This is a genomic window from Streptomyces sp. NPDC002580, from assembly GCF_042889485.1.
Taxonomy (GTDB): domain Bacteria; phylum Actinomycetota; class Actinomycetes; order Streptomycetales; family Streptomycetaceae; genus Streptomyces.
The window spans coordinates 609,640-666,408 of the sequence record NZ_JBIAQZ010000003.1 but is presented as its reverse complement, the minus strand read 5'-3'; the positions used below and the strand labels follow the sequence as shown (position 1 = coordinate 666,408).

At 71.5% G+C, this 56,769-nt stretch carries 49 protein-coding genes and 1 pseudogene (1 of these 50 only partly in view); 20 read left to right on the top strand and 30 right to left on the bottom strand.

What is annotated here, in order from left to right; translation table 11 throughout:
• Together ACFYW7_RS13915 and ACFYW7_RS13910 are read right to left on the bottom strand one after the other, a co-directional pair.
• Positions 1-644, bottom strand: the 5' portion of a protein-coding gene (locus ACFYW7_RS13915; protein ID WP_389501518.1) for a response regulator. 28 nt of this gene lie to the left of the window's left edge; 644 of the gene's 672 nt are visible here — the first part of the coding sequence; the start codon lies at positions 642-644; its stop codon lies beyond the left edge, outside the window.
• Positions 645-685: 41 nt separating this feature from the next.
• A complete protein-coding gene (locus ACFYW7_RS13910; protein WP_389501516.1) occupies positions 686-1,894 on the bottom strand; it encodes a sensor histidine kinase in 1,209 nt (402 codons plus the stop codon).
• 129 nt (positions 1,895-2,023) lie between these two features.
• Here ACFYW7_RS13910 and ACFYW7_RS13905 point away from each other — a divergent pair, with 129 nt between their 5' ends.
• Positions 2,024-3,208 (top strand): SAM-dependent methyltransferase, encoded by a 1,185-nt coding sequence (locus ACFYW7_RS13905; protein WP_389501514.1) that lies wholly within the window; start codon positions 2,024-2,026, stop codon positions 3,206-3,208.
• On the opposite strand, the gene ACFYW7_RS13900 is transcribed toward ACFYW7_RS13905, so the two are convergent.
• Positions 3,173-4,324, bottom strand: coding sequence for an NADH-quinone oxidoreductase subunit D (locus ACFYW7_RS13900; RefSeq protein WP_389501512.1), 1,152 nt, complete (start codon positions 4,322-4,324; stop codon positions 3,173-3,175). The genes ACFYW7_RS13905 and ACFYW7_RS13900 overlap by 36 nt on opposite strands.
• Positions 4,325-4,355: 31 nt before the next feature.
• Here ACFYW7_RS13900 and ACFYW7_RS13895 point away from each other — a divergent pair, with 31 nt between their 5' ends.
• Both ACFYW7_RS13895 and ACFYW7_RS13890 read left to right on the top strand, forming a co-directional pair.
• Complete coding sequence (locus tag ACFYW7_RS13895) at positions 4,356-4,859, top strand: PH domain-containing protein (RefSeq protein WP_389501510.1); 504 nt, start codon at positions 4,356-4,358, stop codon at positions 4,857-4,859.
• A gap of 89 nt (positions 4,860-4,948) precedes the next feature.
• Positions 4,949-6,250, top strand: a complete 1,302-nt coding sequence (locus tag ACFYW7_RS13890; protein WP_389501675.1) for a PH domain-containing protein — start codon at positions 4,949-4,951, stop codon at positions 6,248-6,250.
• Positions 6,251-6,472: 222 nt separating this feature from the next.
• Here ACFYW7_RS13890 and ACFYW7_RS13885 read toward each other — a convergent pair whose 3' ends face one another.
• Entirely contained in the window at positions 6,473-8,152 is a 1,680-nt protein-coding gene (locus tag ACFYW7_RS13885; RefSeq protein ID WP_389501508.1) for a hypothetical protein, read from the bottom strand.
• A 391-nt stretch (positions 8,153-8,543) separates the two neighbouring features.
• Positions 8,544-9,665, bottom strand: a complete 1,122-nt coding sequence (locus ACFYW7_RS13880) for an alpha/beta hydrolase (protein ID WP_389501506.1) — start codon at positions 9,663-9,665, stop codon at positions 8,544-8,546.
• Between the two features lie 224 nt (positions 9,666-9,889).
• Between ACFYW7_RS13880 and ACFYW7_RS13875 the strand changes: the two genes are divergently transcribed.
• The 6 genes from ACFYW7_RS13875 to ACFYW7_RS13850 all read left to right on the top strand — a co-directional run bounded on the left by ACFYW7_RS13875 (position 9,890) and on the right by ACFYW7_RS13850 (position 15,055).
• Positions 9,890-11,695, top strand: a complete 1,806-nt coding sequence (locus ACFYW7_RS13875; RefSeq protein ID WP_389501673.1) for a phosphatidylglycerol lysyltransferase domain-containing protein — start codon at positions 9,890-9,892, stop codon at positions 11,693-11,695.
• A gap of 185 nt (positions 11,696-11,880) precedes the next feature.
• Positions 11,881-12,789 carry a dihydropteroate synthase gene (gene folP, locus ACFYW7_RS13870; RefSeq protein WP_389501504.1) on the top strand — a complete coding sequence of 303 codons (909 nt, stop codon included), beginning with the start codon at positions 11,881-11,883 and terminating at the stop codon, positions 12,787-12,789.
• Positions 12,786-13,280, top strand: a complete 495-nt coding sequence (locus tag ACFYW7_RS13865) for a nuclear transport factor 2 family protein (protein WP_389501502.1) — start codon at positions 12,786-12,788, stop codon at positions 13,278-13,280. The genes folP and ACFYW7_RS13865 overlap by 4 nt, the downstream gene beginning before the upstream one ends.
• Before the next feature lie 245 nt (positions 13,281-13,525).
• Positions 13,526-13,885 carry a dihydroneopterin aldolase gene (gene folB, locus ACFYW7_RS13860; protein WP_389501500.1) on the top strand — a complete coding sequence of 120 codons (360 nt, stop codon included), beginning with the start codon at positions 13,526-13,528 and terminating at the stop codon, positions 13,883-13,885.
• A complete protein-coding gene (gene folK / locus ACFYW7_RS13855) occupies positions 13,882-14,493 on the top strand; it encodes a 2-amino-4-hydroxy-6-hydroxymethyldihydropteridine diphosphokinase (RefSeq protein WP_389501498.1) in 612 nt (203 codons plus the stop codon). Before folB ends, folK begins: the two co-directional genes overlap by 4 nt.
• A 73-nt stretch (positions 14,494-14,566) precedes the next feature.
• The gene (locus ACFYW7_RS13850; RefSeq protein WP_389501496.1) at positions 14,567-15,055 is read left to right on the top strand and encodes a DUF3180 domain-containing protein; all 489 of its coding nucleotides are present in this window, start codon (positions 14,567-14,569) and stop codon (positions 15,053-15,055) included.
• Positions 15,056-15,103: 48 nt separating this feature from the next.
• Here ACFYW7_RS13850 and folE read toward each other — a convergent pair whose 3' ends face one another.
• The 6 genes from folE to dacB all read right to left on the bottom strand — a co-directional run bounded on the left by folE (position 15,104) and on the right by dacB (position 23,062).
• Positions 15,104-15,709, bottom strand: a complete 606-nt coding sequence (gene folE / locus ACFYW7_RS13845; RefSeq protein WP_389501494.1) for a GTP cyclohydrolase I FolE — start codon at positions 15,707-15,709, stop codon at positions 15,104-15,106.
• Positions 15,710-15,852: 143 nt separating this feature from the next.
• Positions 15,853-17,883, bottom strand: a complete 2,031-nt coding sequence (gene ftsH, locus ACFYW7_RS13840; RefSeq protein ID WP_389501492.1) for an ATP-dependent zinc metalloprotease FtsH — start codon at positions 17,881-17,883, stop codon at positions 15,853-15,855.
• A 200-nt stretch (positions 17,884-18,083) separates the two neighbouring features.
• Positions 18,084-18,644: a hypoxanthine phosphoribosyltransferase gene (gene hpt, locus ACFYW7_RS13835; protein WP_037625953.1), complete on the bottom strand. Its 561-nt coding sequence runs from the start codon at positions 18,642-18,644 to the stop codon at positions 18,084-18,086.
• Positions 18,645-18,809: 165 nt separating this feature from the next.
• On the bottom strand, positions 18,810-19,967 hold the full coding sequence (tilS, locus tag ACFYW7_RS13830; RefSeq protein WP_389501488.1) for a tRNA lysidine(34) synthetase TilS: 1,158 nt from the start codon (positions 19,965-19,967) through the stop codon (positions 18,810-18,812).
• A 192-nt stretch (positions 19,968-20,159) separates the two neighbouring features.
• Positions 20,160-21,308, bottom strand: coding sequence for a zinc-dependent metalloprotease (locus ACFYW7_RS13825; RefSeq protein WP_389501485.1), 1,149 nt, complete (start codon positions 21,306-21,308; stop codon positions 20,160-20,162).
• Between the two features lie 197 nt (positions 21,309-21,505).
• Positions 21,506-23,062, bottom strand: coding sequence for a D-alanyl-D-alanine carboxypeptidase/D-alanyl-D-alanine-endopeptidase (gene dacB / locus ACFYW7_RS13820; RefSeq protein ID WP_389501483.1), 1,557 nt, complete (start codon positions 23,060-23,062; stop codon positions 21,506-21,508).
• A 79-nt stretch (positions 23,063-23,141) separates the two neighbouring features.
• Here dacB and ACFYW7_RS13815 point away from each other — a divergent pair, with 79 nt between their 5' ends.
• Both ACFYW7_RS13815 and ACFYW7_RS13810 read left to right on the top strand, forming a co-directional pair.
• A complete protein-coding gene (locus tag ACFYW7_RS13815; protein WP_033321679.1) occupies positions 23,142-23,633 on the top strand; it encodes an inorganic diphosphatase in 492 nt (163 codons plus the stop codon).
• A 155-nt stretch (positions 23,634-23,788) separates the two neighbouring features.
• The gene (locus ACFYW7_RS13810; RefSeq protein ID WP_389501480.1) at positions 23,789-25,447 is read left to right on the top strand and encodes a threonine/serine exporter ThrE family protein; all 1,659 of its coding nucleotides are present in this window, start codon (positions 23,789-23,791) and stop codon (positions 25,445-25,447) included.
• Between the two features lie 65 nt (positions 25,448-25,512).
• Here the strand turns inward: ACFYW7_RS13810 and ACFYW7_RS13805 are convergent, their stop codons facing one another.
• A complete protein-coding gene (locus ACFYW7_RS13805; RefSeq protein WP_389501478.1) occupies positions 25,513-26,652 on the bottom strand; it encodes a DedA family protein in 1,140 nt (379 codons plus the stop codon).
• A 141-nt stretch (positions 26,653-26,793) separates the two neighbouring features.
• On the opposite strand from ACFYW7_RS13805, the gene ACFYW7_RS13800 reads away from it, so the two are divergent.
• Entirely contained in the window at positions 26,794-27,159 is a 366-nt protein-coding gene (locus tag ACFYW7_RS13800; protein ID WP_389501476.1) for a YbjQ family protein, read from the top strand.
• 272 nt (positions 27,160-27,431) lie between these two features.
• Here the strand turns inward: ACFYW7_RS13800 and ACFYW7_RS13795 are convergent, their stop codons facing one another.
• On the bottom strand, positions 27,432-28,199 hold the full coding sequence (locus ACFYW7_RS13795; RefSeq protein WP_389501474.1) for a MerR family transcriptional regulator: 768 nt from the start codon (positions 28,197-28,199) through the stop codon (positions 27,432-27,434).
• Positions 28,200-28,328: 129 nt separating this feature from the next.
• On the opposite strand from ACFYW7_RS13795, the gene ACFYW7_RS13790 reads away from it, so the two are divergent.
• Positions 28,329-29,615 carry an ion channel protein gene (locus tag ACFYW7_RS13790; protein ID WP_389501472.1) on the top strand — a complete coding sequence of 429 codons (1,287 nt, stop codon included), beginning with the start codon at positions 28,329-28,331 and terminating at the stop codon, positions 29,613-29,615.
• Between the two features lie 95 nt (positions 29,616-29,710).
• Positions 29,711-31,117: a glutamate decarboxylase gene (locus ACFYW7_RS13785; protein WP_389501470.1), complete on the top strand. Its 1,407-nt coding sequence runs from the start codon at positions 29,711-29,713 to the stop codon at positions 31,115-31,117.
• A 172-nt stretch (positions 31,118-31,289) separates the two neighbouring features.
• On the opposite strand, the gene ACFYW7_RS13780 is transcribed toward ACFYW7_RS13785, so the two are convergent.
• The 6 genes from ACFYW7_RS13780 to ACFYW7_RS13755 all read right to left on the bottom strand — a co-directional run bounded on the left by ACFYW7_RS13780 (position 31,290) and on the right by ACFYW7_RS13755 (position 37,041).
• On the bottom strand, positions 31,290-32,018 hold the full coding sequence (locus ACFYW7_RS13780) for an ABC transporter permease (RefSeq protein ID WP_389501671.1): 729 nt from the start codon (positions 32,016-32,018) through the stop codon (positions 31,290-31,292).
• Between the two features lie 113 nt (positions 32,019-32,131).
• The gene (locus ACFYW7_RS13775; protein ID WP_389501468.1) at positions 32,132-33,085 is read right to left on the bottom strand and encodes an ATP-binding cassette domain-containing protein; all 954 of its coding nucleotides are present in this window, start codon (positions 33,083-33,085) and stop codon (positions 32,132-32,134) included.
• A 153-nt stretch (positions 33,086-33,238) separates the two neighbouring features.
• A complete protein-coding gene (locus ACFYW7_RS13770) occupies positions 33,239-33,880 on the bottom strand; it encodes a PadR family transcriptional regulator (protein ID WP_389501467.1) in 642 nt (213 codons plus the stop codon).
• 76 nt (positions 33,881-33,956) lie between these two features.
• A complete protein-coding gene (locus ACFYW7_RS13765; RefSeq protein ID WP_389501465.1) occupies positions 33,957-34,505 on the bottom strand; it encodes a DinB family protein in 549 nt (182 codons plus the stop codon).
• Positions 34,506-34,619: 114 nt separating this feature from the next.
• A complete protein-coding gene (locus tag ACFYW7_RS13760; RefSeq protein WP_389501463.1) occupies positions 34,620-36,080 on the bottom strand; it encodes an aldehyde dehydrogenase family protein in 1,461 nt (486 codons plus the stop codon).
• 136 nt (positions 36,081-36,216) lie between these two features.
• Positions 36,217-37,041, bottom strand: coding sequence for a helix-turn-helix domain-containing protein (locus tag ACFYW7_RS13755; RefSeq protein ID WP_389501668.1), 825 nt, complete (start codon positions 37,039-37,041; stop codon positions 36,217-36,219).
• Positions 37,042-37,378: 337 nt separating this feature from the next.
• Here ACFYW7_RS13755 and ACFYW7_RS13750 point away from each other — a divergent pair, with 337 nt between their 5' ends.
• Positions 37,379-37,900, top strand: a complete 522-nt coding sequence (locus ACFYW7_RS13750; RefSeq protein WP_389501461.1) for an ATP-binding protein — start codon at positions 37,379-37,381, stop codon at positions 37,898-37,900.
• A 221-nt stretch (positions 37,901-38,121) separates the two neighbouring features.
• Here ACFYW7_RS13750 and ACFYW7_RS13745 read toward each other — a convergent pair whose 3' ends face one another.
• From ACFYW7_RS13745 to ACFYW7_RS13730, 4 genes are all read right to left on the bottom strand, one after another.
• Positions 38,122-38,406, bottom strand: a complete 285-nt coding sequence (locus tag ACFYW7_RS13745; RefSeq protein WP_389501459.1) for a DUF397 domain-containing protein — start codon at positions 38,404-38,406, stop codon at positions 38,122-38,124.
• Between the two features lie 206 nt (positions 38,407-38,612).
• The gene (locus ACFYW7_RS13740) at positions 38,613-39,110 is read right to left on the bottom strand and encodes an SRPBCC domain-containing protein (protein ID WP_389501665.1); all 498 of its coding nucleotides are present in this window, start codon (positions 39,108-39,110) and stop codon (positions 38,613-38,615) included.
• Positions 39,111-39,565: 455 nt separating this feature from the next.
• A complete protein-coding gene (locus tag ACFYW7_RS13735; RefSeq protein WP_389501457.1) occupies positions 39,566-39,901 on the bottom strand; it encodes an ArsR/SmtB family transcription factor in 336 nt (111 codons plus the stop codon).
• 326 nt (positions 39,902-40,227) lie between these two features.
• Positions 40,228-40,614 (bottom strand): VOC family protein, encoded by a 387-nt coding sequence (locus ACFYW7_RS13730; protein WP_389501455.1) that lies wholly within the window; start codon positions 40,612-40,614, stop codon positions 40,228-40,230.
• 222 nt (positions 40,615-40,836) lie between these two features.
• On the opposite strand from ACFYW7_RS13730, the gene ACFYW7_RS13725 reads away from it, so the two are divergent.
• Both ACFYW7_RS13725 and ACFYW7_RS13720 read left to right on the top strand, forming a co-directional pair.
• The gene (locus ACFYW7_RS13725; protein ID WP_389501453.1) at positions 40,837-41,364 is read left to right on the top strand and encodes a hypothetical protein; all 528 of its coding nucleotides are present in this window, start codon (positions 40,837-40,839) and stop codon (positions 41,362-41,364) included.
• Between the two features lie 105 nt (positions 41,365-41,469).
• Entirely contained in the window at positions 41,470-42,018 is a 549-nt protein-coding gene (locus ACFYW7_RS13720) for a DUF4232 domain-containing protein (RefSeq protein WP_389501451.1), read from the top strand.
• Between the two features lie 32 nt (positions 42,019-42,050).
• Here the strand turns inward: ACFYW7_RS13720 and ACFYW7_RS13715 are convergent, their stop codons facing one another.
• A complete protein-coding gene (locus ACFYW7_RS13715; RefSeq protein WP_389501449.1) occupies positions 42,051-43,178 on the bottom strand; it encodes a DUF2786 domain-containing protein in 1,128 nt (375 codons plus the stop codon).
• Between the two features lie 258 nt (positions 43,179-43,436).
• On the opposite strand from ACFYW7_RS13715, the gene ACFYW7_RS13710 reads away from it, so the two are divergent.
• Together ACFYW7_RS13710 and ACFYW7_RS13705 are read left to right on the top strand one after the other, a co-directional pair.
• Positions 43,437-44,186, top strand: coding sequence for a Clp protease N-terminal domain-containing protein (locus ACFYW7_RS13710; protein WP_389501447.1), 750 nt, complete (start codon positions 43,437-43,439; stop codon positions 44,184-44,186).
• A gap of 263 nt (positions 44,187-44,449) precedes the next feature.
• Positions 44,450-46,141 carry a bifunctional 3'-5' exonuclease/DNA polymerase gene (locus ACFYW7_RS13705; RefSeq protein WP_389501445.1) on the top strand — a complete coding sequence of 564 codons (1,692 nt, stop codon included), beginning with the start codon at positions 44,450-44,452 and terminating at the stop codon, positions 46,139-46,141.
• 155 nt (positions 46,142-46,296) lie between these two features.
• On the opposite strand, the gene ACFYW7_RS13700 is transcribed toward ACFYW7_RS13705, so the two are convergent.
• The 3 genes and pseudogenes from ACFYW7_RS13700 to ACFYW7_RS13690 all read right to left on the bottom strand — a co-directional run bounded on the left by ACFYW7_RS13700 (position 46,297) and on the right by ACFYW7_RS13690 (position 51,708).
• On the bottom strand, positions 46,297-48,912 hold the full coding sequence (locus ACFYW7_RS13700) for a tetratricopeptide repeat protein (protein WP_389501663.1): 2,616 nt from the start codon (positions 48,910-48,912) through the stop codon (positions 46,297-46,299).
• Between the two features lie 603 nt (positions 48,913-49,515).
• Positions 49,516-50,115: pseudogene (locus ACFYW7_RS13695) on the bottom strand (BTAD domain-containing putative transcriptional regulator); the annotation flags it as partial.
• A gap of 678 nt (positions 50,116-50,793) precedes the next feature.
• Complete coding sequence (locus ACFYW7_RS13690; protein ID WP_389501443.1) at positions 50,794-51,708, bottom strand: glycosyltransferase family 2 protein; 915 nt, start codon at positions 51,706-51,708, stop codon at positions 50,794-50,796.
• Positions 51,709-52,640: 932 nt separating this feature from the next.
• On the opposite strand from ACFYW7_RS13690, the gene ACFYW7_RS13685 reads away from it, so the two are divergent.
• Positions 52,641-54,203 (top strand): APC family permease, encoded by a 1,563-nt coding sequence (locus ACFYW7_RS13685; protein ID WP_389501440.1) that lies wholly within the window; start codon positions 52,641-52,643, stop codon positions 54,201-54,203.
• A 604-nt stretch (positions 54,204-54,807) separates the two neighbouring features.
• Here the strand turns inward: ACFYW7_RS13685 and ACFYW7_RS13680 are convergent.
• The 3 genes from ACFYW7_RS13680 to ACFYW7_RS13670 all read right to left on the bottom strand — a co-directional run.
• Positions 54,808-55,227 carry a hypothetical protein gene (locus tag ACFYW7_RS13680; protein ID WP_389501438.1) on the bottom strand — a complete coding sequence of 140 codons (420 nt, stop codon included), beginning with the start codon at positions 55,225-55,227 and terminating at the stop codon, positions 54,808-54,810.
• A 174-nt stretch (positions 55,228-55,401) separates the two neighbouring features.
• A complete protein-coding gene (locus ACFYW7_RS13675; protein WP_389501436.1) occupies positions 55,402-55,911 on the bottom strand; it encodes a hypothetical protein in 510 nt (169 codons plus the stop codon).
• A gap of 404 nt (positions 55,912-56,315) precedes the next feature.
• On the bottom strand, positions 56,316-56,769 hold a 454-nt coding region (locus ACFYW7_RS13670), incomplete at its 5' end, for a tetratricopeptide repeat protein (protein WP_389501434.1).

The following is a 56,769-nucleotide window of genomic DNA, read 5'->3' as shown; positions in this document are numbered from 1 at the left end:
CCCGTCTCGTAGGCGAGCACGACCACCTGGACCCGGTCCCGCAGCCCCAGCTTCGTGAGGATGCGGCCGACGTGGGTCTTCACGGTGGCCTCGGAGAGGACGAGACGGGCCGCGATCTCGCCGTTGGACAGCCCCTGCGCGACAAGGATCATGACCTCGCGCTCGCGCTCGGTGAGCCGCTCGAGACCCTTGTGCCGGGGCTCCTTGCCGGCGTTGGGCAGCAGCGGCGCGAACCGGTCGAGCAGACGCCGGGTGGTGGACGGCGCGACCACGGCGTCCCCGCTGTGCACGGAACGGATGGCCGTGAGCAGTTCGCCCGGCGGCACGTCCTTGAGCATGAACCCGGAGGCGCCCGCCTTCAGACCGGAGAACGCGTACTCGTCGAGGTCGAAGGTGGTCAGGATCAGCACCCTCGGCGGGTTCGGGTCCGAGCAGATGCGGCGGGTGGCCTCGACGCCGTCCAGTTTCGGCATGCGTACGTCCATGAGGACGACGTCGACCGCGGTGGCGCGCAGGACCTGGAGGGCCTCGACCCCGTCGCCCGCCTCGGCCACGACCTCCATGTCCGGCTGGGCGTCGAGCACCATCCGGAAGCCGGTGCGCAGCAGCACCTGGTCGTCGACGAGCATTACGCGGATCGCCATCGGGGTCCTTTCACTTCGTACGGATCACGTGTGTACAGGTGTCAGTGGGCCGGTTTGAGCGGCAGCAGGGCGCTGATGCGGAAGCCTCCGCCAGGACGCGGCCCCGCGTCCAGGGTGCCGCCGACCATGCCGACGCGCTCCCGCATACCGATCAGGCCGTGGCCCTGCCCGTCGGCGCCGCCGTCCTCGTACAGCTCGTGGGGGGCGCCCGTGCCGTCGTCCTCGACGAGCAGGCCGAGGCCGTCGTCGAAGTAGACCAGGCGGACGCTCGCCCCCGCGTTCGGGCCCCCGTGCTTGCGGGTGTTGGTGAGCGCCTCCTGCACGATGCGGTACGCCGTGAGTTCCACGCCGCTGGGCAGCGGGCGCGGGGTGCCCTCCACCTTGAAGTCGACGGGGAGGCCGGAGGTGCGGCACTGCTCGATGAGGTCGTCGAGCTGCTCGACGTCGGGCTGCGGAACGTACTCGCCGCCCTCCTGGTGCTCGCCCGTGCGCAGGACGCCGAGCAGCCGGCGCATCTCGGCGAGGGCCTGGCGGCCGGTGCCCGAGATGGTCTCCAGCGCCTTCCTGGCCTGGTCCGGAGCGGTGTCCATCACGTACGCGGCGCCGTCGGCCTGGACCACCATCACCGAGACGTTGTGCGCGACGACGTCGTGCAGCTCGCGCGCGATGCGGGCGCGCTCGGCGGCGACGGCGACCTTGGCCTGCGCCTCGCGTTCCTTCTCCAGACGGGCGGCGCGCTCCTCCAGCTGCGCGAGGTAGGCGCGGCGGGTGCGGATCGAGTCGCCGAGCACCCAGGCGAGCGCGAACGGGACCGTCTGGAATATCGCCATGAGGACGCCGCCGAGGGCGCCGCCCTCGCCGCCCGCGGGCCAGCGGAGCTGCGAGAGCGTGCCCGCGCAGAGGCCGCCGATCAGGGCCAGCCGGGAGGCCCAGCCGGCACCGTCCGCGGCGACGGTGTAGATGATCACCAGCATGGCGAAGTCCTCGGGCGCCGAGGGGACGTCCAGGACCAGCTGGGCGAGGCCCGCCGCCACGGCGAGGAGCAGCATCTTCTCGGGCATGCGGCGGCGCAGCGCGACGACCACGCTCAGCACCACGGCGATGGGAAGCGCCGGGAAGACCGAGGTCGGCCCGTCCACGGCACGGTTGAGATTGCTGATGCTCACCCCGGAGATCCCGAGCAGGGCGACGGCCCAGAAGCTGTCGACCCATGTCGGGTACCTGCGGAGAAAGTCATAGAGACGCTGCACGTAACCCAGAGTAGGGAAGCGTGCAGCGTGCAGGGTCAACCGGAGGACCGATCCGGGACGGCCCCTCGTACTCCCCAAGGTGGATGCCGCCCGCTCCGCGGCGCTCGGTACCTGTCCTAGCCTGGCCCGGTGAGACGTGCGGAGCGGGGCGGGTGGCGAGGGTGGCGCGAGGCGGCCGAGGAGGCCCTGTACGGCCCCTCCGGCTTCTATCGGGGGCCCGTGGGACCCGCCGGGCACTTCCGGACCTCGGTGCACGCGTCGCCGCTGTTCGCCGGTGCCGTGGCGCGGTTGCTGTGCCGGGTCGACGCGGCGCTCGGCCGCCCGGAGTCGCTGGCCTTCGTCGACATGGCGGCGGGCCGCGGCGAGCTCGTGACCGGCGTTCTCGCCGCTCTCCCGGCCGACGTGGCCTCCCGTGCTCAGGGGTACGCGGTCGAGCGCGCGGACCGGCCGGCCGGTCTCGACCGGCGGATCACCTGGCTCCCCGAGCCCCCTGAGGGCGTCACCGGGCTGCTGTTCGCCAACGAGTGGCTGGACAACGTGCCCGTGGACGTCGCCGAGGCAGGTCCGGACGGAGTGCCCCGGCTGGTCCTCGTACGCGGCGACGGAACCGAACGCCTCGGGGAGGCGGTCACCGGGGCGGACGCGGAGTGGCTGCGGCGCTGGTGGTGGCCCGGCGTGCGGACCGGCCGCGCGCCCGGAGCGGGGGCGCGGCCGGTCCGCGCTCCCTCACGAGAAGCTCCGGTTCCCCCGGGGGCGCGCAGCGGTCCCGGGGTGCCCCCCACGCCCGCCGAGGGCGCCCGCGCCGAGATCGGGCTGCCCCGGGACCTCGCCTGGGCCGCCGCCGTGTCCACGCTCGGCCGGGGACTGGCCGTCGCCGTCGACTACGCGCACTCCGCCGCCGGACGGCCCCCCTTCGGGACGCTCACCGGCTTCCGGGAGGGACGCGAGACCCGGCCGGTGCCCGACGGGTCGTGCGACATCACCGCGCATGTGGCGCTGGACGCGTGCGTGCTGCCCGGCGGGCGCCTGGTGACCCAGCGGGCGGCACTGCGCGCGCTGGGCGTGAGCGGTGAGCGCCCTCCGCTCGCCCTGGCGTCCTCGGACCCCGCCGCCTACGTGCGTGCCCTCGCGGGCGCCGGGGCGGCGGCGGAACTCACCGCCCCGGGCGGCCTGGGCGACTTCCGCTGGCTGCTCCAGCCCGTCGGCCTCCCGGACGCGTCGAAGGACGCCCCCGCCGAGGCGGACGCCCGCCTTCGTGACGCCCTCATCCGTGACGCCCTACTTGTCGATGTCCCCGACCACGAAGAACAGTGACCCCAGGATCGCGACCATGTCCGCGACCAGCGTCCCCGGCAGCAGTTCGGTCAGCGCCTGGATGTTGTTGAAGGAGGCGGAGCGCAGCTTCAGCCGGTACGGGGTCTTCTCGCCCTTGCTGACGAGGTAGTAGCCGTTGATGCCGAGGGGGTTCTCGGTCCAGGCGTACGTGTGTCCCTCGGGCGCCTTCAGGACCTTGGGCAGCCGCTGGTTGATCGGCCCGGGGGGCAGTTCCGCCAGCCGGTCGAGACAGGCGTCCGCGAGGTCGAGCGAGACGTGCGTCTGCTCCAGGAGGCACTCGAAGCGGGCCAGACAGTCGCCCTCCTGGCGCGTGACGACCCTCAGGGTGTCCTGGAGTTCGCCGTACGCCAGGTAGGGCTCGTCGCGGCGCAGGTCGAAGTCGACCCCGGAGGCGCGCGCGATGGGCCCGCTCACGCCGTACGCGTGCACGGCCTCCGGCGAGAGGACGCCCACGTCGCGGGTACGTCCCCGGAAGATCTCGTTGCCGAGCACCAGCTCGTCGTACACGCCCATCCGCGAGCGCAGCGCGGCGACGCAGGCGCGCGCCCGCGCGGCCCATCCCGCGGGGAGGTCCTCCTTGAGGCCGCCGACGCGGTTGAACATGTAGTGCATGCGCCCGCCGGAGATCTCCTCCATCACGTGCTGGAGTTCCTCGCGCTCCGTGAAGGCGTAGAAGATCGGGGTGATCCCGCCCAGCTCCAGCGGATAGGAGCCCAGGAACATCAGGTGGTTGAGGACGCGGTTGAGCTCCGCGAGGAGCGTGCGGGTCCACACCGCGCGCGCGGGGACCTCCATGCCCAGCATCCGCTCCACGGCCAGGACGACGCCCAGCTCGTTCGAGAACGCGGACAGCCAGTCGTGGCGGTTGGCGAGCATGATGATCTGGCGGTAGTCGCGCGCCTCGAAGAGCTTCTCGGCGCCGCGGTGCATGTAGCCGATGACCGGCTCCGCGTGCTGGATCCGCTCGCCGTCGAGCACGAGCCGCAGCCTCAGCACGCCGTGGGTGGAGGGGTGCTGGGGGCCGATGTTGAGCACCATGTCGGTACTCTCGGCGGCGCCGCCGACACCGACCACGGTCTCCGTCGTAGGAGTCATGGGCCCAGTCTCTCGTACGTACGCTTGCCCCATGAAGACGGGGAGCACACGGACCGCCGAGAACGCGACGCCGGAGACGGTCTGGACCGGGCTTCCTCCCGGACTGCTACGGATGCGACGGCTGCTGCTGGTGGTGTGGACGGGACTCCTGGCCGTCGCCGTCGGGCTGCTCCTCGGGCTGTTCGCCGGTCCGGGCTGGGCCGCCTTCGCCCTGCTCCCGCTCGCCCTGACCGGGTGGGGCTGGCACCTGCTGGGCCGCAACTGGCGCTCCTGGCGGTACGCGGAACGCGCGGACGACCTGCTGATCAGCCGGGGTGTGCTGTGGCGCGAGGAGACCGTGGTGCCGTACGGACGCATGCAGCTGGTCGAGGTGACCTCAGGCCCCGTCGGACGCCGCTTCGGGCTGGCCGCCCTGCAACTGCACACGGCCGCCGCGGCGACCGACGCGTGCATCCCGGGACTCGACCCGGCCGAGGCCGAACGGTTGCGGGACCGGCTGACCGAACTGGGTGAAGCACGATCGGCGGGCCTGTGAGCACCGCTTCCCCGGACTCCCCCGGGCACCCCCCTGCCACGCCCCTCGGCCCGGCGGGCAGGACGGCGCCGCCGGACGACAGCCGCTCCATACGGGAGCAAGTGCCTTTTTCCGAGCGGCGGTTGCACCCCGTGACCCCGTTCCGGCGCGCCTGGGCGCCCGTCACCGTGCTGGCCGGCTGGGCCGTCCACGACCCGAACCAGGCGCGGGAGCAGCTGACCGGACTCACCACGACCGCGCTGCTCGCCGGACTCGCCGTGCTCGTCCCGGGCGCCGCGCTCTACGGCTTCCTGAGCTGGTGGTTCACCCACTTCGCGGTGACCGACACCGAACTGCGCATCCGTACCGGCCTGTTGTTCCGCCGCACCGCGCACATCCGGCTCGAACGGCTCCAGGCGGTCGACATCACCCAGCCGCTGCTGGCCCGCGTCGCGGGCGTCGCCAAGCTCAAGCTCGACGTCGTCGGAACGGACAGCAAGGACGAACTGGCGTACCTGGGCGAGGGCGAGGCGCGGCGGCTGCGCGCCGAACTCCTCGCCCGGGCGGCCGGTTTCGCTCCCGAGTCCGCCGGCGAGGTCGGCGAGGCGCCGGTGCGGCGGCTGCTGCACGTCCCGCCCGGAGTCCTCGCCGTCTCCCTGGCGCTCACCGGCGCCACCTGGGGCTCGCTGGCCGCCGCGCTCGTCGTCCCCCCGCTGCTGTGGTTCGCCACGCACAGCGTGTGGACGGTCCTCGCGACCGGATTGCCGCTGCTGGGCGCGGCGGGCGCGAGCAGCGTGGGACGGTTCGTCGGCGAGTACGACTGGACGGTGGGCGAGTCGCCCGACGGCCTGCGCATCGACCACGGGCTCCTGGACCGCGCGCACGAGACGGTGCCGCCCGGTCGGGTGCAGACCGTACGGATCGTCGAACCCCTGCTGTGGCGACGGCGCGGGTGGGTGCGCGTCGAACTGGACGTGGCCGGGTCCTCGAACTCGGTCCTCGTGCCCGTCGCCCCGCGCGAGGTCGCCGAGGCCGTGGTCGCCGCGGTGCTCCCCGGAGTGACCGTTCCGGCGTCCCTGGAGCGCCCGCCGCGGCGGGCGGGCTGGTGCGTGCCGTTCTGGTGGCGCGGGTACGGACTCGCCGTCACGGACACGGTCTTCGCGGCGCGCCACGGGCTGTTGCGGCGCCGCCTCTCCCTGGTCCCGCACGCGAAGGCGCAGAGCGTCCGGCTGACGCAGGGGCCCTGGGCCCGCTTCAAGGGACTCGCCGACGTCCACATCGACGCCGGTGCCGGCAGGACGGTGACGGCGCGGCTGCGGGACGCCACGGAGGCGGACCGGCTCCTCCTGGCGCAGGCCGACCGGTCCCGCACGGGACGGCGGGAGGCCCTGCCCGACCGGTGGATGGCCTGAGGCGGCCCGGGAACGGCGCCCTGGGACGGCGGAGGACGGCTCGGGAGGACGGTCCGGCCTCGGGCCCGGCGACGGCGTGCCCCGCGCCGGGCCCGAGGCGGAGCGGGCCCAGGTGCGCGTACGGGTCGGAGCGCGCCCAGGTCCGGGGCAGGAACGCAGTGAGGGCGGTGGCATGACGCCACCGCCCTCACTGTCGTCACGTCGCCCCGGGACGCGGGCGGTTCAGGAGACCGCGCTCCGCAGACCCTCGATGTCGATGTGCTCCGTCTCGTCGTGCTCGGTCAGGTCGATGACCTGGCCGACGCCGTGCGAACCCTCGGTCGCGGGCTTGAAGTCGGACTCGGCCTCCGCCTTGTGCAGGGCGAGCGCCTCCTGGCCGACCACGTCGGCCAGATCCTCGTTCTGTACGGCCTCCATCGCGGCGGCGTCGGACGCCTCGTTCTGCGTACCGAAGAAGTCGAACCCGCCCTCGGCCGAGGGACGCCGCACCGGTGCGGTGGGCTCGACGACGGCCACCGCCGTCGGCACGGTGAAGTGCCCGGACCGCTTGGCGGGCTTGGCGGAATGCGCCGCCCGCGGCGACAGCGCCAGCTCGGCCCCGGGCGTGGCGGGCACGGCACGCGACGCGGGCAGGGCGAGGGCTCGGGTGACGGGGGCCGGGGGCAGAGCGGGCTGGGCCTCGGCGACCGCGCGCTGGTGCTCGCGGGCCGCCTCGGGCTTCCCCTGCGCCCCACCCGCTTCCTCGACGGCGCCCGAGGACGGACCCGCCTCACTCGCCGGGGCGGTCTTCGTCGGCTCGCCGCTCGCGGCGGTGTCGTGCGTCGCGGGCGTGTCCTTCGTCGCGGGCGTCCTCTTGGCCACCGCGCTCTTCCTCGCCGCGTCCCGCTTCGCCGCCGCGTCCCGCTTGACGGCCGCGTCCAGAGCGGACTCGCCGGGCGCGGGGGCGTCGGTGAGGAGCCCCGTCGCCGGACCGGCGTCGGAGCGCGGGGCCGCGGCGGGCAGCGCCAGGGCCACGGACCCCGAAGCCGTCACGGCCTGGCCGCCCTCCGGCTCCCGCGGGCCGTCGGTTATCCGGCTCAGCGCGGCACCGGCCCGCAGGAACAGCGACGACCCGGCCGGGGAGAAGACCTCGGAGGACGCGTCGGCCCCGGACTCGGCGCCGGTCTCCGCCGTCGCGTCCGACTCCGTGTGGGCCGAGTCGTCGTCCGCGGTGAAGGCCGCGATGGCGTCCGCCCCGCTCAGGGACGCGGGCACCTGGTGCTCCGAACCGCCCGGCTCCGCCGACCCGTCGGGTCCCTGCGGCTCCTCGGAGGGCTCGACCGCCTCGGCCGCGTCCACGGTCTCCGGCGCCTCCACCGCGTCGGAGGAGTCCTCCGCACCCGGGGAGTCCGGCGTCCCGGCCCCGTCCGGAGCCGTCCGCGCGGCAGGCAGGGCGAGCGTCGGGGCCGAAGCCTCTATGGCGAGCTGACGGCGCTTCTCCAGGGCGGTCGCCCGCTCCGTCTCCGCCGTGGCGTACCGCCGCAGCAGCGCCGCGTGTTCGTTGCGCAGGCCGGCCAGCTCGGTGCGCTTGGCGCGCAGCTTCTGCTCCAGCTTCACGCGCAGCTCGCGCGATTCGTCGAGATCGGTCTCCAGTTCGGCGACCCGCTCGTCGTACCGCCACTCGTCACTCGCCCGCGCGCGCGTGAGGTCGGCGACGTGTTTACCGGCAGCGGTGTCCCAGCGGCGCATGACGACCGCGCCGGCGACCGCTGTCACCGCGGCACCCGCGGCCAGGACACGGAGCACGAACGCCTCCGTGAACAGCCAGGGTCCTGCGGCGCAGACGAGCGACACGCCGGCGATCGCCGAAGAAGGCAGCACCCTGTGCAAGGGCGGGGAATGGCGGTGGCGTCCACGTGGCATGGCCAGAAACTTACCGCGCGTAGGCGATTCTTGGTGCCCCGCCCGGTAAAAACACAGTCACCCCGGAGCCTTTGTCCCGTACCGGCCGTCGACAGGGCACACGGCTTGTCCCACAAAGCCCGTCACGCCCCCCGGTCACTCCCGCTCGCTGATCAATTCCACCCGCTCCGACGTTCACCGAATCGAAATACTCGGCCGCGCCTTTCCCCGAGAACGACGTTTCTCCGAGGCGGCCGTTTCCCCGCGGGGCACGCCGAATTCGTCCCGCCGACCCGCCGCGGGACCCCACGGCGGGAACGGCGCTCGCCGCGCCGCCCGGCCGGCGCACCAGGAGCCCGGAACAGCACCGCACGGCACCGCGCGGCGCGGGCACCGCACGGCACCGAGGGGGTCAGCGGTCGCTCAGGCGTCCGCTGATCCACTGGAGCGTCGCCGGGATCTCCCGCCTCCAGGTGTTGAAGTTGTGGCCCCCGCTGTCGAGGATGATCGACGAGATCCGGGTACGCCCCTTGGACTTCACGAGGTCTATGAAGTCCAGCGTTTCCTTGTAGTTGGATTCGCCCTCCTTGCTGCTGGTGACGAGCAGCGAGGTGTCGGGGGCGGGCTTGTTCCTGAGATACCGGCGCAGGTCGGCGTTGTCGCGCAGCGCCTTGTCACCATGGAAGAGATCGCCCGTCGTCCGGTCGATCGCCGCCTTGTAGTACGGCGACAGACCCGCGCCGGCGGCATACACCTCGGGATGGTGGACGGCGAGCTTCAGCGCGCAGTATCCCCCTGTCGAGTCGCCGACGACTCCCCAACTCCCGGGCCTCCGGCCCACCCTGTAGTGGGCCGATACGGCGTCGGGAAGATCCTCGGCGAAGAAGGACTCGGCCTGCGGACCGCCGGGGACGTCCACGCACTCGGTGTCCCTCGGGGGCGCGACGGTCGGCCGCAGCATGACCAGGATCATCGGCTGGGCCCTGCCGTCCTTGGCCAGCCGGTTCGCCGTCTGCGGGAAGCGCAGGGCCTTGACGAGGGCCTCGGCGGTGCCGGGGTAGCCGGTCAGCACGGTGACGGCCGGGAACGTCCGCGTGCGGTACCGCGGTTGGAAGTACTCCGGCGGCAGGTAGACGTACGCCTGCGTGGCGATACGGGTCGTCCGGCCCACGATGTCGATCTTCTGGATCCGGCCGCCGGTCCGCGCCCCGGAGCCGCCCGCGACGTCGACCTGCCGGGTGTCCACCACGCGGAGGGGGCCGCCCGCACCGCCCGCGCCGTCGACGACCACACCCTCCCCGCGTTCCCTGCCGAGGAGGTCCGCCCAGCTGGCGTAGAACCCGAACGCCTGGTTGGCGCACAGGCCGACGGAGACGAACAGGGTCAACTGGGTGGCGAGCAGCAGGCCCACCCGCCCGCCGACGGACCACCAGGTGCGCCGGGCCAGCCGGGGCCACCACCACACCGTGCCGACGAACAGCAGCACGGCGAGCAGAACCGCGACTACCAGCATCTTGTTGCTCGTGAGACCCATGGGCTGTTCCCGCCTGCGCTTTCCGTCCGGGCCCGACCCACACCTTCGCGCGTCCTTGCCCTGGACTTTCCTTGCCTTTTGAACCGGCTTTGGGGAACGGAGTGAACCTGTCTCCCCAGGACACCGTCCTAGAGGGCGCAATGTCGCCGGATGCCGGAATGGCACCGGGTTCAAGGTCTCTCGCAGAACCACGGGATGCGATGTCTGTCAGGATAGATGGCGAATTGTCGGGCGAGGTTCCGGGCCGGACCGGCCGGGCCCGGCGCATACTCCGAGCCCCGAGCCCCGAGGCCGTCCCCGCCCTGATCGCCAGGGCCTGCGTGCTCGTCGGTGTCCTGGACATCGCCGCGGGCGTCTTCCCGCGTTTCCGTCACAGCCGTATGCACGCCCTGGCCGAGGTGCTGCCCGGCTCGTTCGGCCCCTTCGCGGCGGCGCTGTCGCTCAGCGCCGGAGTGCTTCTGCTGCTGCTCGCCCACGGGCTGCGGCGCCGCAAGCGCCGGGCGTGGCGGGCCGCCGTCGCCCTGCTTCCGGTGGGCGCCGCCGCGCAGTTCGCGTACCGCCACTCGGTGCTCGGCGTCATCATCTCCGCGGCCCTGCTCGCCCCGCTGCTGCGCCACCGCGACGAGTTCACGGCCCTGCCCGATCCACGCAGCCGCTGGCGCGCGCTCGCCAACTTCGTCCTCATGGGCGCCGGTTCCCTCGTTCTCGGACTCGTCATCGTCAGCGTCCACGAGAACCGCATGGTCGGCGACCCGAGCCTGGCCGACCGCATCACCCACGTCCTGTACGGCCTGGTCGGCTTCGAAGGCCCCGTCGACTACGCCGGCCCCACCTCCTGGACGGTCGCCTTCTCCCTCGGCGCGCTCGGCTGGCTGACCGCCGTCACCACCGTCTACCTGGCCTTCCGCCCCGAACACCCCGCCGCCCGCCTCACGGAGGACGACGAGGCCCGGCTGCGCGTCCTCCTGGAGAAGCACGGCGGCCGCGACTCCCTCGGGCACTTCGCGCTCCGCCGCGACAAGGCCGTCGTCTTCTCGCCCAGCGGCAAGGCGGCGGTGACCTACCGGGTCGTCTCCGGAGTGATGCTCGCCAGCGGTGACCCCATCGGCGACGTGGAGGCCTGGCCCGGCGCGATCGAGCGCTTCATGGACGAGGCCAAGGCGCATTCCTGGACCCCCGCCGTCATGGGCTGCTCCGAGACGGGCGGCGAGGTCTGGACCCGCGAGACCGGCCTCGACGCACTCGAACTGGGCGACGAGGCGGTGGTGGACGTCGCGGATTTCTCCCTGGCCGGGCGCCCGATGCGCAACGTGCGCCAGATGGTCAAACGCATCGAACGGGCCGGCTACGAGACCCGGGTACGGCGCGTCCGTGACCTCGGCGAGGGCGAACTCGACCGGATACGGCGCGCCGCCGAGGACTGGCGCGGCACCGACACCGAACGCGGCTTCTCGATGGCGCTCGGCCGCATCGGCGACCCCTCCGACGGGGACTGCCTGATCGCCACGGCGCACAAGACCGACGATCCGCCCGGCCCGTACGGCGACCTGAAGGCCGTCCTGCACTTCGTGCCGTGGGGCCCGGACGGGGTGTCGCTCGACCTCATGCGCCGCGACCGCGCGGCCGACCCCGGCATGAACGAACTCCTCATCGTGGCGGCGCTCCAGGCCTCGCCCCGCCTCGGCGTCCAGCGGATCTCGCTGAACTTCGCGATGTTCCGGGCTGCCCTCGCCCGCGGCGAGAAGATCGGCGCGGGACCCGTGCTGCGCGCCTGGCGGGGACTGCTGGTCTTCCTGTCCCGCTGGTTCCAGATCGAGTCGCTGTACAAGTTCAACGCCAAGTTCCACCCGCGCTGGGAGCCGCGCTTCGTCGTCTACGCCGCCTCCCGCGACCTCCCCCGCATCGGCTTCGCCGCCATGCAGGCCGAGGGCTTCGTGACCTTCGCCCTGCCCCGGGTGCTGCGCCGCCGCACACCGGCAGCGCGCCCCTGCGCGCACGCGGTGACGGAACGGGGGGTCAGAGCGGCGTAGCCGGTGTTGCCGGGCCCGCGCGCCCCACGCGGGTCGCCGCCCGGATGCCGGGACGGCGGTGGGGCGCGTGCCGGGGCGTGAGGGGGCCCATGGCCCGGCAGGGGCGCCCCCGCACCCTGGCACCGGTCGCCACCGAGTCCGGCAGGGGGCGATCCGGGCCCCCGCGAGAGGCCTAGGCTGGATGTATGAGTACTGAGCGCGGGCGCGGCCGAGTCGCGGGACTGCCGACCTGGGACCGCTGCGCGGTCATGGGGGTCGTGAACGTCACCCCCGATTCCTTCTCCGACGGCGGTCACTGGTTCGACACGACGGCCGCCGTCAAGCACGGCCTCGACCTCGTCTCCGAAGGCGCCGACCTCGTGGACGTGGGCGGCGAGTCCACCCGCCCCGGAGCCACCCGCGTCGACGAGGCGGAGGAGCTCAAGCGCGTCGTCCCCGTCGTCCGCGGCCTCGCCTCCGAGGGCGTCACGGTCTCCGTGGACACCATGCGCGCCTCCGTCGCCGAGCAGGCCCTCGCCGCGGGCGCGGCCCTCGTCAACGACGTCAGCGGCGGCCTCGCCGACCCCGCGATGATCCCGGCCGTCGCGGCCGCGGGCGCCCCCTTCGTGGTCATGCACTGGCGCGGCTTCCTGGCGGGCGGCAACGTCCAGGGAGCCTACGAGGACGTGGTCCGCGAGGTCCTCGACGAACTGGCCGCACGCCTGGAGGCCGTCCTGGCGGGCGGTATCGCCCCCGACCGCGTCGTCGTGGACCCCGGGCTCGGCTTCTCCAAGGACCCCGAGCACGACCTGGCCCTGCTCGCCCACCTCGACCGCCTCCGCGCCCTCGGCCACCCCCTGCTGGTCGCCGCCTCCCGCAAGCGTTTCCTCGGCCGCGTGCTGGCCGGCCCCGAAGGCGCCCCGCCACCCGCGCGCGAGCGGGACGCCGCCACCGCCGCCGTCTCGGCGATCGCCGCCCAGCAGGGCGCCTGGGCGGTGCGCGTGCACGAGGTGCGGGCCACCGCCGACGCCGTACGGGTCGCACGCGCCGTCGAGGGCGCCCGGACCGGCGGGGCGGCGGGCGCCGACCGTCCGGCCGCAGAGGGAGCCCGGTGAGCACACCGCGTACCGATGTCGAGCAGGTCGAACTCGCCAACACCGCGTTCTACGAGGCGCTGGAACGCGGCGCCTTCGAGGAACTGTCCGCCCTGTGGCTGGCCCCGCTGGACACGTCCGACGACGACTTCGAGGGCGAGGGCGCGGTCGTGTCCTGCGTCCATCCCGGCTGGCCCGTCCTGAACGGCCGGGGCGAGGTGCTCCGCTCGTACGCGCTGATCATGGCGAACACGGAGTACATCCAGTTCTTCCTCACCGACGTGCGCGTCTCCGTCTCCGGCGACACGGCCCTGGTCACCTGCACCGAGAACATCCTCAGCGGTGGCCCGGCCCCCGCCGACGGCGACGAGCTCGGGCCGCTCGTCGGCCAGCTGGTCGTCGCCACGAACCTGTTCCGTCGTACGGCCGACGGCTGGAAGCTCTGGTCCCACCACGCCTCACCCGTGCTCGCCGAGTCCGGCGAGGAGGAGGACGAGGACACCGCCGGTTGAGTGGGCGTGCGGCCCGCACGGGCCAAAAGGTGGTTGGAATCACCAGCCCGGGGTAGATGCGGCTACCGACCCGTGAGCCGCCGCGTTCCCCAGGGGAAACGTCCGGTGAAGCCTCGTGGCCTTCGCCGGGCGCCCGCCCCGTGGGCGAACGTTGTCAGCGCCCGCAGGTAGATTCGTTCGAGGCCGGTACGCAGACCGCATGCGGCGTACGCCGGCCGCACCCGACGATTGCAGGAGTGATTCGCGTGGATCGTGTCGCGCTGCGCGGCCTCAAGGCCCGTGGGCACCACGGCGTCTTCCAGAAGGAACGCGAGGAGGGCCAGACCTTCATCGTGGATCTGACGCTGGGCCTGGACACCCGGCCGGCCGCGGCCGACGACGACCTGACGAAGACCGTGCACTACGGCATCGTGGCGGAAGAGGTCGTCGCCGACGTCGAGGGCGAGCCCGTCGATCTCATCGAGACGCTCGCGGAGCGCATCGCCAGGACGTGTCTGAAGCACGAGGCGGTCCAGGAGGTCGAGGTCTGCGTCCACAAACCGGACGCCCCGATCACGGTCCCCTTCGACGACGTGACCGTCACGATCACCCGGAGCCGAGTATGACCGCGTCCTTCACCGAAGGGCAGAGCGACCCGACCGTCCAGCCGGTGCCCTCCTCCGTGGTCGAGCGGGTGGACGCCGCCGACACGACGCTGCAGAACCCCCGGTCCGCGGTGATCTCCCTCGGCTCGAACCTGGGCAACCGCCTGGAGACGCTCCAGGGCGCCATCGACGCCCTGGAGGACACCCCCGGCGTGCGGATCAAGGCGGTCTCCCCCGTCTACGAGACGGAGCCCTGGGGGGTCGCCCCGGGCAGCCAGCCGTCGTACTTCAACGCGGTCGTGGTGCTGCGGACCACCCTGCCCCCGTCCTCGCTCCTGGAGCGGGCGCACGCGATCGAGGAGGCCTACCACCGCGTGCGGGACGAGCGGTGGGGCCCGCGCACGATCGACGTGGACATCGTGGCGTACGCCGATGTCGTCTCCGACGACCCGGTGCTGACCCTTCCTCACCCGCGCGCCCACGAGCGGGCCTTCGTCCTCGCCCCCTGGCACGACGTGGACCCCCAGGCGCAACTCCCCGGCCTGGGCGCCGTCTCCGAGCTCCTGGCCACGGTCACCCGGGACGGCGTCACGGCCCGCGCCGACCTGGAACTCCGGCTGCCCGAGTAGTCGTTAAGGTCATGACGACCACAGGCGGGCCCGGGCACCGGGCCGGCCACAGGCGGGCTACCGAAGGGGCAACGTGAAAGAGCTGCGCGTCAGGACACTGGCCGCCGTGTTCGTGGTGGCCGGAGTGCTGTCCTGGTCGGGAGCCCGCCTGTGGGCCGCGGTGGGCACGCTGCCCCGGGTCCCGCTGGCCGCCCCCATCGTCCTCGCCCTGATCGCGATCGTCCTCCTCGCGACGGCCCTCTCCCTGCGCGCCCGGCTCAAGGCACAGCGGGAGCGCCGCCCCGGCGCCAAGGGCGTCGATCCGCTGATGGCCGCCCGCGCGGTCGTCTTCGGCCAGGCGAGCGCCCTGGTGGCCGCCCTGGTGGCGGGCATGTACGGCGGCACCGGCGTCTTCCTTCTGGGCCGGCTGGAGGACCCCGCCCGCCGCGACCAGGCCATCTACGCCGGCCTCTCCGTCGTCGCCGGCATCGGCGTCATAGCGGCCGCCTTCTTCCTGGAGCGCGTCTGCAAGCTCCCCGAGGACGACGACGAACACCGCGGCGGGACCGCACCGGTGGCCTAGGCGCTCCCACCGGCTGCGGCCCGCACGGCGGGATCCGCCGGAAACGACCTAGCGGGCCATGATGAGGCTCATCGCCTCGTTGCGCGTCGCGGCGTCCCGGAGCTGTCCACGCACCGCCGAGGTGATGGTCTTCGCTCCCGGCTTGCGGATGCCGCGCATGGACATGCACATGTGCTCGCACTCGACGACCACGATCACACCGCGCGGCTCCAGGATCTCCATGAGCGAGTCGGCGATCTGGGTCGTCAGCCGCTCCTGGACCTGGGGGCGGCGGGCGAAGACATCGACCAGGCGGGCCAGCTTGGACAGGCCGGTGATCTTGCCGCTGGTGGCCGGGATGTAGCCGACGTGGGCGACCCCCCTGAACGGGACCAGATGGTGTTCACACGTACTGAACACCTCGATGTCCTTCACCAGGACCATCTCGTCGTGCCCGAGGTCGAACGTCGTCGTCAGCACGTCCTCCGGCTGCTGCCACAGGCCCGCGAATATCTCCTTGTACGCCCGCGCCACCCGCCCCGGCGTCTCCCTCAGTCCCTCGCGGTCCGGGTCCTCGCCGACCGCGATCAGGAGCTCTCGCACGGCGTTCTCGGCGCGCTTCTCGTCGAACGCTCCGATCACGCCCTCGCCGTCCAGCGTCACGGGGTCGGTCATCTGGTCCTCGTTCCTGTGGATCCTGCGCGTGCCTCGACGCGTCCAAAAGGTGCGGGCACACGAAAATGCCGCGCCCCCCAGGCTAGAACCTGGGGGGCGCGGCATCCATTCCGGGCCTGGTGAGGGGCCCCGGGAGCCGGGTGTCAGCTCTCGGTGCGGTCCTCCGGAGCCGTCTCCGTCGCCGGGACGGACTCCGTCGCGGAGACGATGGCCGCCGCCGAGCCGTTCGCACCGTTCGTCAGCGACAGCTCCTTGGGGGAGAGCACCGGCGGACGGGTGGACGGCGTACGACGGGAGGAGCCGGTCCACGCGGGGCGGGCCGGGCGCTTCACGATGGGAGCGAAGACCTCGGCGATCTGCTCCTTGCTCAGCGTCTCCTTCTCCAGCAGCTGGAGCACCAGCGCGTCGAGGACGTCACGGTTCTCGACCAGGATTTCCCAGGCCTCGTTGTGAGCGTTCTCGATGAGCTTCTTGACCTCTTCGTCGACGAGCGCGGCGACCTCTTCCGAGTAGTCGCGCGGGTGCGACATCTCCCGGCCCAGGAAGGGCTCGGTGTTGTCGCCGCCGAACTTGATCGCGCCGAGACGCTCGGTCATGCCGTACTGCGTGACCATCGAACGAGCGGTGGCCGTGGCCTTCTCGATGTCGTTCGCCGCGCCCGTGGTCGGGTCGTGGAAGACGAGCTCCTCGGCCGCGCGACCGCCCAGCATGTACGCGAGCTGGTCCAGCATCTCGTTGCGCGTGGTCGAGTACCTGTCCTCGTCCGGCAGGACCATCGTGTAGCCGAGGGCACGGCCGCGCGACAGGATCGTGATCTTGTGGACCGGGTCGGAGTTCGGGGAAGCCGCCGCGACCAGGGCGTGTCCGCCCTCGTGGTACGCGGTGATCTTCTTCTCCTTGTCCGACATGATCCGGGTCCGCTTCTGCGGGCCCGCGACCACACGGTCGATCGCCTCGTCCAGCATGGAGTTGTCGATGAGCTTCTGGTTGCTGCGCGCGGTGAGCAGCGCCGCTTCGTTCAGCACGTTCGACAGGTCGGCACCCGTGAAGCCCGGGGTCCGACGCGCCACCGCGGACAGATCGACGTCCGGAGCGACCGGCTTGCCCTTCTGGTGAACCTTGAGGATCTCCAGACGGCCCTGCATGTCCGGGCGGTCGACCGCGATCTGACGGTCGAACCGGCCGGGGCGCAGGAGGGCCGGGTCGAGGATGTCGGGCCGGTTGGTGGCGGCGATCAGGATGACGCCGCCCTTCACGTCGAAGCCGTCCATCTCGACGAGCAGCTGGTTGAGCGTCTGCTCGCGCTCGTCGTGACCGCCGCCGAGGCCGGCACCGCGATGGCGGCCGACCGCGTCGATCTCGTCGACGAAGACGATCGCCGGGGCGTTCGCCTTGGCCTGCTCGAACAGGTCACGGACTCGGGAGGCACCGACACCGACGAACATCTCGACGAAGTCGGAACCCGAGATCGAGTAGAAGGGAACGCCGGCCTCACCCGCGACGGCGCGTGCGAGCAGCGTCTTACCGGTACCAGGAGGTCCGTAGAGCAGAACGCCCTTGGGGATCTTCGCGCCGACGGCCTGGAACTTCGCCGGCTCCTGGAGGAACTCCTTGATCTCGTGGAGCTCCTCGACGGCCTCGTCCGAGCCCGCGACGTCCGCGAACGTCGTCTTCGGGGTGTCCTTGGTGATGAGCTTCGCCTTGGACTTCCCGAAGTTCATGACCCGGGAGCCGCCGCCCTGCATCTGATTCATCAGGAACAGGAACACGACGACGATGAGGACGAAGGGCAGCAGGGACAGCAGGATGCCCACGAAGGGGTTCTGCTTGGACGGCGAAACCGTGTAGCCGTCCGGGATCTGCTTGTTCTCGTACTTGTTCTGGAGTGTGCTGGCCAGGGCGACGCCCTGGTCACCGATGTAGCTCGCCTGGAGCTTCGAGCTGCCGTCGATCTTCTTCTCGCCGTCCTTCAGCGAGATCTTGATGACTTGCTCGTCGCCAGTGGTGATCTTGGCCGACTCGACCTTGTTCTCATTGATCGCCTGGACGACCTGGCCGGTGTCCACCGTCTTGTAGCCGCCGGACGAACCGACGACCTGCATCAACACGACCACGGCAAGGACGGCCAGCACGATCCACATGACCGGCCCACGGAAGTATCGCTTCACGTCCATCCATACGGAGCGGTGTCGCCCCGTCCCTCCTAGCCATAGTGAGATTGATAAAGACTGTTCTTCGGACGGTACCCCAGCATTGTCACCCGAAGCCGCAGGGGACTGCCGGTAATCCCGTCCACGCATGCTCCAACGGCGCGGAACCCGCTGGGGTTCCCGTACGTCCTACCGGGACTGAGCCGCCCTCAGGAAGAGGGCGCTCAGCCGCCGTAGACGTGCGGCGCGAGCGTACCGACGAACGGGAGGTTGCGGTACTTCTCGGCGTAGTCCAGGCCGTACCCGATGACGAACTCGTTCGGGATGTCGAAGCCGACCCACTCCACGTCGATCGCGACCTTGGCCGCGTCCGGCTTGCGCAGCAGGGTGCACACCTTGAGCGAAGCGGGCTCGCGGGAGCCGAGGTTGGAGATCAGCCAGGACAGGGTCAGTCCGGAGTCGATGATGTCCTCGACGATCAGGACGTGCTTGCCCTTGATGTCGGTGTCGAGGTCCTTGAGGATCCGCACCACGCCGGACGACTGGGTGCCCGCGCCGTACGACGACACGGCCATCCAGTCCATGGTGACGGGGGTGGACAGCGCACGCGCGAGGTCCGCCATGACCATCACGGCGCCCTTGAGCACTCCGACGATCAGCAGGTCCTTGCCCGCGTACTCCGCGTCGATCTTCGCGGCCAGCTCGGCCAGCTTCGCGTCGATCTCTTCCTTGGTGATGAGCACCGACTTGAGGTCGGTGCCCATGTCTTTCGCGTCCACCCGCATCACTTTCGGTCGTCCGTCCCACTTTTTTGGGCTCGTCACCTACAGGGCGCCATGTAACCGGCGACGGTCCCCTTCGGCTCTCCCGCGCGGCCGTCCGGACCGCCCGTGACCCGATGGTGGGGGTCCGGGGAGGCCGCCTGAGCGGCCCCGGTCGACGGTCCGGTTTCAGCCTTGCCGAATCACCAGTCTGCCACCCTGCCGCTGCGCGACGACCTTGCCCGGGAGATTGATGGCCCCCTGACCACGCCATCCGGTGATCAGCCGGTCGATCTCCTCGATGTGACGGGCGAACAGCGATCCTGCCGGAGCACCCGCCTCGATGGCCGCGCGGCGCAGGATCCGGCGGCGTACGGCGGGTGGCAGGGCGTAGAGCTTGGCGCACTCCAGAAGGCCGGCCGCGTCACGTACGGACGCCTCCGCCTGGCTGGCCCACGCGTCGAGGGCGTCGGCATCGTCCCGGGAGAGCTGGGCCGTACGGGCGAGCGCCTCGACGACTCCCTTGCCGAGCGCCTTCTCCAGGGCCGGCAGGCCCTCGTGGCGGAGCCGGGAGCGCGTGTAGGCCGGATCGGCGTTGTGCGGGTCGTCCCAGACGGGCAGCGACTGGACCATGCACGCCTTGCGGGCGGTCTGCCGGTCCAGGTGCAGGAAGGGACGGCGGTACCGGCCGTCGGCCCCCGAGACCGCGGCCATGCCGGACAGGGAGCGGATGCCGGAGCCGCGGGCGAGTCCGAGCAGGACGGTCTCGGCCTGGTCGTCGCGGGTGTGCCCGAGGAGGACCGCGGTGGCGCCGTGGCGCTCGGCGGCGGAGTCCAGGGCGGCGTACCGGGCGTCGCGGGCGGCCGCCTCGGGGCCTCCCTCGCGGCCCACGGTGACGGCGACGGACTCGGCCGGGGCCAGCCCCAGGTCGGTGAGGCGCAGCACGACCTCGTCGGCGCGCAGGCCGGAACCGGGCTGCAGGCCGTGGTCGACGGTGACGCCGCCGGCCCGGATGCCGAGTTTGGGGGCTTCGAAGGCGAGGGCGGAGGCGAGCGCCATGGAGTCGGCGCCGCCGGAGCACGCGACGAGCACGAGCGGCGCCGGCGCGTCGCCGCCCGGTCGCGGCAGGGAGCCCGCGGACTCCTCGTGCGCGGCCCTGACGGGCACGGGCACGGTGCGTCGCGTTCCGGGCGCGGGTACGCGTTCCGCGTCGGGTGTGCGGGGGCGCGCGGCACCGCGTGCGGGCGTACGCCGGGTATCGGGGGTGGGTGGTTGCTCGGTGAGGATGTCGTGGAGTACGCGGCGGACCGCCAGGCGTATCGCCGCGACCGCAGGATGGGGACCCATGTCCGGTTCCCTTCATGAAGTTTTCGGGGGGTTAGCCCGGGATCGGTCACTCAGAGTGTGACGATGGTGACAGAACCGGGGCGTTCCCCGAGCATTGCACGCCTACCCATGCCCCACGGTCCCTCGGACGGGTGATTGGAGGGGCGTTTGCCTGCCATCGGCCGGATTCGCTTCACGACCGTCCCGTATGGTTCACGACTCTGCCTTGCGGTGCACCCGCGCGACCCAGTCCGCCGGTTTGGCGATCTCCGCCTTGGTCGGGAGCGTGTTCGGAGAAGTCCACACACGGTTGAAGCCGTCCATGCCGACCTCGTCGACGACCGCGCGCACGAACCGCTCGCCGTCCCGGTACTGCCGGAGTTTGGCGTCCAGTCCGAGGAGCTTGCGCAGAGCCAGGTCCAGGCGGGACGCGCCCTTGGCGCGGCGCTGCTGGAACTTCTCCCGGATCTCGGCCACGGAGGGGACGACGGCGGGCCCGACGCCGTCCATCACGAAGTCGGCGTGTCCCTCCAGGAGCGACATGACGGCGGTGAGCCTGCCGAGGATCTCCCGCTGGGCGGGCGTCTGCACGATTTCCACGAGGGAACGGCCGCCGTCGTCCTCCTCCGTGTCGGGGCGCGAGCCGGCGAGCGACTGGGCGGCCTCCCTGACGCGTTCCAGGACGGTCATGGGGTCGACATCGGTCTCCGCCAGGAACGACTGGATTTCACCCTCCAGGTGGTCCCGCAGCCAGGGCACGGCCGTGAACTGGGTGCGGTGCGTCTCCTCGTGGAGACACACCCACAGGCGGAAGTCGTGGGGCCTGACGTCGAGTTCGCGCTCCACGTGCACGATGTTCGGGGCGACCAGCAGGAGCCTGCCGCCTCCGTTGCCCGAGCCGACGGGGCCGCCGGCGGGCAGGTCCCGGGTCGCGGGGGCGAACGTCTCGTACTGCCCGAGCACCCTCGAGGACAGGAACGACAGCAGCATGCCCAGTTCGACGCCGGTGACCTTGCCACCGACCGCGCCGAGCATGACGCCGCCCGGGGAGTTCCCGCGCCGTTCCTCCATCTTTCCCAGGAGGGGCTTGAGGATCTCCCGGAACCCGGCGACGTTCGCCCTGACCCAGCCGGGACGGTCGACGACGAGGACGGGGGTGTCGTGGATGACGTCGTCACCCATCCGCGTGAAGCCCCGGACGTGTTCCTCCGAGGCCTTGGCGTGCCGGCGCAGCTCCGCGACGATGGCCCGGGCCTCGTCACGGCTCACCTCGGGGCCCGGCCGCACGAGCCGGGTCGCGGTCGCCACCGCGAGATTCCAGTCGACCATCCCAGTAGATGCAGCACCACCGATGCTCGTCATGCGTCAACCGTACGTGAGCGGGTCCGGCTGCGGTTAGGGGTACGGCGCCGCGCGCCCCCGGCTGTGGGACGGGTGGTGCTCCTGGTGTTCACGGGGCGGGTCGGGCCGAGTTGCCCGGCCTCCCGCGTCGCCCGGCCCTTCCGTTCCGGCCCCGTCGGCCCTGTCTCGCCTCCCGTGGCACGGCCACGGGCCACCGGCTACCGGCAGCCGCACGCCGCCAGGGCCGTCGCCGTGTGGTCCAACGCGGCCCGCGCTTCCGAGGGGTTCGGGGGCTGGGCCTCGTCGGAGGTCAGGAAGGCGAAGGCCAGCAGGCGGCCGTCCTTGTCGACGACCGTGCCGGCGAGGGTGTTGACGCCGGTGAGCGTGCCGGTCTTGGCGCGCACGACACCGGTGGCCGTGGGCGCGTCGGCGTAACGGGTGCTGAGGGTGCCGGTGAAACCGGCCACGGGCAGGCCGGTGAGGACCGGACGGAGCTCGGGCCGGTCGGGGTCCCCGGCCTTGGCCAGCAGGGCGGCGAGCAGCCCGGCGGAGAGCTTGTCGGCGCGGTTCAGACCGCTGCCGTCCGCGAACCGCGCCCCGGACAGCGGGAGTCCGAGCTTCTTCAGCTGCGCGCGGATCGCCTTCGCGTCGCCGTCGAAGCTGGGTTCCTCGCCGGTGGCGAGGGCGACCTGGCGGGCCAGGGCCTCCGCGATGTCGTTGTCACTGTTGGTCAGCATCCGCTCGACCAGGGCGGACAGCGGCGGCGAGGAGACGGAGGCGAGGGCCTGCGAGCGGCTCGTGGCCTTCGAGAGGCCGGGCGAGGTCGTCTTGATGCCGCGGTCGTGGAGCAGGTCCGCGAACTTCCGCGCGGCGGCCGCGGCCGGGTCCGGGGCACGTCCGGCCGGGCCGCTCGTCGAATCGTCCGAACGGCCCTCGTCGACCATCAGGGCGGTGACCTTGGCGATGTTCTCGTTGACCCCGATGGGGTGAACGTCGGGGCCGGCGTACAGCGAGACGTCGTAGGAGAGCGTCACGTGGTCCATGTGACGTTCCTTCAGGGCGGCTGCCGTCCTGTCGGCCAGGGTGCCCAGGTCCGCCCAGCCGTCCGTCGGCTTGCGGGCGGTCAGCGTCGGATCGCCGCCGCCGACGAGCACGACCTCCTTGGTGCCCGGTTCCAGGACCGTGCGCGTCCGGATGCGGTGGTCGGGGCCCGGCGCCGTGAGGGCGGCGACGGCCGTGACGATCTTCGTGGTGGAGGCCGGGGTCTGGACCTGGTCGGCTCCCGTGCCGTAGAGCCGCTCGCCGGTCGCCACGTCGACCACGACGGCGGTGCGCCGCGCGCCGAGGACGGGGTTGGCGAGCAGCGGGTCCAGGACCCGGGCGAGGGCCTTCCCGGCGGGGGTGGGCGCGTCGGGGGCCGAGCCGCCGAGTCCGGCCAGCACGGAGGCGGCGCTGGGGGCGGCCCTGGGTGACGTTCTGGACGTACCGGATTTACGTGCGTGATCTGCGCCACCCTCCGGTTCCCGCGATGCGGCCCAGTCGCGCTCGGCCGTACGCTGGCCGGTGGAGTCCCAGGGACCGGCCACGGCCACCGCCCCGGCCGCGACGGCCAGGCCCACGGTGGTCGCGAGCGCCGTGACCTGCGGTGTCGTGAACCGCACGGCACGCGGCCGCAAGGCTTGGGTGACCCGCGCCACATGCGGTTCCACCGTCCGCGCGACCCGCACCACATGCGGTCTCGCGGCCCGCCAAGCCCTCAGCTCTGGCACGACCACCAGCCCCTTTCGCGATCACCCACCTGCGTGAGGGACACTTAACCACCAGAACTATGTGTTGATCATGGAGGAGCCACCGGTGGAGTTCGACGTCACGATCGAGATTCCGAAGGGTTCACGGAACAAGTACGAGGTGGACCACGAGACCGGTCGGATCCGTCTGGACCGTCGACTCTTCACCTCGACCAGCTACCCGGCCGACTACGGCTTCGTCGAGAACACCCTCGGCGAGGACGGCGACCCGCTGGACGCGCTGGTCATCCTGGACGAGCCGACCTTCCCGGGTTGCCTCATCCAGTGCCGCACCATCGGCATGTTCCGTATGACGGACGAGGCCGGCGGCGACGACAAGCTGCTGTGCGTCCCGGCGCACGACCCGCGGGTGGAGCACCTGCGCGACATCCACCACGTGTCGGAGTTCGACCGCCTGGAGATCCAGCACTTCTTCGAGGTCTACAAGGACCTGGAGCCGGGCAAGTCCGTCGAGGGCGCCAACTGGGTCGGCCGCACGGACGCCGAGGCCGAGATCGAGCGTTCCTACAAGCGCTTCAAGGAGACGGGCGGTCACTGACCTCCCTCGGGTGGTCGATGACCTCCCCCTCTTCCGAACGGGCCGCGTGATCCCCCTGGGGGCCACGCGGCCCGTTCGTGTATCCGTACGCATACTGAGGCGTACGGAAGGCAAGTAGGAGAACCACACGTACGCGACAGGTGAGGCTGGAGTTGGTGGCGGACCCGGAGGCGGAAGACCGCAAGCCGCAGTCGGACGAGGCGAGGAGTGCTTTCAGCCCGCCCGCCGGTCTGGCGGCGCCGGGACCGGCGGCGGCCGACGAGGAGTCGTCGACCACGTCGGAGTTCGCGCTCCCCGCGGGGCTCGACGCCCCGCAGCCGCAAGGGCCCGGACCGGAGGGCTCCGCGTTCAGCACCCCGCACACGTACAGCGCCAAGCACGCCCCGCCCGCCTTCACCCCGGCGACCGGCGTCCCGGTGGTCAGCCTGACCAAGGACGCGCCGTGGCAGGACCGGATGCGCACGATGCTGCGCATGCCGGTGACCGAGCGGCCCGCGCCCGAATCCGTGCACAAGGAGGACGAGTCGGGGCCCGCCGTCCCGCGCGTGCTCGACCTGACCCTGCGCATCGGCGAACTGCTGCTCGCGGGCGGTGAGGGCGCCGAGGACGTGGAGACCGCCATGTTCGCCGTCTCCCGCTCGTACGGCCTCGACCGCTGCGAGCCGAACGTCACCTTCACCCTGCTGTCCATCTCGCACCAGCCGTCCCTGGTCGACGACCCGGTGACGGCGTCACGGACGGTGCGCCGCCGGGGCACCGACTACACGCGCCTGGCGGCCGTCTACCGGCTCGTCGACGATCTGAGCGACCCGCAGACCGTGATCTCCCTGGAGGACGCCTACAGGCGGCTCGCGGAGATGCGGCGCAACCGGCACCCGTACCCCGGCTGGGTGCTGACCGCCTCCGGGGGGCTGCTCGCCGGGGCAGCCTCCGTGCTCGTCGGCGGTGACGCGATCGTGTTCGTCGCGGCCGCGCTCGGCGCGATGCTGGGCGACCGGTTCGCGTGGCTGTGCGCGGGCCGCGGACTGCCGGAGTTCTACCAGTTCACGGTGGCCGCGATGCCGCCCGCCGCGATCGGGATCGCGCTCACCCTGGCGCACGTCGACGTGAACGCCTCCGCCGTGATCACCGGTGGGCTGTTCGCGCTGCTGCCGGGCCGCGCGCTCGTCGCGGGGGTGCAGGACGGGCTGACCGGCTTCTACATCACCGCGTCCGCACGACTGCTCGAAGTCATGTACTTCTTCGTGGGCATCGTCGTCGGTGTCCTGCTGGTGCTCTACTTCGGCGTGAAGCTGGGCGCGCAGCTCAATCCTGACGCGGGGCTGAGCCTCTCCGAGCGGCCGCTGCTCCAGATCGCCGCGTCCATGCTGCTGTCGCTCACCTTCGCGATCCTGCTCCAGCAGGAACGGTCCACCGTCCTGGCGGTGACCCTCAACGGAGGCGTGGCCTGGTCGGTGTACGGGGCGATGCACTACGCGGGCGGCCTCTCGCCGGTGGCCTCCACGGCCGTCGCCGCGGGCCTGGTGGGCCTCTTCGGGCAGCTGCTCTCGCGCTACCGGTTCGCTTCCGCGCTGCCGTACACGACGGCCGCGATCGGTCCCCTGCTGCCCGGTTCGGCGACCTACTTCGGACTGCTGTCGATCGCCCAGAACGAGGTCGACAAGGGGCTGGTGTCGCTCACCAAGGCGGCGGCCCTCGCCATGGCCATCGCGATCGGGGTGAACCTGGGGTCGGAGATCTCCCGGCTCTTCCTGCGCCTGCCGGGCGGATCCGCCGGGGGCCGGCGGGCAGCCAAGCGGACACGCGGGTTCTGAGGCCGGCCGCGCTCGCGGCCCCGCGCGGCTGCCCGCACGGGGCGGGCGGCCGGGCGGCGCGGGCGTCAGTTCTGCGCGGGCCCCTGGCCGTAGGGGTACTGCGGCGAGCCGTACTGCTGCTGCGGGTTCCCCTGGGGCTGCTGCCGGGACTGCTGCTGCGGCGGGTAGGCCCGGCCCTGGTCGCCCTGGTCGTAGCCCTGCTGGGCACTCTGGTCGTACTGCTGGTCGAAGCCGTAGGCCTGGTCCGAGCCGTAGGACTGCTGGTACGGCTGCTGGTGCTGCTGATACTGGTTCTGGTGATGCTGCTGGTGCTGGTTCTGCTGCCGGCCCTGGTAGCCGTCGCCCTGATGGCCGTATCCCTGGCCCTGGTTCCCGTACGGGTCGTGCCCCTGGTTCCCGTACGACGCGTCGTGGCCCTGATCGTCGTACGGCCGGCCGTGTCCCTGGTGGCCGTACGAGGAATCCTGGGTGCCGTGGACCGGCGGCACGCGCAGCGGCCTGGTCGCGTCGTCCATGACGGGCGCGGCGGCTCGGTCGCGGGCGTCCGCGGGCCGACCCTGGACGTGCTCCTGGGGCGGGTTCTTCTTGGCCGCCGAACGGGCGCGCAGGAACTCGATCATGATCGGGACCACCGAGACGAGCACGATCAGGATCAGGATCAGCTCGATGTTCTTGTGCACGAACTCGATCTTGCCGAGCCAGGAACCGAGCAGCGTGACACCGGCGCCCCACAGGACGCCGCCGATCACGTTGAAGATGAGGAACGGGCGGTACTTCATGCCGCTGACGCCGGCGATGATCGGCGTGAACGTGCGCACCACGGGCACGAAGCGGGCCAGCACCAGCGACTTGGGGCCGTACTTCTCGAAGAAGTCGTGGGCCTTGACCACGTTCTCCTGCTTGAAGAGGCGGGAGTTCGGGCGGGTGAAGAGCGAGGGCCCGACCTTCTTGCCGAAGACGTACCCCGCTTGGTCGCCCAGGACGGCGGCGAGACAGATCAGCGGGATGGCCGCCCACAGGGGGAAGTCCATGGCGTCCGTGGCGATCAGCAGACCGCAGGTGAACAGCAGCGAGTCGCCCGGCAGGAAGAAGCCGATGAGCAGGCCCGACTCGGCGAAGACGATGAGCAGCAGGCCCCAGATGCCGAAGTCGTTCAGGAGCGTGTTCGGATCCAGCCAGCTTGGACCGAGGGCGAGCGTCGTCACGGTTCCGGGCTCCTGAGGGGTGAAGGGAGGTACGGCGGTCCTTGTACGGCCGGCCAAAGCTATCAACGCAATGTGTCAACGCCAGGTTCCACCCGTGACTCCAGGATGCACTGTGCGACGACTGGGACAAAGCTGTGAGGCATGGGCATCGATGAATACGGCGGCGGTCAGGTTCCCCAGTCCGACGTCCTGGTCGTGACGACGAACGACGTACCCGGCCATCGCGTGGAAGAGGTCATCGGCGAGGTCTTCGGTCTCACCGTGCGCTCGCGCCATCTGGGAAGCCAGATCGGCGCGGGTCTGAAGTCGATGATCGGCGGTGAGCTCAAGGGGCTCACCAAGACATTGGTGGAGACCCGCAACCAGGCCATGCAACGGCTCGTCGACCAGGCACGCGCGCGGGGCGCCAACGGCGTGCTGATGTTCCGCTTCGACGTGTCGGAGGCCGCGGACGTGGGCACGGAGGTGTGCGCGTACGGCACGGCCGTGGTCCTCGTGAAGGAGTGACGCGGGCCGGTGCGGGGCGTCCGCGACGACCGGAGGCCCGGCGCCGCCGCTCCCACCCGCGCCCACAGCCGCACAGGCCCCGGCACCAGCCAGGTCCGCCGGTACCGACGGACACGGGTCCGTACCGCCGGTGCTGACGGGCGCGGGTCCGGGCGGACGGTGCCGACGGGCGCGGGCGGTGGGCGGCCGTGCGGGCAAGGCCCCGCCGCGCCCGCTCGTACGGGTGGGCCGACCCGGCCGGACCGGCGCCCGTCACGGGCGCCGCCGGGGGGTCAGGCCTCCGCGAAGTGCCGGGTGGCGTTCGCCACGATCGCGTCCCTCAGGTGCTCCGCCGTCCCGGGCCGCCTGGAGTCGTAGAACTCCTTGAACCGCTCGTCACCCACGTACATGTCGCCGAGCCCCTGATGGATCTCGTACGTGCACGTGTAGAACCACTTGGTGATGTGCAGCCGGTGCTCCTCGGCCATGTCCATGGCCGGCTCACCGTCCGGCCGCTCCCCGGCCTCCATCAGGGCGTCGTACCGCTCGCTCCAGGAGGCCACCTCGGCCTTCATGCGCTTCCAGTCGTCCTTGGTGTAGCCGGCGGCGCGGCGCTGCGACTCGGCGTACGTCTCCGTGCCGCCCCAGCGGCGTTCGGCCTCCTGCGCGTGTTCCTCGGGGTCCTTGTCCCCGAAGACCTCGAACTTCTCCTCGGGCGTGAGGTTGATACCCATCGTGCGTGCCTCCATGGCGTGCTCCACGGCCGCGGCCATCTTCTGCAGCTTCTCGATCCGGGCGGTCAGCAGCTCGTGCTGGCGGCGCAGATGCGCGCGCGGGTCCGCTTCCGGGTCGTCGAGCAGGGCGGCGACCTCTTCGAGCGGGAAGCCGAGCTCTCTGTAGAACAGGATCTGCTGCAGCCGGTCGAGGTCGGTGTCGTCGTAGCGCCGATGACCCGCGTGGCTGCGTCCGCCGGGCGCGAGCAGACCGATCTCGTCGTAGTGGTGCAGGGTGCGCACGGTCACTCCGGCGAATCCGGCGACCTGGCCCACTGAGTAGCTCACTTCCGTGCTCCTTCCTCGGTACGCCCTTCACGATGCGGCCTGACGTGACGGGAGGTGCAAGTCCGGCGCCCCTGGTTCCGGGAGCGATCTCGGGATGTTATGTCTGTTTGGCGTGCTTAAGGTGACCCCGTGACCCACGACGCGGCTCCCCCGGGGCCGGCCCTCAGCCGGGCGACGCCCGCACGGACCCTGCTGCCGCTGTTCCTCCCGTCCGCGCTCGTCGGCGCCGTGGTCAGCCTGATCTTCATCGGTGTGAGCAGGCTCGCCGACCAGCTCAAGGACGTGCTCTGGACGGACCTGCCGAACGCCCTCGGCATCGGCGGGTTCTCGTCCCTCTGGATGATCGTCATGCTCACCACCACCGGCGTCCTGGTCGGACTCGTGGTGTGGAAGGCACCGGGGCACGCGGGCCCCGACCCGGCGACCCTGGGACTCCAGGCCGCGCCGATGGCCCTCCGCGTCCTGCCCGGCCTGCTGGTCGCGACCGCTTTGATGCTGGCGGGCGGTCCGAGCCTCGGCCCCGAGAACCCGATCATCGCCGTCAACGTCGCGCTGGCGTTCTGGGCGGGCCGCAGGTTCGCGCCCAGGGCGCCCGGCGAGCTGTGGGTGACGCTGGCCGAGGCGGGAACGATCGGCGCCCTGTTCGGTACGCCGGTCGCGGCGGCGCTGGTCATCTCCGAGGCGCTGGCCGGACGGCAGATGAGGGGCCTGCTGTGGGACAACATCTTCCCTCCCCTGACAGCGGCCGCGGTGGGCTCGATGACCACGTCGCTGGTGGGCCACCCGAGCTTCGACCTCGATCTGCCGCCGCTGGGCGACCCCGGCTGGGCCGACGTGTTCTCCGCGCTGGTGATCGCCTCGGCCGCCGCGGTGCTCGGCATGGCCGCGGTCCGCCTCTTCCCCTACGCCCACAAGGCCTTCTCGTTCCTGCGCCACCCGATGGTGGCGCTGCCCCTCGGCGGGCTCGTCCTCGGTCTGCTGGGCTGCCTGGGCGGGCCGCTGACGCTGTTCAAGGGCCTCGACCAGGTCGCCGAGCTGGCCCGGCACCCGGACGACTACTCGGCGGGCCGGCTCGCGCTCATGGCCGTGGTGAAGCTGGCCGCGCTGGTCGTCGCGGCGTCCTGCGGGTTCCGGGGCGGCCGGATCTTCCCCGCCGTCTTCGCCGGGGCCTCGTTCGGGCTCTGCGCCCACGCCCTCGTGCCCTCGGTCCCGGCCTCGCTGGGCCTGGCCACCGGTGTGCTGGGCATGCTCCTCGCGATCACCCGGCAGGGCTGGCTGAGCCTGTTCACGGCAGCCGTCCTGGTCTCCTCGCCCTCGATCATCTCCCTGCTCTGCATCGCCTCGCTGCCCGCCTGGCTGCTGGTGACGGGAGGGCCGCAGATGCAGTTGCGCGAGGACGGAAGCCCGATGCGGTGAACCGCCGGGGCGCCCTCGTCCGATGAACCATCAGGAAGCCCGTCCCAGCCGACCCGAGGAAACACCCCGTCCCGTCGAACCGTTGGGAGAATCCCATGCCGCTCCACAAGGGCAAGCAGACGTCCGATGACCACCCTCGGTCCGTCAACCCGTTCTACGGCGAAGCCGATCCGGTCAGCGGCATGGTCGAGGCGCCGCCGAAGCACCGGCTCCCGGACGGCCCGATTCCGCCCACGACGGCGCTCCAGCTGGTCCACGACGAACTCATGCTGGACGGCAACTCCCGCTTGAACCTGGCCACCTTCGTGACCACCTGGATGGAACCGCAGGCCGGGATCCTGATGGCGGAGTGCCGGGACAAGAACATGATCGACAAGGACGAGTACCCCCGCACGGCCGAACTGGAGCGGCGCTGTGTGGCGATGCTCGCCGACCTGTGGAACGCGCCGGATCCGGCCGCCGCCGTGGGCTGTTCGACGACCGGGTCGAGCGAGGCGTGCATGCTCGCCGGCATGGCGCTCAAGCGGCGCTGGGCGCAGCGCAACGCGGACCGCTATCCGGGCGCGCGGCCCAACCTCGTCATGGGCGTGAACGTCCAGGTGTGCTGGGAGAAGTTCTGCAACTTCTGGGAGGTCGAGGCCCGTCAGGTCCCCATGGAGGGCGACCGGTTCCACCTCGACCCCCAGGCGGCGGCCGACCTGTGCGACGAGAACACCATCGGGGTCGTCGGCATCCTCGGCTCCACCTTCGACGGGTCGTACGAACCGATCGAGGAGCTGTGCGCGGCGCTGGACCGGCTCCAGGAGCGCACCGGCCTGGACATCCCGGTCCATGTCGACGGCGCCTCCGGGGCGATGGTCGCGCCCTTCGTCGACCAGGACCTGGTCTGGGACTTCCGGCTGCCCAGGGTGTCGTCGATCAACACCTCGGGGCACAAGTACGGCCTGGTCTACCCGGGTGTCGGCTGGGCCCTGTGGCGGACCGCTGCCGAGCTGCCCGAGGAACTGGTCTTCCGGGTGAACTACCTGGGCGGCGACATGCCGACCTTCGCGCTCAACTTCTCCCGCCCCGGGGCGCAGGTCGTCGCGCAGTACTACACCTTCCTGCGCCTGGGCCGGGAAGGCTACCGCGCCGTGCAGCAGACGACCCGGGACGTGGCGCGCGCGCTCGCCGAACGGGTCGACTGCCTGGGCGACTTCCGGCTCATCACCCGGGGCGACGAGCTGCCGGTGTTCGCCTTCACGACAGCGCCCGAGGTGACGGCGTACGACGTCTTCGACGTGTCCCGGAGAATGCGCGAGAGCGGCTGGCTGCTGCCCGCGTACACGTTCCCCGAGAACCGTCAGGACCTGTCCGTCCTCCGCGTGGTCTGCCGCAACGGCTTCTCCTCGGACCTCGCCGACCTCTTCATCGAGGACCTGAGCCGGCTGCTGCCCGAACTGCGGCGCCAGCCGCACCCGTCGACCCACGACAAGGGCGCGGCGACGAGCTTCCACCACTGAGGGCATGGGGGGGGACCGAAGCGGCGCGTCCCGCCATGCCCTCAGAACCTCGCGTCCCGGGGTGGCATCAGGAGCGCCGGACGGTGCCGGGCGGGCGCCCTCGCCTGCCCGGCACCGCACTCAACGGCCGGCCACCCTTCAGTCGCGTCGACAACCCCGCGGGTCAACACGTCTAGCGGCTCAAGCGGGCGAACCTCCGTACGGCCAGCGGGAAGAAGACCAGGAGCAGGGCCAGGGGCCAGACGACCGCCGCCCCGAGGTGGCCCGGCTCCCCGCCCGGTCCGCCGAACAGGTCGCGTACGGCGGTCGCGGTCTGCGACATCGGGTTCCACTCGACCACCGTGCCCAGCCAGCCGGGCATGGAGTCGGGGGCGGCGAAGGCGTTGGACAGGAAGCCGACGGGCCAGACCAGGATCTGCACGGCCTGCACCAGCTCCGGTTTCCCGGCCACCATCGCCAGATGGATGCCGATCCACAGCATGGCGAAGCGGAAGAGCAGGAGCAGCCCCATCGCTCCCAGGAACGCGCCGGGCGTGCTGTCGGGACGCCAGCCGATCGCGTACCCGACCCCCGTCAGCACGGCCAGGCCCACGGCCGACTGGAGCATGTCGGCGACCGAACGGCCCACCAGGACGGCGCCGTTGGCCATCGGCAGGGAGCGGAAACGGTCGATGACGCCCTTGTCGAGGTCCCGGGTGACGGCCAGCATCGTGCCTTCCAGGCCGAAGGCCATGGTCAGGGCGAGCATGCCCGGCACCAGGTAGTCGACATAGGCGCCGTCGACGCCCCGCCCGCCGCCGACCAGATAGCCGAACATCAGGAGCAGCATCACGGGGAACACCAGGCCGACCGCCACCTGGACCGGTTGCCGTGCCCAGTGGGCGAGCTCGCGGCGGGTCATGGTCCAGCAGTCGGAGAGCAGGCGGGTTCCCCCACGGACCTCCCGCGACGGCGGAGATCCCCCCTGCCGACGGATTCCCCGGTTCCCTTCGCGGGTGGCGTCGTACGTCGTGCTCACACGGTCTCCTTCAGTCGGTGCTCGTCCCCGGTGAGGTGCAGGAACACCTCGTCCAGCGTCGGGCGTCGCAGCGCGATGTCCTCCGCCTCGATCCCGGCCTCCTCCAGGGCGCGTACGACCGCGGCGAGGGCCGCCATGCGGTCGCTGACCGGGGCACTCAGCAGGCGGCGGTCGGCGTCGACCGAGACGCTCTCCCCGGCGAACGGCAGCAGGGCCACGGCGGCGCTCAGCAGGCCCGCGTCACGGAGCACCACGTCGATACGGTCGCCGCCCGTCCGGGACTTGAGTTCGTCCGCCGTGCCGTCCGCGATGACGCGTCCGCGCTCGACGACCGAGATGCGGTCGGCGAGCTGGTCGGCCTCCTCCAGGTACTGCGTGGTGAGGAGCACGGTCGTACCGCCGTCGGCCAGTGAGCGCACCGCCGCCCACACCTCCGCCCGGCCGCGCGGGTCGAGCCCGGTCGTCGGCTCGTCCAGGAACAGCACCGCGGGGTCGGTGATGAGGGACGCGGCCAGATCCAGGCGGCGGCGCATGCCTCCGCTGTAGGAGCGGACCGCCTTGCGGCCGGTGTCGGCGAGGCCGAAGCGCTCCAGGAGCTCGTCGGCCCGCGCCCGCGCGGCGCGGGCCCCCAGGTGGTGGAGCCGCCCGAACATCTCCAGGTTCTGCCGGCCGCCGAGTTCCTCGTCGAGCGCGGCGTGCTGGCCGAGCAGTCCGATGCGCGACCGCACCCGGCGGGCCTCCCGCACCACGTCGTGTCCGGCGACCTCCACCCGGCCGCCGTCCGGCCGCAGCAGGGTGGACAGGACCCGGACCAGCGTCGTCTTGCCCGCGCCGTTGGGGCCGAGCACCCCGTGCACCGTGCCGCTCCCCACCAGCAGGTCCAGTCCGTCCAGTGCGCGCTTGTCCCCGTATCGCTTGCGTACGCCTTCGACGACGATCGTCTCGGTCATGCGACTCCCTCTGCTCCGGGCCGTTCCCCGGTCCACCCTCTGAGCAAGTAATCAAGTTTGACTACTCTCACGTCGACGACGGTATGCCCGGCCGGGGCATTAGTCAAACTTGATGAGTCCCGAACGCGATGAGCCGAGGCGCGGGCCCACTGCTCAGCGCACGCCCCCGGGGCGCCGCTCCTCCGTCGCGAACGGGTTCTCCTCGCCCTCGCCGAGGACCCCGACGAACGGCTCGCCCTCCCCGGCGAAGGTGTACGCGCCGCCCTCGACCCGGGCGATCAGGCCCCGGGTCCAGGCGGCGTCGGCATCGGCCGCGTGGACCCAGAGGTTCATGATCTCGCCGATGTGACCGAGCTGCGCGGGGCCGTCCTCGGGCACGTAGTGCTCGGTCACGGCGGCCCGCCACGCCTCGATCCCGCGGATCCGCTCCTTCAGGAGCGCCACCGCCTCGTCCCTCGGCAGATCGACGATGAAGCCGATCCCCGCCGACCGGACGTCCATCTTCTGGTCGTACGACGTCAGGGACTCGCGCAGCAGCGCGAGGAACTCCTCGGTGCCCTTGTCCGTGATCTCGTACTCGGTGCGCGGAGGTCCGCCGGCCGTGGACGGCGCGATCTCGTGGGCGTGCAGCAGGCCCTGTTTGGCCATCTGCTTGAGCGCGTGGTAGATCGAGCCGGGCTTGGCGTTGGACCACTCGTGCGCGCCCCAGTACTCCAGGTCGTTGCGCACCTGATAGCCGTGGGCCCGCCCGTGCTGGCGGACCGCGCCGAGCACGAGGAGACGGATCGCTGACATCCGCCCAGCCTAGAGGGTGCGGATCCGGGCCCCCCAGGGCGCGCTTCGGAGGCGGCGCGAACCGGGGCGATCCCGGTCAGCTCCAGGACGTGCCCTGTTCCGCCGCCACCAGTTCGAAGGCGGTTTTGCCGTCCAGGGACTCGCGGATGATGTCGGCGTGCCCGGCGTGCCGGGCCGTCTCGCGGATCAGGTGCAGGGCCACCCAGCGCATCGAGACCCGGGCGTCCGGCGGGAACCAGGGGTCGTTCGGCAGCGCGAACGTGTCGTCGAGGCTCGGCACCGACCGCAGGAACGCCTCGGTCTCGGCGGCGACCTTCTCGTAGTACGCGAGCTGCGAGGCGACCGTCTCGCCGTCGGTGAGGACGAAGCACTCGTGCCAGTTCGACTCGTCGCGCTTCACCGCGGGCTGTTCGCCCCTCGCCCGCGCGATCCAGCCCTGTTCGACCTCGGCCACATGCTTGAGCAGCCCGCCGAGGGAGAGTTCGCTGGCGCTCGGCCTGCTCGCCGCCTGCTCCTCGCTCAGCCCGAGCAGCGCCCGGCGGATGCCGCCGCGCTGCTCCTCGACGAAGGCGAGCAACGCCCCGCGCTCGTCGCCCCGCTCTTCCGCTCGCACATGTGTGACCATGACCGGCCGCCCTTCATCGGGTCCACTCGCCTGACACCGATGACGCTACGGACCCTTGCGGTCGGTTTCTGTCCGCAAGGGTCCGGGCACGCTGAACGATCACGCGAAGGCGTGTCAGAAGGGGAAGCGGCTCCGCCCGTGCTGCACCGAGATCCACTTCGTCGTGGTGAAGGCGTCGACCGTCGTCTCGCCGTTCAGGCGGCCGATGCCCGAGTGCTTCTCACCGCCGAAGGGGACGAGGGGCTCGTCGTGGACCGTGCCGTCGTTGACGTGGAACATGCCGGTGTCGATCTGCTTGGCGAAGTTCACGCCGCGCTCGATGTCGGCCGTGTGCACGGCACCCGAGAGGCCGTACGGGGTGTCGTTGGCGATCCGGACCGCCTCCTCCTCGCCGTCGAACGGGACGAGGAAGACGACGGGGCCGAAGATCTCCTGCCGGAGCAGGTCCGAGTCGGCGGGGACGCCGGTCAGCACGGAGGGCTCGACCAGATTGTCGGTGGTCGAGCCGTGCAGCAGGGCGGTGCCGCCCTCCGCGATCGCCTGCTCGACGACACTCGAAAGGGCGTCGGCCTGCGAGGAGTTGATGACCGGGCCGATGACCGTCAGCGGGTCGCTCGGGTCGCCGGTCTTCAGCGTCCTGACCTTGGCGACGAACTTCTCGGTGAACTCCGCCTCGATCGACCGGTCCACGAGGACGCGGTTCGCGGCCATGCAGACCTGGCCCTGGTGGACATACCGGCTGAAGACCGCCGCGTCGACCGCGTAGTCGATGTCCGCGTCCTCCAGGACCACCAGGGCGCTGTTGCCGCCCAGTTCGAGCACCGACCGCTTGAAGTTCGCGGCGCAGACCGTGGCGACGTGCCGGCCGACCTTGTCGGAGCCGGTGAAGGAGATGACCTTCGGGACCGGGTGCTCGATGAAGGCGTCACCGATCTCGGCGATGTCGGTGATGACGACGTTCAGGAGCCCGCCGGGCAGGCCCGCGTCCTCGAAGATCTTGGCGACCAGGGAACCGCCGGCGATCGGGGTGTTCTGGTGCGGCTTGAGGACCACGGCGTTGCCGAGCGCGAGGGCCGGCGCGACGGACTTGACCGACAGCAGGAAGGGGAAGTTGAAGGGGCTGATGACCCCCACGACACCCACCGGCACGCGGTAGAGGCGGTTCTCCTTGCCGTCGACCGGCGAGGGGATGATCTTCCCCTCGGGGCGCAGCGCCAGCTGGATCGACTCACGCAGGAACTCGCGGACGAGGTGCATCTCGAAGGCCGCCTTGAGGCGGGTGCCGCCGAGCTCGGCGATGATCACCTCGGCGATCTCCGCCTCACGCTCGTCGATGACGGCGAGCGCCTTCTCGAAGACCGCGCGCCGCGCGTACGCGTTGGTCGCGCCCCACTTCTTCTGGGCGCGCTCGGCGGCGCGGTAGGCGTCGTCGACCTCGTCGGCCGTGGCTATCGTGATCGACGCCAGCTTCTCGCCGTCGTACGGGTTGAAGTCGATGATGTCCCAGGAGCCCGTTCCCGGGCGCCACTCGCCGTCGATGTACTGCTGGGCCAGGTCGGTGAAGTAGGACGACATGTGCTCCCTCAATCCCTGTGCTGCCGAGGCAGACTCCTGGCCCGGGTCAGCAGACATCCGATCACGGTCTGATCACGCGTCATCGTACTTGTGTTTCAAGGGAGTTGAAGAGAACGACGACGGCGCTGAAGGACTGTCAGGAGAGCTGGAGCAGCCCTCGCAGCAGGTCGCGGCTCTCGGACGGCCCCGGGCTGTCCTGCTGAAGTTGCTTGAGCGCGCTCTCGTACTGGGTGACGTCCTCGCGCTTGTCCAGGTAGAGCGCGCTGGTGAGCTGCTCCAGATAGACGACGTCCGACAGATCGGACTCCGGGAAGCTCAGGATCGTGAAGGATCCGCTCTCCCCGGAGTGCCCGCCGAAGCTGAACGGCATGACCTGAAGACGCACGTTGGGCATCTCCGAGACCTCGATCAGGTGCTGGAGCTGTCCGCGCATCACCTCGCGGTCGCCGTACGGGCGGCGCAGCGCGGCCTCGTCGAGGATGATGTGGAACTCGGGGGCGCTCTCGGAGACGAGGTACTTCTGGCGCTCCAGGCGCAGGGCCACACGCCGGTCGACGTCGGCGGCGGAGGCGCCCTTCATCCCGCGCCGGACGACCGCCTGGGCGTACGCCTCGGTCTGCAACAGGCCGTGCACGAACTGCACTTCGTACACCCGGATCAGGTGGGCCGCGCCTTCGAGGCCGACGTAGGTCGGGAACCAGCTGGGCAGGACGTCGGAGTAACTGTGCCACCAGCCCGCGACGTTGGCCTCTTTGGCGAGCGAGACCAGGGAGGTGCGCTCGGCCTCGTCGTTGATGCCGTAGAGCGTCAGCAGGTCCTCGACGTCGCGCGTCTTGAAGCTCACCCTTCCCAACTCCATGCGGCTGATCTTCGATTCGGAGGCGCGGATCGAGTAGCCGGCCGCTTCGCGGGTGATGCCACGCGCCTCACGCAGGCGCCGTAGATGCGACCCCAGCAGCATGCGCCGCACCACCGAGCCGCTCGACTCACCAGCGCTCACGTTCGTCCGCCTCCCCAACCGTCTTCCAGACGCCGAAGTCTGCCACTAAAACACTTCAAGCAGTACTCGTGCGATTACGGAAACGGAAAGTAGCCAAAGGAACCGCACGGGAAAAGTCAGTGCGGCGTCAACAACCGAGAATAAGGTGCCAGAAGAAATGAGCTAGAAGTAGGAAACTAAGGTCCAATTCGGGCACGTGCACGTGCATCTGCCCTTGCATCTGCCGTACGCATTCGGAACCATGGTCCCCGCGCCACCGCTGCATCGCAACGACCGCGAACACCCGGGAGTGCCTCGCATGGGGACGAATGGATCGACCATGCTCGAACCCTTACGGCAGGGGCTTCCGCCTCTCGACCCCGCGGCAGTGTCCGGCGCCGCCTCGTGCGCCCTGCCCGCCCGTTACGAAGCGGTGCGCGAGGCCCGGCAGTTCACCCGTGGGACGTTGGACCAGTGGGAGATCGGCGACCGTTTCGACGACGTCTGCCTGGTGGTCTCCGAACTCGTCACCAACGCCCTGCGGCACGCACTGCCCTCGGACACCCCCCGCAGGGACGATCAAGGGCCGCCCGTACGGCTGCACTTGATGCGGTGGACCTCACGACTGGTGTGCGCGGTGCGCGACCCCAGCCACGACAGCCCGGTGGCCGGCGACTCGGAGGACTCCTCGGCCGAGTCGGGGCGCGGCCTCTTCCTGGTCGACTCGTTCTCCGACGGCTGGGGCTGGCACCCGCTCGCGGGAACACTGAGCGGCAAGGTGGTCTGGGCGCTGTTCCGGCTGGGGCCGCAACCGCCGACCACGCTCCCCGCCGACGCGTGACGAACCGCGGCGCTTTTTCGCGCCGCGGTTCTACGCGCGTCACCGAACGCCGAGCGACGATTACCCTCGGTTTCCGCCGACCCGCCTACCGGCACTTGTCGCCGTGCTCGCCGATTTACTCACCGACTCGGCCGTAGGCACTCCCGCCGATGTCTCCTCCGGCACTCCCGCGGTCGGCCCGCCGCACACGATCCCCTCGGACCGGCCCGTCATCACGGCGGTCAGCCCACGACCAGGTGATCGAACTCGCCGTCCTTGATGCCCAGCAGCATCGCCTCGATCTCGGCGCGGGTGTAGACGAGCGCGGGACCCTCGGGGAACCGCGAGTTCCGCACGGCCACATCGCCGCCGGGCAGTCGCGCGAACTCCACACAGGAACCTTGCGAGTTGCTGTGCCGGCTCTTCTGCCAGGCCACGCCGTTCAGCTCGGTCGCGGCCATTCCGTTGTACACGTCTTCAGCCCCGCCGTCGTACACGTCATCCACGTCGAACACGTCGTGGTCCACAGGTCACTCCCCGGTCGTGCAGTGGCTGAGGTGGCCATAGATGCAGTAGTCAACTGACTCGGATCATAGCTCTGTTCATGTGCAGATGCATGGGCAGATGCACGTGCACGCGGGGTGGTCCTGCGGTTACAGCTTTTACCGGCGCTTGACTACCGGCTGTCGCTCACACGACTACGGCCTGCGTTTTCACCGGAGTGCGGAACGAGCTACATCCGGTCCAGCGCATTCCCCAGAGCTCGCATCACATGCGAACTCCAGCCCCCGTTCATGATCTTCCGCGCCATCATCTGTGCGGGATCGTCCGGATCGAATCCCTCGTGTACTAGGAACAGACGCGTACCGCGCCCTTCCTGTTCCAGTGTCCAGGTAATGGTCCAGTCCGCGGGACGCGGGGCGTGCGCGTCGGCCCACCGGACGCTCAGCATCCGCTCCCGCTCGTAGGCGAGAACGCGCACGTCGACGGTGCCGGAGAAGTTCGTACCGGGGCGCGGGACCGCGGTGAGCGTGTAGCGGTGACCGACCTCGAGGCGGAAGTCCTCGGACCCCGGCATCTGCCACTGCGCGAGCAGCCCGGGCTCGGTGAGCGCGCGCCACACCTTGCCCGGCGGATGCGGAAAGAACTGGTCGACGCGGATGGTCGTGAGGTCGTCCTCGGGAACGGGGGTCGGGCCTGGGCGCGTGCCCGGGTCCGGGTCCGGGGTCATGTCTGGGTCCGGGTTCGGGGTCATGTCTGGGTCCGGGTTCGGGGTCATGTCTGGGTCCGGGTTCGGGGTCATGTCTGGGTTCGGGTTCGGGTCTGGGGGCATGTCGGAGTTCATGTCTGGGTTCACCTCTTGGCCCGTGGCTTGGTGCGGTCCGTGGCCGGGGGGAGCAGGTCCGTGACCCGGGAGTCGGGTCGTGGCCGAGGAGTCATGTCCGTAGCCCGGGCGGGTCAGGCCCGTAGCAGGGGAGGGGCGGGTCCGCAGCCGGGTCCCGGTCCAGCTCTACGGGTACGTGCCGTGGTTCGACGCCCTGCCCATGGCCGCGTTCGGGTTCGCGTCCCGCCCGGTGGCCCGGTCCACGGCCCTGGCTCAGACCACCGTTCAGGTCCCGCCCCAGAGTCCCCGTTCAGGGTCCCGACTCAGGCCCCGTGTCACGTCCCGGTTCAGGTCGTCCCGGTTCAGGTCGTCCCGGCATCGTCGGGCATGCGGTCCAGGAGAGCGCCCAACCCCTTCAGCCTGTCGCGCCAGAACCGCTCGTACGGGTGGAGCCAGTCCTGCACATCGGCCAGCGGGGCCGCTTCCAGGCGGTAGATGCGCTGTCGGCCCGCGCGCTCCTCGGACACGAGTCCGGCCTCCCGGAGCACCTTGAGGTGTTCCGAGAGGCTGGGGCGCCGCATGGCGAAGTGGTCGGCCAGGGCCTGGACCGGCTGAGGTCCCCGCTCCCGCAGCAGCCGGAGCACCTCACGCCGGGTGGCGTTGGCGAGCGCGGCGAATATCCGGTCCTCACGCTCCATGGCAGGGGTCGCGGTGGAGGAGAAGGCGGCGGAAGTCCCGGGCGGCCGGAGAGCCCCGACCGGATCACCGACGGAGACCGCGGCCGTGACCGCCGCGGCCGCACGGACGGGGCCGCCAATGGTGGAGGCGGAAGCAGGCGCCGAGCCGGGGACAGGCTCCTGGTCCGGGGCAGACGCCGAGCCGAGGGCAGACGCCCGACCGGAGGCGGAGGCAGGGTCGGGGGCAGGCCCGGGCGCGGACCCGTCGTGCGGTCCGCGGTCGGCCCCGGTACCCGTCCGTGCCCCGGGCCGGCTCACAGTCATGGCGCGCTCAGCACCCTTCACTCCTACTCCGGGGCCGGCTCCAGGGCCCGCTCCGTGATCAGCATCAGACCGTTGCCGTCCAGGTCGCGGAACGAGGCCATGCGGCCCCAGGGAAGGTCGTCGGGACCTTCCACCACGACACCCGCGGCGGCGAGCCGCCCGCAGTCGGCGTCGACATCGGTCGTGACCAACATGATCCCCCGAGCCTCGCCGGGCGCGAAACTCCCCATGCCCGGACCCGAGAGCGTGAAGACGGTCTGCGCCCCCGCGGGTGCCACCTGGAGCCACCGGCCGGGCGGCATCTCCACATCGGCGGTGACCTCGAAACCGAGGGTCTCCGTGTAGAAGCGCAGGGCCCTGTCCTGGTCGGCGACGGGAAGCGTGACGAAGGAGGCGTGGGTGATGTTCATGGACCACAGAATAGGTAGGAGATTTCCTACGCGTCAACCGTAGGGAATCTCCTACGCGTTAGTTCCGGGCGGCGGAGCCGAACCCCGACGACGCCAGGCGACAGCGGTCGAAGTTCCGTGAGCAAAGGCACGCGAGGTTCCCACCCGGTTTCCCGGGGCACTCCTGATAACTTGCTGCGGGCCTTCGGGCGACCCGCATCCATCCCACCCTTGGGGGCTTCAGTGACTACGGCGACCTTCCCGCACCGCCGGGCGAGCACGGCGGCCGCGGCCGTGAGCCTGGCGGCGGCGCTCGCGCTGACCGGCTGCAGCAGCGGCGGCGACGACTCAGGCGCCCCCTCCGCGAGCCCGAGCGCGTCCGCCACGGACAGCGCGGGTACGGACGGCGCCGGTACGGGCGGCGGGTCCGGAAAGACGTCGTCGGGCGGCAAGCTCCAGGGCAGCTGGCTCACCACGGCGGGCGGCAAGGCCGTGGTCCTCATGATCAACGGCAAGCAGGCGGGCCTCTTCGCGACCGGCGGCACCATGTGCAGCGGCACCTCGTCCGAAAAGGCGAGCATGCGAATGATCCGCCTCACCTGCCCGGACGGCAGCAAGAGCCGTGCCGTCGGCATGGTCGACTCCGTCAGCGGTACGACGCTGAAGGTCACCTGGGAAGGCGACCTCGGCACGGAGACCTACACCAAGAGCGAGGGCGGGAAACTGCCCACCAGGGTGCCTACCAAGGCGGCCACCGCGAGCCAGGGCTGACGGGCGATATCGCACCGGGACGGGTGAACGGCCGGGGGTGCGCGACCTCCACGCACCCGCGTGCGTGATGATCCATGCACATCGTCACGATTCCCAGGGGAACACATGCGCGCTCTGCCCATCGCCGTCACCGTCCTCGCGGCGGCTCTCGCCCTGACCTCATGCGACGACGGCGGCTCCGGCGGTTCCGGGAAGACCGGCGACCCCGCCGACTCCCCGAAGAAGGCGGCCGTCGCCGCCTGCGAGATCCACGACGTCGGCTTCCAGGTCGGCCCCGCGAACGCCGCCACGACCGCCGGCGACACGGGCAACATCCCGGTCACCCTCACCAACAAGGGCGCCCGCTGCACCGTGAAGGGCTTCCCCGTCCTCTCCGTGCGGTCGGGTGGGGCCACCGCGGACATCGCCGCGGACGAGTCCGCGCAGCCGCAGCCGCTGACCCTCGCCAAGGGCGAGACCGCGGCCTTCACGATCACCTACGTCCGCGGCGAGGCCGGCGCCGCGAACGACCTCGCCGCGAAGAAGCTGGCGATCGGCCTGCCGGGCGACGACGTGTCCCTGGGCTTCCCGTGGTCGTACGGCCCGATCGCGGGCAAGGGGTCGGCCCAGGAGCTGAACGCGTCCGTGACGCCGTACCAGCACGCGGGCGACTGACCCCGCCGGACGGGCACCCGCCCCGCCGGGCCCTACGGCAGCGGGCGCCGGCCCCGGACCTGCGCCCGGTCCGCCGCGGCGGCACCCTCGTGCCAGCCCGCCTCGTCCGTGATGCCGCGCACCCGGGTCGTCACGGTCTCGGGGAACATCCGGTCCAGGTGGTCGGCGACCGCCACGTCACGGGCCGCGAGCACCGGCAGCAACTCCCCCTCCGTGGCGGTCACCTGGCCCTCGGCGACCGACGCGAGCCGGTCGCCGATCCGGTGCGCGTACGCGGCGAGGAAGGACTGGCGGAAGGTCTTCGTGCGCTTGCGGCCGCCCGCCCGCTGCGCGGCCTCCGCCTTCGTCATCGCCGCCGTGGCCTGTACGAGCAGCGAGGTGTAGAGCAGCTCGACGGCCTCCAGATCGGGTTCGAAACCGACCACGGTCGAGAAGCCGAGGGTCTCGTTCCACACGGCCCGGCAGCGGTTCGCCCCCGCCACCGCGTCCAGGAGCACCGCCTTCGCCGTCTCGTACGGCGGTTCGACGCCGATCCGGCAGGCGCCGGGCGCGTCCTTCGCGTGGGTCCGCGCCGAGAGCAGCGCCTCGTCGATGCTGTGCCGCGCCATCAGCTCCATCGCCTTGGCGCTGAGCGCCTCCGCCTCCTCCGGGAACCCGGTCGCCTCCGCCTTCGCGAGCAGGGCACGGATGCGGGCGAGCATGCGCGTCTCCTGCGGGGCCGCCGCCGTGGTCACCGCTCTCGGGGTGTCCAGCGGCTCGATGGCGGGCAGCCGCAGGAGCAGCCGGCAGAGCTCCAGGACGGCGGTGGCGCGGGAGAAGCGATCGGTGCGGACGTCGTGGGGCTCGGCCTCCAGCTCGTCGAGCTGGGCCGCCCACCGCGCACCCCGCGCCGAGCGGTCGCCCTCCCCCTCCTCGAGGATCCAGGACGTCACCAGACGTACGTGTACGTCGTCCAGGTCGCGCCGCACGATCCGTACGACATCGGCGGGCTGCCAGCCGCGTCGCCAGGCCGCCGCGACGAACTCCTCTCCACGCCGGGCGAGTTCGGCGTCGGAGGCCGGATCGGCGGCGAGCAGGGAGGCTCCGGTGTCGAGGGCCGCTTCGGAGTCGGCGTAGAGGGCGGCCGCGAAGGCGCGCTCCACGGTGCTGGACGTACTCATCCCCCGATCGTGTCACGGGCCGTCCGGACCCCTGCGGCTCGGCCCGCCGCCCTGCCACCACCGGCACGGACCCTGCCGCCATCGGCACGGACCCTGCGGCCGGGGGCCCGGCCGCAGGGTCCGGACGGTCAGCGGCGGACGGTCAGGCACGGACGGCCCGGACGTCGGAACGGCCGCCCCGCCCCCACCCTGCGGACAGGGCGCTCGAGATGTCAACTTCGGGTTGACACTCCTGGACTGTCAACCTAACGTTGACACATGACGACGAACTCACCCGGCAAATCATCCGTGCGTCTCGACGACCTCATCGAGGCCATCAAGAAGGTTCACAGCGACGAGCTCGACCAGCTCCAGGACGCGGTGATCGCGGCAGATCACCTGGGCGACGTGGCCGACCACCTGATCGGGCACTTCGTGGATCAGGCGAGGCGTTCCGGAGCGTCCTGGACGGACATCGGCAGGAGCATGGGGGTCACCCGGCAGGCGGCCCAGAAGCGGTTCGTGCCGAAGGCGGAGTCGGACCTCGACCCCAGTCAGGGGTTCGGCCGCTACACCCCGCGGGCGCGCAAGGTGGTCATGGTCGCGCACGAAAAGGCGAAGGCAGCGGGCGGCACCGAGGGACTGCCCGAGCACCTCGTCCTCGGCCTGCTCAGCGAGCCCGACGCACTCGCCGCACGGGCGATCACCGCTCAGGGCGTCTCCCTGGACACCGTCCGCGGGGCGGCCGTCACCGCGCTCCCGCCCGCCGCCGACGAGGTCCCCGAACTGATCCCGTACGGCTCCGCCGCCAAGAAGGTCCTGGAGCTCACCTTCCGGGAGGCCCTGCGCCTCGGCCACAACTACGTCGGCACCGAGCACATCCTGCTCGCCCTCCTGGAGTTCGAGAACGGCGAGGGCGTCCTCAGCTCCTCCGGCGTCGACAAGGCGGCGACCGAGGCACACATCGCGCAGATGCTCGAAGCGATCGTGAATCAGGAGACGGGAACACAGGAGAAGCCGACGGCGTAGGGCAACGGTCAGAACCCCGGCCGCGACCTGCCCTGACGCGAACCGGCGGAACGGGCCGGAACGGCGCCGCGGGCAGGCACGATGCGCGAAGCCGTGCCTGGTGACCACCCGGGGCCGGGTGGCAGGACGGACCCGGTGACCGGGGCGGACCGGTCTCACTGTGGTGCCGGTGACCAGGGCGGACCGCTCTCACTGTGGTGCCGGCGCTCCGCCGGCCGCGTCGCCGGACGGCGATGTCAGACCCCCCTGCGAGACTCGGAAGCATGACCGAGCGATGGGCTCTCGCGCCGGCCGAGGACGGTGGCGCGGAGATCGCCGCTCTCGGCCCGGACGGGCTGCCCACGGGGCCGGTCCGCCGGGAGGCGGACCTCGCGGAGGCCGTGCGCGCCCGGCCGGACGTGAGCCGGTGGGTGTGGCGGTCGACGGCCGATGTCTACCCGAGACTGCTCGCCACGGGGGTGCGAGTGGAGCGGTGTTACGACATGGAGGCCGCCGAGACCCTGCTGCTCGGACACGAGGGGCGGCTCGGCGAGCCCCGGTCGGCGGCCGCCGCGCTGGCGAGACTGCGCGGCGGCCCCGTGCCGCCGGACCCGCCGCAGCGTTCCGCCGAGCCGGGTTCGCAGTCCTCCCTCTTCGAACCGCGCCCGGTCCACCTGCCGCTGGCCGATCTCCTCACGGTCTACGCCGACCAGCAGCGCCGCCACGACACGACCGCGCACCCGGAGCGGATGCGCCTCCTGACGGCCTCCGAATCCGCGGGGATGCTGGTCGCCGCCGAGATGAACGAGGCGGGGTTGCCGTGGAGCGCTGACGTCCACCGGGACGTCCTGCGCGAACTGCTCGGCGAGCGGTACACCGGGGGTGGTGAACCCCGGCGTCTGGCCGAGCTCACCGACGAAGTGTCCGCCGCGTTCGGAAGGCGGGTCAGACCCGACCTGCCGGCCGATGTCGTCAAGGCGTTCGCGCAGGCCGGCATCAAGGTCAGGTCCACCCGGCGGTGGGAGATCGAGTCGATCGACCATCCGGCCGTGAAGCCGCTGATCGAGTACAAGAAGCTGTACCGGATCTGGGTGGCCCACGGCTGGTCCTGGCTCCAGGACTGGGTGCGCGACGGACGGTTCCGGCCGGAGTACCTGCCGGGCGGGACGGTCACCGGCCGCTGGGTGACGAACGGCGGCGGCGCCCTCCAGATCCCCAAGGTGATCCGGCGTGCCGTCGTCGCGGACCCCGGCTGGCGGCTGGTCGTCGCCGACGCCGACCAGATGGAGCCCCGCGTCCTCGCGGCGATCTCCCGTGACCCCGGCCTGATGGAGGTCGCGGGCCGCGAGAGCGACCTCTATCAGTCGGTGTCGGACCGGGCCTTCTCCGGCGACCGCGCACAGGCCAAACTCGCCGTGCTCGGCGCCGTCTACGGCCAGACCTCCGGCGACGGACTCAAGAATCTCGCACTGCTCCGCCGCCGTTTCCCCAAGGCCGTGGCGTACGTCGACGACGCCGCCCGCGCCGGCGAGGAAGGGCGTCTCGTGCGGACCTGGCTGGGGCGGACCTGCCCTCCGGCGGCCGGGGCGGGGGACGACAGCGGGGAGGAGGCGGGCATCCCGCAGGACGATCCCGTCGACACCGGTGCAGACCAGGGCTGGGTGCCTGGCTACGCCTCTTCCGACTCCCGCGCCCGCGGGCGGTTCGCCCGCAACTTCGTCGTGCAGGGCAGCGCCGCCGACTGGGCCCTGCTGGTGCTGGCCGCGCTGCGGCGCACCTGCTCCGGACTCGCCGCCGAGCTGGTCTTCTTCCAGCACGACGAGGTGATCGTGCACTGCCCCGAGGAGGAGGCCGACACGGTGGTGGCCGCGATCCGCGACGCGGCCGAACTCGCCGGCCGCCTCACCTTCGGGGAGACGCCGGTACGTTTTCCCTTCACCACGGCGGTCGTACGGTGCTACGCGGACGCGAAGTAGCGCCCCCGCCCGGCCACTTCGGCGTCACGGGCCCCTGACACCGCGCGGCCGACGAGGCGGACGGCCGACATCGGCATCCGCGGGGGCGAGGGCAGGCGGGGCCGGGGGATCTGCCTCGACGGCGGCCTGGCGCCTCGGCAGGCCCGACGGCCGGGCTACTTCGCGAGCAGTTTGCGCAGTTCGCCCGCCACCGGGCTGTCCGTCTCCTGCAGCGCCTCCAGCGCCGAGGCCCACTCCTTGTACGCCGCTTCGGCGTCGCCCTGTTCCCGCAACAGCAGTCCGCGCTGGTGCCGGGCGAGGCCTCCGGTGTAGCGGTCGGCGCGACGGTCGGCGCGGCACCGCAGCAGATCGCACTCGAGCGCGGCCCGTTCCCATTGGCCGACCCCGCGCAGGGCGCGCACCAGACCGAGCCGGGTCTGTGACTCACCGTGCCAGTCGCCGTGGCCGCCCAGGACGCGCAGGCTCTCCTCGAAGTGCGGCAGGGCGGCGGCCGGTTCGCCGAGCGTGAGATGGGCGTAGCCGATGTTGCAGTGCGCGGAGTGCCGGATGATCACGTCCCGCACGGCGTCACCGATCGCGAGGCTGCGCTTGTGATGGTCGATGGCGGCCCGCGGATCGGTGTGCTCGTACAGGTTGCCGAGGTGGCTGTAGGTGATGGCCTCCATGTGCGGGTCACCCAACTCGCGGGAGAACTGGAGACTTTGCAGCAGAGCCTCCCCCGACTCGGCGTAACGGCCGAGGCTTTCGAGGAGCATGCCCCGGTTGTTCAGCCCCCGCCGCATCCACGACAGCACCCCGAGGCGGCGCCAGATCGCGAGCGCCTGGTCGTTCAGGGCGAGGGCCTCGCTGACACGGCCTGTCATGAAGTGCAGACCACCGAGGTCGCCGAGCGCGTACGCCTCGGCGGCCTCGTCGCCGAGCAGCCGCGCCGCCGCGAGCGCGGACCGCTGGAGGGACTCCAACTCGGCGACGCGGCCACTGCGTTGGACGTACGGGTTGAGCATGCGGGCCAACAGGGGGACGTACGGCGAGGTCGGCGCGTACCGCTCCGCCAGCGCGACGACGTTCGTCAGTTCCGTGTCCCCCCAGGCGAAGGCCTCCCGAGCGGAGCGGAACGGGGGCGTGGCCGCGACGTCCGCCGCGTGCCCGGGCGGCTGCGAGGCGGTGGGCCTGGCACGGTCCTCCCGGTCGAGTCCGGTCTCGAGGATCGCCTCCAGGGAACGGGCGGCGACACCGGCGTACCAGCGCAGAGCACGCTCCGCGACGACCGCGTCGTGCCCGCGAGGAACGGTACCGCCGGTACCGCCGGTACCGCCGGTACCGCCGGCGGTACCGGGACCGCCGAGACTCTCGGCACCAGCGGGACCACCCGGGTCATCTGAGCCACCTGAGCCACCTGAGCCACCTGGAAGAGCCTGCCCAGAGATGTCGCGCCTCCCTCCGTGCCCGTCGAAGCCGGCGAGGCCCTCCCCCGCACCGCCCGAGGCACCGGAGCCACTGGAGGATCCGGGGACGCCTGAGGATCCTGGAACATCCGAGGATCCGGGGAGCCAGGAGGATCCGTTGATCCCCGGCACCGGGGCGCCCGCGCCCGCTGCCGCCCCCACGACACACTCCGCGGCGCCCGCGATCTCCCGGGCGAAATCCCGTACGAGGTCGTGGGGCGCGTAGCGGCCGTACGCCGTCTCCTCCAGGAGGGCTACGTCGACGAGCCGGTCGAGCGCGGCCTCGGCGCGCCGTTCGTCGATGCCGGCCAGCCGGGCCACGAGGGCGGTTCCGTACGCGGGCAGGTCGAGCGCGCCGATACGGCACAGGGCGAGCGCCGCGTCCCGGTCGGCCTCGCGCTCGGAGACGCGGAGCGCGTCGTGAGCGACGGCGAGCGAGCGGCGCACACTCAGGTCGTCATACTCGAGGTGGTGCAACCTCCCCTCAGTCGCGGCCAGTTGACTGGCGAGCACGTCCGGGGTGAGGGCCTTGCGGGCGGCGAGCCGGGCCGCGACGACACGGAGTGCGAGCGGCAGTCGGCCGGTGAGCTCGACAAGAGGGTGACCGCCGTCGAGTCCGTCCTGCCGTCCGGAGACCGCGCGGAGCAGAGCCGCGCTGTCCTCGTCCGTCAGCGGCGCGAGCGGGAAGCGGTCGGCGCCGTCCAGTGCGGCCAGCGGCGAACGGCTCGTCACGATCACCGCGCAGCCCGCACCCGCCGGCAGCAACGGCCGCACCTGGGCGGCGTGCGCCGCGTCGTCCAGCACCATCAGCGTGCGGGTGGGCGCCAGCATCGAGCGGAGCAACGCCGCCGCCGCGTCCGGGTGTTCGGGGATGCGGCGGGGTTCCGCGCCCAGATCGCGCAGGAGCGCCGCGAGCGCCTGACCGGCGGTGAGCGGGGTCATGCCCGGGGTGGCGCCGTGCAGGTTGACGTACAACTGGCCATCGGGGAAACGTTCCCTCAGCCCGTGGGCGACGTGCAGGGCGAGCGCGCTCTTCCCGACACCGGCCATGCCGCTGATCACCGCGACACGGAACACCCCGGCATGGCCCCCGCCGTACTTGGCACCGGCCACGACACCGCCCGCGCCGTCGGCCGTCCAGCCCGCCGTCTCCTCTGCCGTCCGCTCCGCCATCCTGTCGGCCGTCGTCACGGCCCGGCCGTCGGCCGCCTCACCGGGCGCACCCGAAGTGGCCGCCCCGTCGGACGCGGTACCGCCCCGCCCGGCGCCACCGGACACGACGCCGTTCAGCCCGCTGCCCAGACGCGCCGGACCTTGCGGATCCATCGATCGGGACGGGCCTCCCTGACCGCCGGGGTGCCCCCGATGATCCGGATACCCCTGACGTTCCGGGACGCCCGGGTGCCCCTGCCGGCCCTGGTGTCCCGGCCGAGCCCCGTGCCATGGGTCGCCATGGTGACCTTGCTGGTTCTGTGGACCCGGGTCCAGGAGCATCCGCAGTTGCTCTCGGATGTCCTCGCGGCCGGTGAAGTGCGCCGGGGGCGGCGGAAGTTGGGCGGGACGAGACGGCAGAGCGGCGCTCCGGACGACCCGGTCGGGGCCCGTCGCCCCCTCGGCCCCGCTGCTCCCCTCCCGGCTCAGATCGCCGTTCCGGTCCCGGCCAGGACCTCCGTCCGCGCCCTGGTCCCGGCCCTCGCCCGAGCCCCGGTCGCCCTCACCGCGACTCCCGGTGTCGCTACCGGGGTCTCTACCGCCGCCGGCACCTCGGCTTTCGCCGCCTCCCCCGCTCCCGTCCCTACCTGCGTCTCCGCCCCTGTCCCTGCCCCTGTCCCTGTCCCTGTCCCTGTCCCTGTCCCTGTCCCTGTCGCGCAGGATCTCCAGGTGCGCGTCGCGCACCGCGGACCCCGGCTCGATGCCGAGTTCCTCCACCAGGCGGGCCCGCAGATCACGATGGACGGCGAGCGCCTCGGCCTGGCGCCCCGCGCGGTGCAGGACGAGCATCAGCAGCCGGTGGAACGCCTCACGGAGCGGGTGCTCGGCCGTGCGCGCGGCCAACTCCAGTGCCAGCCGGTCGAGTCGGGAGGCCGTCGGGGCGAGGCGCAGTTCCGCCTCGTACCGCCGCTCAAGGACCAGCAGCCGGGTCTCTTCCAGTCGCTGGACGAAGGCGTGTCCGCCGGACTCGGGCGGCAGGCCGCTCAACGGGGTGCCCCGCCACAGCGCGAGCGCCGCGGTGGTCTCGCGCAGCGCCCGCTCCCAGTCACGCTCGGCGTGCGCGTCGCGCGCGACGGTGGCGTGCCGCTCGAAGACGCGGACGTCCAACTCGTCCTCGCCGACCCGCAGTACGTAACCGGGCGGCACGGCCCGAAGCCGTTCCGGATCGTCGAGGAGACGGCGCAGCCGGGTCACGTGGTTCTGGAGGGATGCCTGGGCGGAGGCCGGCGGCGCCCCGCCCCACAGGGCGTCCTTGAGGACGTCCACGGAGACGACCCGGCCCGGTTCGAGGAGCAGGGCGACCAGCAGAGCGCGCATCTTGCCGCTGCCGATCGAGCCGACCCCGCCGTCGGCGTCGTACAGGACCGGCGGCCCCAGCAGTCCGAACCGCAGCCCGTTCCGCATCTCGCCGCCCCACTGCCTCTCCACCCGGCCGTCCCGGCCGCGCTCCACGGCGAGTTCCCGCCCGCTCAGGACGATTTCACGCCGACCGACTGTTTCGTTCCCGAAGGAACCGTTGGCCACATGTTAGCGATCCGTTGGCGCGACCTGATCTGATCAGGACATCGGATCTGGCCCGACGGTGCGCGCGTACTACGCGTAACTCGGGGGAGTGTCGCCGCCGCGGCCGGATCCGGGGACGTGAGAGGCCCCGGTCGCTGAGGTGATCGACCGGGGCCTCCGTCCGTTTCGGGCCGGCCCGCCGACCGGATCCAGAGCCCAGAGCCTCCCTGCCCCGGCCGCCTGTCGGTCGCCGAGACCTGTCCGGCAACAGCGCTCATCAGCCACCCGGAATCTGCGCGTCACCAGGCCCCGCGCCGCCCCACACCCCATGCGGCGGCCGATTCCCGCCCATCCGATTCCCGCCGGCCGGGGGCTCGCCCGGTTCGGACGACCCCACGACCGCACGACCGGGGAGCCGGACGACCAGGCGCCTGACCCACACGACAGAAGCGCTGCCGGACGGACAGCCCGGCAGATGCGCGCCGACCGGCCCTAGATCACGGGCGGGCGTCCGAGGCGGGTGAGCCGCCAGACCGTCCGCCAGCGCATCGGGCGCCGCTCCCCGCCGGACTGCCGCAGCCCCTCGGCGAATCCGCCGAACCAGGCCTTGAGTCCGCCGACCGACCGGGTCCGCAGGAGCGTGAGCAGGATCCAGACCCCCAGGTGCAGCGGAATCAGCGCCAGGGGCAGTCGGCGCCGGGTGAGCCAGACCCGGTTGCGGGCGGTCACCCGGTAGTAGATGGCGTGCCGGGCGGGCGACGTCTTGGGGTGCTGGAGGAGCAGTTCGGGCTCGTAGAGGACGGTCCAGCCCGCGTCGATGGCCCGCCAGGCGAGGTCGGTCTCCTCGTGCGCGAAGAAGAACTCCGCGGGCCAGTCGCCGGTCTCGGCGAGCATCGGCATGGACAGCGCGTGACCGCCGCCGAGGAAGCCGGTGACCGGTCCGCCGCGCATCGGGTCCTTGGCCCCGACCCTCGGCACATGACGGCGCTGCGTCTCGCCGTGTTCGTCGGCGATGCGGAAGCCGACGATGCCGAGCCGCGGCCGGGCGGCGTAGAGGTCGCGCACCTTGCGCAGCACGTCGGCGTGGATGAGCAGCCCGTCGTCGTCGAGCTCGACGACGACGTCCACATCGCCGAACTCACGGAGCCGGCTCAGCCCCACGTTCCGGCCACCGGGACAGCCGAGGTTCTCGTCCAGTTCGATGGCGGTCACCTCTCCCGGCAGACCGAGACGCTCGGCGAACTCGGGCAGCGGGCAGCCGTTGCCGACGATCACGACCCGGGTGGGCGCCACGTCCTGCTTGGCCACGGAGGCGAGCAGCGCGTCGACCTCGACGGGCCGGTTGCCCATGGTCACCACGGCAACGGCGATCCGCGGCCCCTCCTCCGCCTGTGACACGACACCCACCCCATCCCGGCCGACAACTGTGCCGCGATGCTAGCCGTTCACCGGATTCACCCCTCGAGTACGCCTGTACGCCCGCCGCTCGTACGTCCTGTTCTACGCCGATACGTCCGCCGTCAAGAGCGCCGGTTCTCCTTCCGGCGGACGAATTTCAGCCCCGAGCAGTCCTCCCTCGGTGCCGCCACCTTCACGTCGACCACGCCGAGGGGCAGGAAGACCTCCCGCAGATCGTTCTCCGTGATGTCGCTCCGGTGACCGGCCGCACGACGGGGCCAGGCGATCCAGAGCGTGGCCGGGTCGGCCAGGCCCCCGGCAACTCCCCCGCCCGCGCCACCGGTTCCGCGCGCTCCCGGAAGAAGGCGCCGGTCACGTCCGCCGCCTCCGGACCGCCCTCGGCGACCTCGCAGCCATCGGGCGACCCGGGGATGCCCCCGTCCCGCGGCGCACGGGTGAGCCGTACGCGGTGTCCCGCCTCGATGCCGGTCTTCCGGGCGAGCGGAGTACCCGAGTCCCGCCGCCCACCGCGCCGGATCCCGTCCTCCCCGCAGAATGGCACCGCACCCGCCGGCCTGCGTCCCGTACGCGCCCCGACCTCGAAAGGCCCGCCCGGCTGCCCGACCGCACACCGGCCCGGACCTCAGCGGGTTCACCAGGCCCACGGGCCTGCACGACGCGCCTCCCCGCGCCTCCCCACGCCTTCCCGCACCTCTTCGCGCCCTCTCCCCGGCGGGACCGCGGAGAACTGTTCCGCCCGGCCTGCGGGCTCGACCACCGGTGGCTCGACTACCGGTTGTCGGCGAGCGGGTTCATGCTGGTGGGAGCGGCCCGGCACCCCCGGCCTCCCCGGCGCACCCGCGGGAGCCCGAGGTCTCCCGAGCCGGGAACAGGGGGCGCCCGTTCCACTCGCGGGCATCACAAGGTTTCCGGAGGGCGCCATGAGCTCACCGTCCGTCCCGCCGCCCGCACCGCTGCCCCCACAGGGACCGGGGACCACGGACAAGGGCCTCAAAGGCGGCGCCCTGGGCCTGTTCTCCAGCACGGTGATCGGGCTGGCCTCCACGGCCCCCGCCTACAGCCTCGCGGCGACCCTCGGCGTCATCGTCGGGATCGTGGGCTTCCAGTCACCGATCGTGATCGTCCTCGCCTTCATCCCGATGTTCCTGATCGCCTACGGCTACAAGGAGCTCAACCGGGCCGATCCCGACTGCGGCACCACCTTCACCTGGGCGTCCAGGGCCTTCGGCCCCCGTACCGGCTGGCTGGGCGGGTGGGGCATCATCGCCGCAGACATCATCGTGATGGCCAACCTGGCGCAGATCGCCGGCGCGTACGGCTTCCAGCTGGTCGGCGCGGACGGGCTGGCGCAGGACACGTTCTGGGTCACGGTGGTCGGCGTCCTGTGGATCGCCGTGATGACCCTGGTCTGCTACATCGGCATCGAACTCTCGGCCAACCTGCAGAAGCTCCTGCTCACCATCGAGATCGTGGTGCTCTGCCTACTGGCGGTCACCGCCCTGGTCAAGGTGTACGGCGGGACGGCACCGAGCGTCTCGTCGGAGGTCTCGTGGTCGTGGTTCAACCCCTTCGAGATCAACTCCTTCGACGACCTGACCAAGAGCATCCTCGCCGGTGTCTTCATCTACTGGGGCTGGGACACCGCCGTGTCCGTGAACGAGGAGACCAAGGACCGCGACCGCACCCCGGGCCGCGCCGCCGTCCTGTCCACCGTCATCCTGCTGCTCGTGTACCTCATGGTCACCACGTCCGCACAGGCGTTCGCCGGAGTGGGCGAGAAGGGCATCGGTCTGGGCAACCCGGAGAACTCCGGGGACGTCCTCTCCAGTCTCGGCGCCGAGATCTTCGGCACCGGAGGCTGGGGCACGGTCGCCACGAAACTCCTGATCGTCATGGTCCTCACCTCGGCGGCGGCGTCCACCCAGACGACCATCCTCCCCACGGCCCGTACGACCCTCTCCATGGCCGCCTTCAAGGCCATCCCGGCACGCTTCGCCCGCATCCACCCCCGCTTCCTCACCCCGACCTGGTCCACCGTGGGCATGGGACTGGCGTCGATCGCCTTCTACGTCATGCTGACCCAGGTCAGCGAGGACGTCCTGGCCGACTCGATCGGCTCGGTCGGGCTGATGATCGCCTTCTACTACGGCCTCACCGGCTTCGCCTGCGTCTGGTACTACCGGAGGGTCCTGACGCGCAGCCCACGCGATCTCTGGACGAGGGGGATCATGCCGGGCCTGGGCGGCGCCATGCTGCTCTACTTCTTCCTCAACGCCTGCGTGGTGTACGCCGCCACGGACTACGGCAGCACGTCGTGGACGCTGCCGTTCCCGCCGCACTGGCAACTCGGCGGCGTCTTCGTCACGGGCATCGGGGCCCTCATCCTCGGCGCCGTCCTGATGCTCCTGTACGGCGCGTTCCGCCCGTCCTTCTTCCGCAAGGAGACGATCCCGACCTCCTCCCACGACAGAGAGGGCCACTGAACGACCGCGGAACCGCGAGAGGCGCTCATCTGAAGCCCCCCGGCTGCCGCCCGCTCAAGAGGAAGCGACCCCTGCTTCTCCCGCCGCTGCGCCGGCGCCGGGGCGGAAGCACGGCGACCCCTGGTCCCGGCCCTCACCCGAGGCAGCGACCGATCCCGCAGGCAGCCACGAGGCCACCACTCGGCATCCCCGCCCCACCCGAAAAAAGCAAAAGCCCCAGGTCACGGCGAGTGAGTCCTGAGGCTTCCACAGAGCCGCCTTCGGGATTCGAACCCGAGACCTACGCATTACGAGCTGTCCGGGCTTGTTCCAAACTGGTCCATGGACGTTTGCCAATGGGATCTCGTTGCAGGTCAGGCGACGTGCCGGACGCCCACGGACGAGTGCAGACCACGCCGGATTCCACAGCAATCGAGACTAGAACTGAGACTGGCCCCAGCCAGCGGGTTCTCCGGGACGATTCGGGCATCATGCCCAGTGACGATCACACACCAGGCATCCTGCGCGTGCCCCTCGGGAACTTGCTCGGTCAGACGGTGCTCACGGAGGATGAGAAACAGCAGGACGACACTCCGGCCGTGCGATCCGCTGGTCATGGGGGTGGCTACGGTTGGGAGGCGGCGCTAGCCGCACTTCGTGAGACCTGGCTGACAGCCTGCATGTCGCTGGGATCACTGCGCCGCAATACAAAGATCTTGCCCATGGCAACAAGACTGGGACCACAGAGCAGTACGGCGAGCCACCACGCGTCCTTCGCCACGTAAACACCTCCAGCCAGCATGGCAGTGCTGATCGCGGCGCCTGTGTACAAACCGGCCAGATGCCGCTTGTGCTGGCGCTCCTCGCGAGCTCGTCTTGCTTCGAGTTCAGCAGCAGCCTTGGCGTCAGCTCGTCTTGCTTCGAGTTCAGCAGCAGCCTTGGCATTGGCATCAGCTCGCTTGCCGGCAGCCTCCTGCACCGCGAGGCGGCGCATGAGGAGTTCATGCTCGCGTACGAGCTGCGGTTCGAGTGCCTTGAATGCCACTTCGAGATTTGCAGGGCCACCTAGCGCGGCCCCCCACTTCATAGCGATCTCTAAGCCCGCAGATGTGATCGGGTCGTTCTGTGGCGCTGAAGACGCGCTCCCAGTTTCTTCCACACTCACTGTCGCGCCCCTCCGTCGCCACCGCCCATAGATGAGTACTTGAGTCCGATCGGATCAGGGGGGAGGCCCCAGCCGCAGGAAGAGCCTGGCCAGACTCCGCTCGATGGTCAGCTCAGCATGCTCTGCAACGACCTCCCTTTCCTCGCTGCTCAAAGGCTTCTCAAGCAAGGTAGTGAAGGCCAGTTGGGAGAAGTCCCGGCCCTGAAGGACCGGTCCGCTCTGGGCACCTCCGCTAATGGTGTTCGTCACCGCCCCGTCCCCGGTGCGCACCAGCTTCGCCTGCTCCAGCCAGACCGCGAGCTGGGTACGGAAGTCCCCATCCACCGCGGCCCGCACCGCCAGGGCCGTGCTCAGCGCCTGCGCCCGGCTCTGATCGTCCGGATCTGCGGCAAGATGCACCAGTTCCGCCTCCCCGGAGCTGACTGTCGGGGTCTGCCCGCCGCTGTCTCGGTGGAAGGGACGCCGCCGCACCAGTGCACTCAGTCCCGCCCAGGCCTGCTGGCCGACTTCGCCGCCGGCCCCACCGGCCAGCGCCGCCAACAGCCCCACCGATACTGGATCCATCCCCCACCATCCTCGCCTTGCGTGATCAGGCATTTGCATTCAGTGACGAATAGAAGAGGTGGACGGTTCCCACCCCACGCCGCACAACCGCCCCGGCCTGGCCGCGATCGACTCATGCCGCAGCCGACCTGCCTGGCCGACGCAGGAGGCTGTCACCAGTCCACCCCGGACCGACCGGTATGCGCGCTTCCCGATCTCCCGAATCTTCGGGATTCGGACCCCGTACCTACGGATTACAAGCTGTCCGGGCTTGTTCCGTAGTGGTCCGGGGGCGTCCGCCAACGAGTTCGCGTTGCAGGTCAGGCAACGTGTCGAACGTCCGCGGACAAGCACGCACCGCACCGGATTGAGTAGCGATCGAGACTAGAACCGAGACTAGGCCTGTCTCAGAATTCAAGGTCTGCTTACGCGTCGGCCGTACCCTGCGCATTCCCCGCCTCCCCCCGCCACCGGGCGAGGTTGTGCCGGGTGGTGAGGGTGTCGGGGTGGTCCGGGCCCAGCACCCGGATGTAGTCGATCAGCAGCACGGCGAACGCGTCGGCCGCACCCTGCGCATCCCCCGCCTCCCCCCGCCACCGGGCGAGGCTGTGCCGGGTGGCGAGGGTGCCGGGGTGGTCCGGACCCAGCACCCGGATCCGGTCGGTCAGCAGCGCGGCGAACGCGTCGGCCGCACCCTGCGCATCCCCCGCCTCCCCCCGCCACCGGGCGAGGCTGTGCCGGTTGGTGAAGGTGTCGGGGTGGTCCGGGCCCAGCACCCGGATGGAGTCGGTCAGCAGCGCGGCGAGCTCGTGGGCCGTACCCTGCGCATTCCCCGCCTCCCCCCGCCACCGGGCGAGGTTGTTCCGGATGGTGAAGGTG

What these genes read in the sequence shown, in the direction of transcription:
- ACFYW7_RS13900 (WP_389501512.1), bottom strand. Translation starts at nt 4,324, where the DNA reads ATGACTCCTACGACGGAGACCGTGGTCGGTGTCGGCGGCGCCGCCGAG.
- ACFYW7_RS13895 (WP_389501510.1), top strand. Translation starts at nt 4,356, where the DNA reads ATGAAGACGGGGAGCACACGGACCGCCGAGAACGCGACGCCGGAGACG.
- ACFYW7_RS13885 (WP_389501508.1), bottom strand. Translation starts at nt 8,152, where the DNA reads ATGCCACGTGGACGCCACCGCCATTCCCCGCCCTTGCACAGGGTGCTG.
- ACFYW7_RS13880 (WP_389501506.1), bottom strand. Translation starts at nt 9,665, where the DNA reads ATGGGTCTCACGAGCAACAAGATGCTGGTAGTCGCGGTTCTGCTCGCC.
- folP (WP_389501504.1), top strand. Translation starts at nt 11,881, where the DNA reads ATGAGTACTGAGCGCGGGCGCGGCCGAGTCGCGGGACTGCCGACCTGG.
- folK (WP_389501498.1), top strand. Translation starts at nt 13,882, where the DNA reads ATGACCGCGTCCTTCACCGAAGGGCAGAGCGACCCGACCGTCCAGCCG.
- folE (WP_389501494.1), bottom strand. Translation starts at nt 15,709, where the DNA reads ATGACCGACCCCGTGACGCTGGACGGCGAGGGCGTGATCGGAGCGTTC.
- ftsH (WP_389501492.1), bottom strand. Translation starts at nt 17,883, where the DNA reads ATGGACGTGAAGCGATACTTCCGTGGGCCGGTCATGTGGATCGTGCTG.
- hpt (WP_037625953.1), bottom strand. Translation starts at nt 18,644, where the DNA reads ATGCGGGTGGACGCGAAAGACATGGGCACCGACCTCAAGTCGGTGCTC.
- tilS (WP_389501488.1), bottom strand. Translation starts at nt 19,967, where the DNA reads ATGGGTCCCCATCCTGCGGTCGCGGCGATACGCCTGGCGGTCCGCCGC.
- ACFYW7_RS13825 (WP_389501485.1), bottom strand. Translation starts at nt 21,308, where the DNA reads ATGACGAGCATCGGTGGTGCTGCATCTACTGGGATGGTCGACTGGAAT.
- ACFYW7_RS13800 (WP_389501476.1), top strand. Translation starts at nt 26,794, where the DNA reads ATGGGCATCGATGAATACGGCGGCGGTCAGGTTCCCCAGTCCGACGTC.
- ACFYW7_RS13785 (WP_389501470.1), top strand. Translation starts at nt 29,711, where the DNA reads ATGCCGCTCCACAAGGGCAAGCAGACGTCCGATGACCACCCTCGGTCC.
- ACFYW7_RS13780 (WP_389501671.1), bottom strand. Translation starts at nt 32,018, where the DNA reads ATGACCCGCCGCGAGCTCGCCCACTGGGCACGGCAACCGGTCCAGGTG.
- ACFYW7_RS13775 (WP_389501468.1), bottom strand. Translation starts at nt 33,085, where the DNA reads ATGACCGAGACGATCGTCGTCGAAGGCGTACGCAAGCGATACGGGGAC.
- ACFYW7_RS13770 (WP_389501467.1), bottom strand. Translation starts at nt 33,880, where the DNA reads ATGTCAGCGATCCGTCTCCTCGTGCTCGGCGCGGTCCGCCAGCACGGG.
- ACFYW7_RS13765 (WP_389501465.1), bottom strand. Translation starts at nt 34,505, where the DNA reads ATGGTCACACATGTGCGAGCGGAAGAGCGGGGCGACGAGCGCGGGGCG.
- ACFYW7_RS13760 (WP_389501463.1), bottom strand. Translation starts at nt 36,080, where the DNA reads ATGTCGTCCTACTTCACCGACCTGGCCCAGCAGTACATCGACGGCGAG.
- ACFYW7_RS13755 (WP_389501668.1), bottom strand. Translation starts at nt 37,041, where the DNA reads ATGCTGCTGGGGTCGCATCTACGGCGCCTGCGTGAGGCGCGTGGCATC.
- ACFYW7_RS13750 (WP_389501461.1), top strand. Translation starts at nt 37,379, where the DNA reads ATGGGGACGAATGGATCGACCATGCTCGAACCCTTACGGCAGGGGCTT.
- ACFYW7_RS13740 (WP_389501665.1), bottom strand. Translation starts at nt 39,110, where the DNA reads ATGACCCCGGACCCGGACCCGGGCACGCGCCCAGGCCCGACCCCCGTT.
- ACFYW7_RS13735 (WP_389501457.1), bottom strand. Translation starts at nt 39,901, where the DNA reads ATGGAGCGTGAGGACCGGATATTCGCCGCGCTCGCCAACGCCACCCGG.
- ACFYW7_RS13730 (WP_389501455.1), bottom strand. Translation starts at nt 40,614, where the DNA reads ATGAACATCACCCACGCCTCCTTCGTCACGCTTCCCGTCGCCGACCAG.
- ACFYW7_RS13720 (WP_389501451.1), top strand. Translation starts at nt 41,470, where the DNA reads ATGCGCGCTCTGCCCATCGCCGTCACCGTCCTCGCGGCGGCTCTCGCC.
- ACFYW7_RS13715 (WP_389501449.1), bottom strand. Translation starts at nt 43,178, where the DNA reads ATGAGTACGTCCAGCACCGTGGAGCGCGCCTTCGCGGCCGCCCTCTAC.
- ACFYW7_RS13710 (WP_389501447.1), top strand. Translation starts at nt 43,437, where the DNA reads ATGACGACGAACTCACCCGGCAAATCATCCGTGCGTCTCGACGACCTC.
- ACFYW7_RS13705 (WP_389501445.1), top strand. Translation starts at nt 44,450, where the DNA reads ATGACCGAGCGATGGGCTCTCGCGCCGGCCGAGGACGGTGGCGCGGAG.
- ACFYW7_RS13700 (WP_389501663.1), bottom strand. Translation starts at nt 48,912, where the DNA reads ATGGATCCGCAAGGTCCGGCGCGTCTGGGCAGCGGGCTGAACGGCGTC.
- ACFYW7_RS13685 (WP_389501440.1), top strand. Translation starts at nt 52,641, where the DNA reads ATGAGCTCACCGTCCGTCCCGCCGCCCGCACCGCTGCCCCCACAGGGA.
- ACFYW7_RS13675 (WP_389501436.1), bottom strand. Translation starts at nt 55,911, where the DNA reads ATGGATCCAGTATCGGTGGGGCTGTTGGCGGCGCTGGCCGGTGGGGCC.